At 71.4% G+C, this 55,051-nt stretch carries 47 protein-coding genes and 2 rRNA genes (2 of these 49 only partly in view); 40 read left to right on the top strand and 9 right to left on the bottom strand.

The window, feature by feature from the left end:
* The 11 genes from ACQPXB_RS29665 to ACQPXB_RS29615 all read left to right on the top strand — a co-directional run.
* Window positions 1-1,312 (top strand): 23S ribosomal RNA (locus ACQPXB_RS29665); it begins 1,805 nt to the left of the window's first position.
* Between the two features lie 56 nt (window positions 1,313-1,368).
* Window positions 1,369-1,485 (top strand): 5S ribosomal RNA (gene rrf / locus ACQPXB_RS29660).
* 199 nt (window positions 1,486-1,684) lie between these two features.
* The gene (locus ACQPXB_RS29655) at window positions 1,685-4,603 is read left to right on the top strand and encodes a hypothetical protein (RefSeq protein WP_432845211.1); all 2,919 of its coding nucleotides are present in this window, start codon (window positions 1,685-1,687) and stop codon (window positions 4,601-4,603) included.
* On the top strand, window positions 4,596-5,579 hold the full coding sequence (locus ACQPXB_RS29650) for an HAD-IIA family hydrolase (protein ID WP_432845210.1): 984 nt from the start codon (window positions 4,596-4,598) through the stop codon (window positions 5,577-5,579). The genes ACQPXB_RS29655 and ACQPXB_RS29650 overlap by 8 nt, the downstream gene beginning before the upstream one ends.
* 16 nt (window positions 5,580-5,595) lie before the next feature.
* Window positions 5,596-5,802 (top strand): hypothetical protein, encoded by a 207-nt coding sequence (locus ACQPXB_RS29645; protein WP_285966064.1) that lies wholly within the window; start codon window positions 5,596-5,598, stop codon window positions 5,800-5,802.
* A 5-nt stretch (window positions 5,803-5,807) separates the two neighbouring features.
* Window positions 5,808-6,653, top strand: a complete 846-nt coding sequence (locus tag ACQPXB_RS29640) for a TlyA family RNA methyltransferase (protein WP_366588463.1) — start codon at window positions 5,808-5,810, stop codon at window positions 6,651-6,653.
* On the top strand, window positions 6,650-7,576 hold the full coding sequence (locus tag ACQPXB_RS29635; RefSeq protein ID WP_432845209.1) for an NAD kinase: 927 nt from the start codon (window positions 6,650-6,652) through the stop codon (window positions 7,574-7,576). Before ACQPXB_RS29640 ends, ACQPXB_RS29635 begins: the two co-directional genes overlap by 4 nt.
* A 134-nt stretch (window positions 7,577-7,710) precedes the next feature.
* Window positions 7,711-9,492 (top strand): DNA repair protein RecN, encoded by a 1,782-nt coding sequence (recN, locus tag ACQPXB_RS29630; protein ID WP_432845208.1) that lies wholly within the window; start codon window positions 7,711-7,713, stop codon window positions 9,490-9,492.
* Between the two features lie 9 nt (window positions 9,493-9,501).
* Window positions 9,502-10,647 carry a DUF1266 domain-containing protein gene (locus tag ACQPXB_RS29625; RefSeq protein WP_432845207.1) on the top strand — a complete coding sequence of 382 codons (1,146 nt, stop codon included), beginning with the start codon at window positions 9,502-9,504 and terminating at the stop codon, window positions 10,645-10,647.
* Window positions 10,648-10,743: 96 nt separating this feature from the next.
* Window positions 10,744-11,928: a putative cytokinetic ring protein SteA gene (steA, locus tag ACQPXB_RS29620; RefSeq protein WP_366588472.1), complete on the top strand. Its 1,185-nt coding sequence runs from the start codon at window positions 10,744-10,746 to the stop codon at window positions 11,926-11,928.
* Complete coding sequence (locus ACQPXB_RS29615; RefSeq protein ID WP_366588474.1) at window positions 11,925-12,875, top strand: copper transporter; 951 nt, start codon at window positions 11,925-11,927, stop codon at window positions 12,873-12,875. The genes steA and ACQPXB_RS29615 overlap by 4 nt, the downstream gene beginning before the upstream one ends.
* A 70-nt stretch (window positions 12,876-12,945) precedes the next feature.
* On the opposite strand, the gene ACQPXB_RS29610 is transcribed toward ACQPXB_RS29615, so the two are convergent.
* The 3 genes from ACQPXB_RS29610 to ACQPXB_RS29600 all read right to left on the bottom strand — a co-directional run bounded on the left by ACQPXB_RS29610 (window position 12,946) and on the right by ACQPXB_RS29600 (window position 17,089).
* On the bottom strand, window positions 12,946-14,862 hold the full coding sequence (locus tag ACQPXB_RS29610) for a glycosyl hydrolase family 18 protein (protein WP_432845206.1): 1,917 nt from the start codon (window positions 14,860-14,862) through the stop codon (window positions 12,946-12,948).
* A gap of 212 nt (window positions 14,863-15,074) precedes the next feature.
* Window positions 15,075-16,349, bottom strand: a complete 1,275-nt coding sequence (locus tag ACQPXB_RS29605; RefSeq protein WP_432845205.1) for an alginate lyase family protein — start codon at window positions 16,347-16,349, stop codon at window positions 15,075-15,077.
* Window positions 16,350-16,471: 122 nt separating this feature from the next.
* On the bottom strand, window positions 16,472-17,089 hold the full coding sequence (locus ACQPXB_RS29600; RefSeq protein WP_366588481.1) for an LUD domain-containing protein: 618 nt from the start codon (window positions 17,087-17,089) through the stop codon (window positions 16,472-16,474).
* 139 nt (window positions 17,090-17,228) lie between these two features.
* On the opposite strand from ACQPXB_RS29600, the gene sigJ reads away from it, so the two are divergent.
* Window positions 17,229-18,158 carry an RNA polymerase sigma factor SigJ gene (gene sigJ, locus ACQPXB_RS29595; RefSeq protein WP_366588483.1) on the top strand — a complete coding sequence of 310 codons (930 nt, stop codon included), beginning with the start codon at window positions 17,229-17,231 and terminating at the stop codon, window positions 18,156-18,158.
* 12 nt (window positions 18,159-18,170) lie between these two features.
* Here sigJ and ACQPXB_RS29590 read toward each other — a convergent pair whose 3' ends face one another.
* Window positions 18,171-18,929 carry a class I SAM-dependent DNA methyltransferase gene (locus ACQPXB_RS29590; RefSeq protein ID WP_432845204.1) on the bottom strand — a complete coding sequence of 253 codons (759 nt, stop codon included), beginning with the start codon at window positions 18,927-18,929 and terminating at the stop codon, window positions 18,171-18,173.
* A gap of 225 nt (window positions 18,930-19,154) precedes the next feature.
* Here ACQPXB_RS29590 and ACQPXB_RS29585 point away from each other — a divergent pair, with 225 nt between their 5' ends.
* Window positions 19,155-20,309, top strand: a complete 1,155-nt coding sequence (locus ACQPXB_RS29585) for an acyltransferase (RefSeq protein ID WP_432845203.1) — start codon at window positions 19,155-19,157, stop codon at window positions 20,307-20,309.
* Between the two features lie 31 nt (window positions 20,310-20,340).
* On the opposite strand, the gene aroA is transcribed toward ACQPXB_RS29585, so the two are convergent.
* Window positions 20,341-21,639 (bottom strand): 3-phosphoshikimate 1-carboxyvinyltransferase, encoded by a 1,299-nt coding sequence (aroA, locus tag ACQPXB_RS29580; protein ID WP_432845202.1) that lies wholly within the window; start codon window positions 21,637-21,639, stop codon window positions 20,341-20,343.
* Between the two features lie 96 nt (window positions 21,640-21,735).
* Here aroA and ACQPXB_RS29575 point away from each other — a divergent pair, with 96 nt between their 5' ends.
* The 12 genes from ACQPXB_RS29575 (at window position 21,736) to ACQPXB_RS29520 (ending at window position 35,279) form a co-directional block, all read left to right on the top strand.
* Window positions 21,736-23,436, top strand: a complete 1,701-nt coding sequence (locus ACQPXB_RS29575; RefSeq protein WP_366588494.1) for a CTP synthase — start codon at window positions 21,736-21,738, stop codon at window positions 23,434-23,436.
* A complete protein-coding gene (locus ACQPXB_RS29570) occupies window positions 23,433-24,074 on the top strand; it encodes an NUDIX domain-containing protein (RefSeq protein ID WP_432845201.1) in 642 nt (213 codons plus the stop codon). The genes ACQPXB_RS29575 and ACQPXB_RS29570 overlap by 4 nt, the downstream gene beginning before the upstream one ends.
* Window positions 24,075-24,173: 99 nt before the next feature.
* Complete coding sequence (xerD, locus tag ACQPXB_RS29565) at window positions 24,174-25,076, top strand: site-specific tyrosine recombinase XerD (protein ID WP_366588564.1); 903 nt, start codon at window positions 24,174-24,176, stop codon at window positions 25,074-25,076.
* Window positions 25,077-25,199: 123 nt separating this feature from the next.
* Window positions 25,200-26,204 (top strand): ParA family protein, encoded by a 1,005-nt coding sequence (locus ACQPXB_RS29560; protein ID WP_366588498.1) that lies wholly within the window; start codon window positions 25,200-25,202, stop codon window positions 26,202-26,204.
* Window positions 26,201-26,602: a cobyrinic acid a,c-diamide synthase gene (locus tag ACQPXB_RS29555; RefSeq protein WP_386954349.1), complete on the top strand. Its 402-nt coding sequence runs from the start codon at window positions 26,201-26,203 to the stop codon at window positions 26,600-26,602. Before ACQPXB_RS29560 ends, ACQPXB_RS29555 begins: the two co-directional genes overlap by 4 nt.
* The gene (locus tag ACQPXB_RS29550; protein WP_386954352.1) at window positions 26,602-27,666 is read left to right on the top strand and encodes a segregation and condensation protein A; all 1,065 of its coding nucleotides are present in this window, start codon (window positions 26,602-26,604) and stop codon (window positions 27,664-27,666) included. Before ACQPXB_RS29555 ends, ACQPXB_RS29550 begins: the two co-directional genes overlap by 1 nt.
* A 71-nt stretch (window positions 27,667-27,737) precedes the next feature.
* A complete protein-coding gene (gene scpB, locus ACQPXB_RS29545) occupies window positions 27,738-28,766 on the top strand; it encodes an SMC-Scp complex subunit ScpB (RefSeq protein ID WP_432856839.1) in 1,029 nt (342 codons plus the stop codon).
* Complete coding sequence (locus ACQPXB_RS29540) at window positions 28,756-29,508, top strand: pseudouridine synthase (RefSeq protein WP_220241922.1); 753 nt, start codon at window positions 28,756-28,758, stop codon at window positions 29,506-29,508. Before scpB ends, ACQPXB_RS29540 begins: the two co-directional genes overlap by 11 nt.
* Before the next feature lie 845 nt (window positions 29,509-30,353).
* Window positions 30,354-31,550 carry a CaiB/BaiF CoA transferase family protein gene (locus ACQPXB_RS29535; RefSeq protein ID WP_220241921.1) on the top strand — a complete coding sequence of 399 codons (1,197 nt, stop codon included), beginning with the start codon at window positions 30,354-30,356 and terminating at the stop codon, window positions 31,548-31,550.
* Window positions 31,547-32,359, top strand: coding sequence for a cyclase family protein (locus ACQPXB_RS29530; protein WP_220241920.1), 813 nt, complete (start codon window positions 31,547-31,549; stop codon window positions 32,357-32,359). The genes ACQPXB_RS29535 and ACQPXB_RS29530 overlap by 4 nt, the downstream gene beginning before the upstream one ends.
* The gene (locus ACQPXB_RS29525) at window positions 32,356-33,783 is read left to right on the top strand and encodes an MmgE/PrpD family protein (protein WP_366588507.1); all 1,428 of its coding nucleotides are present in this window, start codon (window positions 32,356-32,358) and stop codon (window positions 33,781-33,783) included. The genes ACQPXB_RS29530 and ACQPXB_RS29525 overlap by 4 nt, the downstream gene beginning before the upstream one ends.
* Window positions 33,784-33,809: 26 nt before the next feature.
* Window positions 33,810-35,279, top strand: a complete 1,470-nt coding sequence (locus ACQPXB_RS29520; RefSeq protein WP_220241918.1) for a dihydroorotase — start codon at window positions 33,810-33,812, stop codon at window positions 35,277-35,279.
* 62 nt (window positions 35,280-35,341) lie between these two features.
* Here ACQPXB_RS29520 and ACQPXB_RS29515 read toward each other — a convergent pair whose 3' ends face one another.
* From ACQPXB_RS29515 to ACQPXB_RS29505, 3 genes are all read right to left on the bottom strand, one after another.
* A complete protein-coding gene (locus ACQPXB_RS29515; RefSeq protein WP_366588510.1) occupies window positions 35,342-36,196 on the bottom strand; it encodes an HpcH/HpaI aldolase/citrate lyase family protein in 855 nt (284 codons plus the stop codon).
* Window positions 36,197-36,232: 36 nt separating this feature from the next.
* A complete protein-coding gene (locus tag ACQPXB_RS29510; RefSeq protein WP_220241916.1) occupies window positions 36,233-37,000 on the bottom strand; it encodes an IclR family transcriptional regulator in 768 nt (255 codons plus the stop codon).
* Window positions 37,001-37,148: 148 nt separating this feature from the next.
* Complete coding sequence (locus ACQPXB_RS29505) at window positions 37,149-38,552, bottom strand: MmgE/PrpD family protein (RefSeq protein WP_366588517.1); 1,404 nt, start codon at window positions 38,550-38,552, stop codon at window positions 37,149-37,151.
* Window positions 38,553-38,887: 335 nt separating this feature from the next.
* Here ACQPXB_RS29505 and ACQPXB_RS29500 point away from each other — a divergent pair, with 335 nt between their 5' ends.
* The 15 genes from ACQPXB_RS29500 to ACQPXB_RS29430 all read left to right on the top strand — a co-directional run bounded on the left by ACQPXB_RS29500 (window position 38,888) and on the right by ACQPXB_RS29430 (window position 53,947).
* Complete coding sequence (locus tag ACQPXB_RS29500) at window positions 38,888-40,126, top strand: ABC transporter substrate-binding protein (RefSeq protein WP_366588520.1); 1,239 nt, start codon at window positions 38,888-38,890, stop codon at window positions 40,124-40,126.
* Window positions 40,123-41,157: a branched-chain amino acid ABC transporter permease gene (locus tag ACQPXB_RS29495; RefSeq protein WP_366588523.1), complete on the top strand. Its 1,035-nt coding sequence runs from the start codon at window positions 40,123-40,125 to the stop codon at window positions 41,155-41,157. The genes ACQPXB_RS29500 and ACQPXB_RS29495 overlap by 4 nt, the downstream gene beginning before the upstream one ends.
* Window positions 41,154-42,197, top strand: coding sequence for a branched-chain amino acid ABC transporter permease (locus ACQPXB_RS29490; protein ID WP_366588525.1), 1,044 nt, complete (start codon window positions 41,154-41,156; stop codon window positions 42,195-42,197). Before ACQPXB_RS29495 ends, ACQPXB_RS29490 begins: the two co-directional genes overlap by 4 nt.
* The gene (locus tag ACQPXB_RS29485) at window positions 42,194-42,925 is read left to right on the top strand and encodes an ABC transporter ATP-binding protein (protein WP_366588527.1); all 732 of its coding nucleotides are present in this window, start codon (window positions 42,194-42,196) and stop codon (window positions 42,923-42,925) included. The genes ACQPXB_RS29490 and ACQPXB_RS29485 overlap by 4 nt, the downstream gene beginning before the upstream one ends.
* Window positions 42,918-43,619: an ABC transporter ATP-binding protein gene (locus ACQPXB_RS29480; RefSeq protein WP_432845200.1), complete on the top strand. Its 702-nt coding sequence runs from the start codon at window positions 42,918-42,920 to the stop codon at window positions 43,617-43,619. Before ACQPXB_RS29485 ends, ACQPXB_RS29480 begins: the two co-directional genes overlap by 8 nt.
* Window positions 43,620-43,636: 17 nt before the next feature.
* Window positions 43,637-45,046 (top strand): MmgE/PrpD family protein, encoded by a 1,410-nt coding sequence (locus ACQPXB_RS29475; protein WP_432845198.1) that lies wholly within the window; start codon window positions 43,637-43,639, stop codon window positions 45,044-45,046.
* A gap of 47 nt (window positions 45,047-45,093) precedes the next feature.
* The gene (locus tag ACQPXB_RS29470; RefSeq protein WP_432845197.1) at window positions 45,094-45,732 is read left to right on the top strand and encodes an aspartate/glutamate racemase family protein; all 639 of its coding nucleotides are present in this window, start codon (window positions 45,094-45,096) and stop codon (window positions 45,730-45,732) included.
* Complete coding sequence (locus tag ACQPXB_RS29465) at window positions 45,729-47,120, top strand: FAD-dependent oxidoreductase (RefSeq protein WP_432845196.1); 1,392 nt, start codon at window positions 45,729-45,731, stop codon at window positions 47,118-47,120. The genes ACQPXB_RS29470 and ACQPXB_RS29465 overlap by 4 nt, the downstream gene beginning before the upstream one ends.
* Window positions 47,117-47,647 (top strand): hypothetical protein, encoded by a 531-nt coding sequence (locus ACQPXB_RS29460; protein ID WP_220241906.1) that lies wholly within the window; start codon window positions 47,117-47,119, stop codon window positions 47,645-47,647. Before ACQPXB_RS29465 ends, ACQPXB_RS29460 begins: the two co-directional genes overlap by 4 nt.
* Complete coding sequence (locus tag ACQPXB_RS29455) at window positions 47,644-48,003, top strand: EthD domain-containing protein (protein WP_220241905.1); 360 nt, start codon at window positions 47,644-47,646, stop codon at window positions 48,001-48,003. Before ACQPXB_RS29460 ends, ACQPXB_RS29455 begins: the two co-directional genes overlap by 4 nt.
* Window positions 48,000-48,740 (top strand): hypothetical protein, encoded by a 741-nt coding sequence (locus tag ACQPXB_RS29450; protein WP_386954375.1) that lies wholly within the window; start codon window positions 48,000-48,002, stop codon window positions 48,738-48,740. The genes ACQPXB_RS29455 and ACQPXB_RS29450 overlap by 4 nt, the downstream gene beginning before the upstream one ends.
* On the top strand, window positions 48,737-49,720 hold the full coding sequence (locus ACQPXB_RS29445; protein ID WP_386954378.1) for an LLM class flavin-dependent oxidoreductase: 984 nt from the start codon (window positions 48,737-48,739) through the stop codon (window positions 49,718-49,720). Before ACQPXB_RS29450 ends, ACQPXB_RS29445 begins: the two co-directional genes overlap by 4 nt.
* 69 nt (window positions 49,721-49,789) lie before the next feature.
* Complete coding sequence (locus ACQPXB_RS29440; RefSeq protein ID WP_220241902.1) at window positions 49,790-51,154, top strand: MmgE/PrpD family protein; 1,365 nt, start codon at window positions 49,790-49,792, stop codon at window positions 51,152-51,154.
* Between the two features lie 41 nt (window positions 51,155-51,195).
* Window positions 51,196-52,560 carry an MmgE/PrpD family protein gene (locus tag ACQPXB_RS29435; RefSeq protein ID WP_432845195.1) on the top strand — a complete coding sequence of 455 codons (1,365 nt, stop codon included), beginning with the start codon at window positions 51,196-51,198 and terminating at the stop codon, window positions 52,558-52,560.
* Window positions 52,550-53,947, top strand: coding sequence for an MmgE/PrpD family protein (locus tag ACQPXB_RS29430; protein ID WP_432845194.1), 1,398 nt, complete (start codon window positions 52,550-52,552; stop codon window positions 53,945-53,947). Before ACQPXB_RS29435 ends, ACQPXB_RS29430 begins: the two co-directional genes overlap by 11 nt.
* Before the next feature lie 24 nt (window positions 53,948-53,971).
* Here the strand turns inward: ACQPXB_RS29430 and ACQPXB_RS29425 are convergent, their stop codons facing one another.
* On the bottom strand, window positions 53,972-55,051 hold the 3' portion of the coding sequence (locus ACQPXB_RS29425) for a cation:proton antiporter (RefSeq protein ID WP_432845193.1). It continues 111 nt past the right edge of the window; the window shows 1,080 of its 1,191 coding nt (coding positions 112-1,191); its start codon lies beyond the right edge, outside the window; the stop codon is at window positions 53,972-53,974.

Below are 55,051 nucleotides of genomic sequence, written 5' to 3'. Positions count from 1 at the left end.
CACGGCCCGTACCCCAAACCAACACAGGTGGTCAGGTAGAGAATACCAAGGCGATCGGGTGAACTGTGGTTAAGGAACTCGGCAAAATGCCCCCGTAACTTCGGGAGAAGGGGGGCCAAACACCTTGAGGCCTTTTACAGGCTAGGGGTGGGTGGCCGCAGAGACCAGCGGAAAGCGACTGTTTACTAAAAACACAGGTCCATGCGAAGTCGCAAGACGATGTATATGGACTGACGCCTGCCCGGTGCTGGAACGTTAAGAGGACCGGTTAATCCCTTCGGGGGTGAAGCTGAGAATTTAAGCGCCAGTAAACGGCGGTGGTAACTATAACCATCCTAAGGTAGCGAAATTCCTTGTCGGGTAAGTTCCGACCTGCACGAATGGCGTAACGACTTTCCGGCTGTCTCAACCACAGGCCCGGCGAAATTGCACTACGAGTAAAGATGCTCGTTACGCGCGGCAGGACGGAAAGACCCCGGGACCTTTACTATAGTTTGGTATTGGTTTTCGGTTCGGCTTGTGTAGGATAGGTGGGAGACTGTGAAGCGGTGACGCTAGTTACTGTGGAGTCGTTGTTGAAATACCACTCTGGTCGAATTGGGAATCTGAACCTCGGGCCATGATCTGGTTCAGGGACAGTGCCTGATGGGTAGTTTAACTGGGGCGGTTGCCTCCTAAAGAGTAACGGAGGCGCCCAAAGGTTCCCTCAGCCTGGTTGGCAATCAGGTGTTGAGTGCAAGTGCACAAGGGAGCTTGACTGTGAGACAGACATGTCGAGCAGGGACGAAAGTCGGGACTAGTGATCCGGCACCACCTGGTGGAAGGGGTGTCGCTCAACGGATAAAAGGTACCCCGGGGATAACAGGCTGATCTTGCCCAAGAGTCCATATCGACGGCATGGTTTGGCACCTCGATGTCGGCTCGTCGCATCCTGGGGCCGGAGTAGGTCCCAAGGGTTGGGCTGTTCGCCCATTAAAGCGGCACGCGAGCTGGGTTTAGAACGTCGTGAGACAGTTCGGTCCCTATCCGCCGCGCGCGTAGGATACTTGAGGAAGGCTGTCCCTAGTACGAGAGGACCGGGACGGACGAACCTCTGGTGTGCCAGTTGTCCCGCCAGGGGCATGGCTGGTTGGCCACGTTCGGAAGGGATAACCGCTGAAGGCATCTAAGCGGGAAGCCTGTTCCAAGATGAGGTATCCCACCCCATGTGGGTTAAGGCCCCCAAAAGACGATTGGGTTGATAGGCCAGAGATGGAAGCACAGTAATGTGTTGTTGAGTTGACTGGTACTAATAGGCCGAGGACTTGCCTACAAAGATGTTACGCATCCACTCTACGGTTCTGAAACACCACGCGTGTTTCATAGTGTTTCGGTGGTTATAGCGCCAGGGAAACGCCCGGTCCCATTCCGAACCCGGAAGCTAAGCCTGGTAGCGCCGATGGTACTGCAACCGAAGGGTTGTGGGAGAGTAGGACGCCGCCGAACTAAAAGTAAGGGTTAGGCCCCGGTTGAGAACGCGAAAGCGGTTCTCCCGGGGCCTATCTCTATGTGGCGTGCTGTGTGGTGCCCGTGACGGAGCGCCATGCGCGCGCGGGGTGCTCCGCACGGCCCCGTAGGATGGTCAGTCGGCCCCCGTAGCGGGTGGCCCGTGAGAACACAAGATTTTTCTATGGCAGGAGGCCAGGTGTCCGAGTTCGGTCGACGTGACTCAGAGGATGATGGGTCCGGCCGGTCGGCTCGCCGCGACCAGGGCTCCCGCGGCAACCGGTCGGACGCGCCCCGGGGAGACCGGCGTGGCGCGCGGCAGGACCGTGGCGGGCGTGACGGCGGCTACCAGGGACGCCCCCGGCGGGACGACCGCGGTGCGCGCGGCGGCGGGTACCAGGGCCGGCCCTCGGGCGGCGACAGCTCCCGTGACCAGCGCAGCGGCGGCTACGCCGGCAACCGCGAGGGCGGCCCGCGCGGCGGTTCCGACGACCGCGGCTCGCGCGGCGGCTACGACAACCGCGCCGGCCGGCCGCAGGGCAAGTCGGCGTCCGGGCGTCGCTGGGAGGACCGCGGTTCGAGCGGCTCGACCGGTGGCTTCCGCAACGACAACCGCTCCGGCGGCGGCTTCCGCGATTCCCGTGGCGCCGGCGCTCCCCGCGACAACCGCGGCGGCTTCCGTGACGACCGGGGTTCCGGCGGATACCGCCCCAACCGCGATTCGGGCGGCGACGACCGCGGTTTCCGCGGCGACCGCGACAATCGCGGCGGCGGTTTCCGCAACGACCGCGACGACCGCAATTCCGGCGGTTTCCGCAAGGACCGCGGCGGCTCCGGTTTCCGTGACGACCGGGGCGGCTCTGGTTATCGGGGCGGCAGTTCGGGTGGCTCGCGCGACGACCGCGGTGGTTACCGCGGCGGCAGCGGTTCGGGCTCGCGTGACGACCGTGGTGGCTCGGGTTACCGGGGCACCAACTCGGGTGGGTCGCGTGACGATCGTGGTGGCTCGGGTTACCGGGGTGGCAGCTCCGGTGGCTCGCGCGACGATCGCGGTGGCTCCGGCTTCCGCAGTGGCGGTAGCACCGGTGGTTACCGCGGCGACCGCACTGGTGGCAGCTCGGATGGGTACCGGAACGACCGCGGCAGCGGCGGCTCCGGCTTCCGCAGCGACCGCGGCGGCAGCAGCTCCGGCGGCTACCGGGGCGACCGCGATGATCGCGGCGGCTCGGGTGGTTACCGGGGTGACCGGGACAACCGCGGCACCTCGGGTGGTTACCGGGGCGACCGCGACGACCGCGGTCCGCGCACCGGTGGGTCGCGCGACGACCGCCGGCCGGGTGGCTTCCAGAAGGACCGTGACGACCGCGGCTTCCGCAGCGGTGGCGCGCGCGACGACCGTGGTGGCTCCGGCTTCCGCAAGGACCGTGACGACCGCGGCGGCTTCCGCAACGACCGCGGCTCCGGCGGCGGCTTCCGCAAGGACGACCGCGGCGGGTACCGGGGCGGCTCCGACCGCCGTGACGACCGGGGCGCTTCGCACGGCTCCGACCGCCGTGACAACGGGCCGCGTGACACCCGCGGCTCCTTCAACCGCGACGACCGCGGAGGCTTCCGCCGCGACTCGGGCGACTCGCGCGGCTTCGACCGAGCCGACACCCACAGCGCCGCCGACGACGACTTCGACATCACCGACGACGGCTTCGTCGCCGGCGACACCGCCGACCGCGACGACTTCTCGAAGCCCGGCGACACCGGCCGCGGCGAGCGCTCGGACGCGACGGCCGACGCCGGCGCGGACGACACCGCCGATCGCGAAGAGCCGGCTTCTCGCGACGCTGAACGGTCACAGACTGACTCGGCCGATCGCGACGGCGATCGGTCCACTCGCGACAACCGAGACGACGCCAACGCCGACCGCGACACCCGCGAGGACGCTTCGCGTGAAGACCGTGGCAGCGACGGTGGCGAGCGGTCCGCTCGCGAAGAGCGCGACGGCGACAACTCGGGAGACGACCGCGACGAGCGGTCCACTCGTGACAACCGCGCGGGCGACGACAGCCGCGACACTGGCGACGGCACCACGCCCGGCGACGGCGACGACGGCGACGAGCGGTCCTCTCGCGGCGACTCTTCCGACGACAGCCGAACCGGTGGCGATCGTGGCGAGCGGTCCTCTCGTGACGACCGCGGTGACCGTGGCCGCGACGAGCGTCCCCAGCGGGACCGTGACGACCGCGGTGACCGTGGCAGCGGCAGCGACCGGCCCCGTCGTGACTTCCGCGAAGGCCGGGACAGCCGAGACAACCGCCGCGACGACCGGCCCCGTCGGGACGACCGGGACGCGCGCGGTGGCCGCGACTCGCGGCCGCGGCGGGATGACCGTCCGGTGCGCGGCGGCACGCGGGCCGGCGCGGAGGCGCTGGACGACGCGGCGCTGGCGAGGGAGCTGCTCGAAGCGCCGGAGCTGCCGGAGGGTATCGAGTACTCCGATCTGGACGAAGAGGTGCGGCGTGAGCTGCGGACGTTGCCGAAGGGGCTGGCCGAGACCGTCGGCAAGCACCTGGTCGCGGCGGGCGGGCTGATCGACGTCGACCCGGAGGCGGCGCTGGAGCACGCGAAGTACGCGAAGCTGAAGGCCTCGCGCGTGCCGATCGTGCGGGAGGCGATGGGGCTGGCGGCCTACCACGCGGGCAACTGGCAGGAGGCCCTGTCGGAGCTGCGAGCCGTCCGCCGCATGACGCGCAGCGACGAGCACATCGCCATCATCGCCGACTCCGAGCGGGCCCTGGGCCGGCCGGAACGGGCGCTGGACCTGGCGAAGGAGACCGACACGGCGAAGCTGTCGAAGGCGACGCAGGTGGAGCTCGCGATCGTCGCGGCCGGGGCGCGGCGGGACCTCGGGCAGGTGGACGCTTCGGTCGTCTCGCTGCAGGGGCCGGACCTGGTGCCGAGCAAGCGGGACCCGTGGAGTGCGCGTCTCTTCTACGCGTACGCCGACAACCTGGTGGCCGCCGGTCGCAAGGACGAGGCCGTGCGCTGGTTCCTCAACGCCGCCGAGGCCGACAACGAAGACGACACCGATGCCGCCGAGCGGGCCGCGGAGCTGTCGAATGAGTGACGCGCTCCTCGCGGGCTACGACGCGGTGCTGTTCGACCTGGACGGCACCGTGTACCACGGCTCGCAGGTGATCGAGGGCGCGCCGGAGGCGGTCGCGGCCGTGCGGGAGCACGGGGCGGCCGTCCGGTACGTCACGAACAACGCGTCCAAAGCGCCGGCCGACGTGGTGGCGCACCTCCGGGAGCTGGGTCTCGACGCGGCCGTCGAAGAGGTGCACACGAGCGCCCAGGCCGCCGCCGCGGTGCTCGGCGAGCGCCTGCCCGCCGGCGCGCGCGTGCTGGTCGTGGGTACGGACTCGCTGGCCGCCCAGGTGGAAGCGGCCGGGCTGGGCACGACGCGGAAGAACGGCGACGTCCAAGCCGTCGTGCAGGGGCACTCGCCGGAGACCGGGTGGGCCGACCTCGCCGAGGCGGCGCTGGCCATCCGCGCGGGCGCGCTGTGGGTCGCGTGCAACGTCGACGCGACCCTGCCCACCGAGCGGGGCCTGTTGCCGGGCAACGGTTCCATGGTCGCCGCGCTGCGGACGGCCACCGACACCGAACCGGTCGTCGCGGGCAAGCCGCAGCCACTGCTGTTCGAGACGGCCGCGAAGTCGGCCGGCTCGAGCCGGCCGCTCGTCGTGGGCGACCGGCTCGACACGGACATCGCCGGAGCCGTCGCCGCGGGCATGGACGTGCTCGCCGTGCTCTCCGGCGTCGCGACGCCCGCCGGTCTCCTGACCGCGATCCCGGCGGAACGGCCGACGCACCTGGCCGCCGACTTGACCGCGCTCACGCAGCGCGCCGAGGACCTGAAGATCGGTCCCCGGCCGGGCTGGGAGATCGTGCCGGGCGACGTGCTGACCGTCCGCGGCAGCGGCGACGCCCTCGACCTGCTGCGCGCGCTGTGCCACGCGGCGTGGGCGAGCGGCGTGACCGAGGTCCGGGCCGAAGGCGACGCGGCCGAGGCGGCGCTGACCGGGCTGCGCCTGGCCTGACTGGTAGTTTGAGCTCGTGCACCCGAACGTCCCGCGGCCCGTCCCGGGCCCTCCGCCGGTACCCGGACCCGGCCCGCAGCAGATCGATCCCCGCGCGGGGATCGAGGAAGCCGTGGCGGGCCTCGACGACCTGAACTCGGTGCCGCTCTCCGAGCACGTCGACCGGTTCGAAGCCGTGCACACCGAGCTCACCGTGGCCCTGTCCAGCATCGACAGGGTCTGACCGGCGTGCCCAAACGGGCCCGCCTCGACGCGGAGCTGGTCCGCCGCGGCCTCGCCCGCTCGCGGGAACAGGCGTCGGCACTGATCACCGGCGGCAAGGTGTCCGTGCGCGGCATGGTCGCGTCCAAACCCGCCACCGGCGTCGAGTCCGACGCGCCCATCGTGGTGAAGGACGAGGACGACCCCGGCTGGGCTTCGCGCGGCGCGCACAAACTCCTGGGCGCGCTGGAGAAGTTCGGTCCCGAAGGCCTCACGGTCGAGGGCCGCCGCTGCCTCGACGCGGGCGCGTCCACCGGCGGGTTCACCGACGTGCTGCTCCGCAACGGCGCGGCCACCGTGATCGCCGCCGACGTGGGCCGCGGCCTGCTCGACTGGCGGCTGCGGACCGACGAACGCGTGGTCGTGCTCGACCGCACGAACGTGCGCAACCTGACACCGGAGACGCTCGGTGGCCAGGTCGACCTCGTCGTCGGCGACCTGTCCTTCATCTCGCTCAAGCTCGTGCTGCCCGCGCTCGCCGAGTGCGCGCGCGAAGGCGCCGACCTCGTGCCCATGGTCAAGCCGCAGTTCGAGGTCGGCAAGGACCGCCTCGGCAGCGGCGGCGTGGTCCGCGACCCGGAGCTGCGCGTGCAGTCCGTTCTCGATGTCATCGCCGAAGCCGCGAAGCTGGGGCTCGCGCTGCGCGGAGTGGTCGCGAGCCCGCTGCCCGGCCCCTCCGGCAACGTCGAGTACTTCGTGTGGCTGCGGCGGGATCTTCGGCGTCAAGATCCGGGCGAGCCCGGGGCCGCCGATGGCACTGTGGACGGTGTCGAGCGGCTCGTGCGGGCCGCCGTCCAGGAAGGACCCCAGTGACCAGCGAACGTGAAGTGCTTCTCGTGGCGCACCCGGACCGGGACCACACGCGGGAGGCCGCACGCGAGGTGTCCGCGCGGTTCACGAAGGCCGGGATCCGGCTGCGCGTGACCGGCGAAGACGTGCGTCAGCTCATCGACCCCGACGGCTGCACGGACATGCCCTGCACCGTCGTGGCGCCGCAGGACGACCCCGCGCGCGGGGCCGAGCTCGTGTTCGTGCTCGGCGGTGACGGCACGCTGCTGCGCGCGGCCGAGCTCGCGCGGCCCGCGGGAGTGCCGGTGCTGGGGGTGAACCTGGGCCGCGTCGGCTTCCTGGCCGAGGCCGACTCCGACGCGCTCGCCGACGCCGTGCAGCGCGTGGTCGACCGCGAGTACCAGGTCGAGGAGCGGATGACGATCGACGTCACCGTCACCCACGGCGGCGTCGAGCTCTACCGCACGTGGGCCCTCAACGAGGCCAGCGTCGAGAAGTTCTCGCGTGAACGCGTGCTCGACGCGCTGATCGAGGTCGACGGCCGCCCGGTCTCGTCCTTCGGCTGCGACGGCGTGCTGTGCGCGACGCCGACCGGCTCCACCGCGTACGCCTTCTCCGCCGGCGGCCCGATCATGTGGCCCGACGTCGAAGCGCTGCTCGTGGTGCCCAGCAACGCCCACGCCCTGTTCTCGCGCCCGCTCGTGGTCTCACCCGACTCGGTGATCACCGTCGGCATCGACCCGGCGGGACCGAGCGCCGTCCTGACCTGCGACGGCCTGCGCAGCTTCGACATGCCGCCGGGCTCGCGCGTGCGCGTCGTCTGCGGCCGCCGCCCGGTGCGGCTCGTGCGGCTGTGGGACGGCGTGTTCACCGACCGGCTGGTGCACAAGTTCGGCCTCCCGGTGCGCAGCTGGCGGGAACGGCGCACCGGCGGCCGCTCGGTCTGACCGGGTGTGGGTGCGCGAGGTGACCGGTGACACGCCCGGGCCCATCCGTCCGCACAGGTGTTCGACCAGGGAAAAGAACGTTTAGCACCGGTCGAGCGCACGGAAGGTCGGTGGGGGCGGCTACCGTAGGCGTCGTGCTGGCCGAGATGCGCATCCAGGGCCTCGGAGTCATCGAGGACGCCCTGCTGGAACTGCACCCGGGTTTCACCGTCGTGACCGGTGAGACGGGCGCCGGGAAGACCATGGTCGTGACCGGGCTGCACCTGCTCTCCGGTGGGCGGGCCGAAGCGTCCAAGGTCCGGAACGGAATGCTCAAGGCCTTCGTCGAGGGGCGCTTCACCCTCGACAAGGCCGACACCGCGAGCCGCATCGTCACCGATGCGGGCGCGGACATCGACGAGGACGGCAGCGTGATCGCGCTGCGCTCGGTGACCGTCGACGGGCGGTCGAGAGCCCACCTGGGCGGCCGGTCCGTGCCGGTCGGCGTGCTGGCGGACCTGTCCGAGCAGGTGATCGCCGTGCACGGGCAGAACGACCAGCTGCGGCTGCTGCGCCCGAGCGAGCAGCGTGCGGTGATCGACCGCTTCGCGGGCCCCGCGGTCGGCGAGCCGCTCGCCGCCTACCGCGAGGTGCGGGAGGAGTGGCTGGCGGTGATCGGCGAGCTCACCGAGCGGTCCACCCGTTCGCGTGAGATGGCGCAGCAGGCCGACCTGCTCAATCATGGTCTGACCGAGATCGACGCCGTCGCGCCCCAACCGGGCGAGGACGTGGAGCTCACCGAGCAGATCAAGCGGCTGATGGCCGTCGACGAGCTGCGCGCTTCGGCGACCGAGGCGCATGTCGCGGTGTCGGGTTCGCAGGACGGCGACCCCGACGCGCCCGGTGCGCTCGGCCTCGTCGGCGAGGCCCTGCGGCGCCTGGCCTCGGCCGAGGACGCGGCGCTGCGGGAGCTCGTGCCGCGGCTGGAAGAAGCGTCGATGCTGCTCACCGACGTCGGCGCGGAGCTGGGCGGGTACATCGAGGGCCTCGACGCCGACCCGGCGCTGCTGGAGCAGGTGCTGGCGCGCCAGGCCGACCTCAAGCGGCTCACGCGCAAGTACGCGGCCGACGTCGACGGCGTGCTGGCCTGGGCCGACGACGCCCGCCGCCGGCTCGAGTCGATGGACACCTCCGAAGAGGCGCTCGCCGAGCTGGCCCGCCGCCGCGACGAGCTCGCCGTGAAGCTGGGCGACCACGCCACCGCGGTGTCGGCGGCGCGCGGCAAGGCCGCGGCCGAGCTGGCGTCGGCGATCACCAAGGAGCTGTCCGGCCTCGCGATGGGGCAGGCGGAGCTGGAGATCACCGTCGAGCAGAAGCCGGCCGAGCACGGCGACCGCCAGGCGCTCGCGATCGACGGCCACGCGGTCCACGCGGGCTCCGACGGCATCGACGAGGTCGAGCTGCTCCTGCGCGCCCACAACGGCGCGCCGCCGCTGCCGGTGCACAAGGCGGCCTCCGGCGGTGAGCTCTCGCGCGTGATGCTGGCCATCGAGGTGGTCCTCGCCCACGCCGACACCGTGCAGACGCTGGTGTTCGACGAGGTCGACGCCGGCGTCGGCGGGCGCGCGGCGGTCGAGATCGGCCGCCGGCTGTCCCGGCTCGCGCGCACGCACCAGGTCCTCGTGGTGACGCACCTGCCGCAGGTCGCGGCCTTCGCCGACCAGCACCTCGTGGTGGACAAGGGCACGAGCGGCGGCGTCACGCGAAGCGGCGTGAAGACGCTGAAGCAGCCTGATCGCGTGAAGGAGCTGGCGCGCATGCTCGCCGGCATGGACGGCACGGAGACCGGCCGCGCCCACGCCGAGGAGCTGCTCGCCGTGGCGGAGAAGGACAAGGCCGCCGCCGAGCCGAAACGCAAGCGCGCCAAGAAGGGCTGACCACACTCCATGATCTGGGCCGCGGTGGCCGACGTCGAGGCGGAGCTCGCCCGCGCTCGGCGCGACGGCGATCTCGACCGGTTCCTCGGGCTGCTCGGCGACGAAGAGCTGTTCGTGCCGATGCTCCGGGAAGACGCGGAGAAGCTCGCCGGCGAGCAGGGCTGGTCGTCGGCCAAAGCCTGCTGCCGCGAGCGTTCGCTGCGGTTGTTCACGCGCGGCGCGCTGCCCGACCTCGGCGCCGACGTGGTGTTCCTCAGCGGTGATCTCGACTGGGCGCTGCACGGGGTCGACGCCGACGAGCAGGTGGTGTTCAACGCCGGCACCCTCGGCGAGTGGCGCGTACCCGGTTCGGCCGTGCTGCCGTGGCTCGACGCGAACCCGCACCGCGTCACGGCGGTCGAGCAGCAGGTCGAACGGCTCAACACCGCGCGCTACGGGCACTTCGACGGCCCGCTGGCCCACGCGCTCGCCTGCGGCGCGCACCAGGCCGTGCTCACGGCCGAACCGTGGAACGTGCTCGACGCCCGCTACCACGACTTCGTCGCCGAGGTCCGCGGCCTGCGCGACTGGTGGGGCGTGTCCGACGCGGCCGGCTGGCGCGCGGCGATGAACGACCTCGTCGGCCCCGGGTACACGCTCACGCCGGGCAACCTGGTTCTCGTGCTGCGCGCCCGCTACGGCGCGGGGCTCGACCCGTGGTCCTGGGCCGAGCTCGTGGTGCGCTGGTGCGCGGACAACGGCGCGCAGGACCAGGCGCCCGCCCTCACCGACGTCCTGCGCCGCGTCGTGCGGTACGAACAGCGCTTCCGAGCCGACGGGCTGCTGCCACTCTCCGGCGTCGTCGGCACCACGATCGGGTGGGACGTCGCCCGTGCGGTGGCGATGGCGCGCTGGGGCCTGGCGGTGGGTCACTGCGATCCGCTCACGGCCGAGCTGATGGTGCTCGAGGCGGGCGCGGTGGCGCGTCGCTACCACCAGTCATGGGCCGAGCTGTCGGCGAGCTACGTCATGGGCCGGGCCCTCGCCCTGGACGAGGAGGAGTTCGGCGAGGAGTACACCTCGGCCGTGCGAGTCCATCACCTGCTGCTTCAAGATCCCGCCAGTCCTTGGCTGAACCTCTCGTTCGCCCCGGCGGAACCCACCATCCAACCCTGAACGGACGCTCACGGCGACACGGCTCACCACAATGAGTCACGTCCCCTTCGGCGCGTCGGCGCTCGTCCCACCCACAAATTTGTCACCATCAGCCACATGAAGCTCACCGGTCTGCTCGCGCGAAACCACGAAGCCCTCCCCGGCATCACCGGCGTCGCGCGGGTCGACCGCCGCACCCGGGAGCTGCTGCGCCGCGTCAGCGCCGGCGACGTGGCGGTGCTCGACCAGCTCGACCTCGACCGCGCGACGGCCGACGCGCTGGTGGAGGCCGAGGTCGCCGCCGTGGTGAACGCTTCGCCGTCGATCTCCGGCCGGTTCCCGAACCTGGGCCCGGAGATCCTGCTGGCCGCGGGCATCCCGCTCGTCGACTCGGTCGGCGGCGAGCTGCTGCGCACGGTCAAGGACGGCACGAAGCTGCGCGTGCACGAAGGCGGCGTCTACATCGGGGAGCGGCAGATCGCCTCCGGCGACGAGCAGACGCCCGAGAGCGTCGCCGACCAGATGATCGAGGCCAAGGCCGGGATGTCGACGCAGCTGGAGGCGTTCTCGGCCAACACCATCGAGTTCCTCCGCCGGGAGCGCACGCTGATCCTCGACGGGGTCGGCGTGCCCGAGCTGCGGCTGCCGATGCGCGACCGCCACGTGCTGGTGGTCGCGGGTGGCAACGGCCACGCCGAGGACCTCAAGCGGCTCAAGAAGTACATCGGGGAGCACCGGCCGGTGCTCGTCGGCGTCGACGCGGGGGCCGACACGCTGCGCGCGCAGGGCCACACGCCCGACGTGATCGTGGGCGACCCGACCGGCATCGGCACCGCGACCCTGCGCAGCGGCGCCGAGGTCGTGGTGCCCGCGCAGCCCGACGGCCACGCGCCCGGTGTCGAGCGGATCCAGGACCTGGGCATCGGCGCGGTCACGTTCCCCGCGTCGGGCAACTCCGAGGACCTCGCGCTGCTCCTGGCCGACGCCCACGGCGCGAGCCTCGTGGTCACCGTCGGGTTCCAGGCCACGCTGCGGGAGTTCCTCGACCACGGCCGGTCGGGTTCGAACCCGTCGACGTTCCTCACCCGGCTCAAGCTGGGCACGAAGCTGGTCGACGGCAAGGCCGTCGCGACACTGCACCGCAGCCGGGTGTCCCTGGGCGCCGTCGCGCTGCTCGTCCTCGCCGCCGTCGTCGTGGTGGTCGCCGCGCTGCTGGTCTCCGACGTCGGCTCCGTCTACCTGGACTGGATCCAGCACACCTGGACCACGTTCACCACCTGGGTGAAGGGGCTCTTCACGTGATTTCCCTGCGGTACCACATCGTTTCCATCACCGCGTGCTTCCTCGCGCTGGCCGTCGGCGTGGTCCTGGGTTCCACCGCGCTCAACGGCTCGCTGCTCTCGGGCCTGTCGGACCAGAAGAAGGACCTCGGCACCCAGGTCTCCGACCTCGAGGCGCAGCGCAACGCGCTCAACGCGCGCCTGGCCGACTCCGACGCGTTCGCCGGGTCGATGGGCCCGAAGGTCGTGGCCGGCACGCTCGACAAGCGCACGGTGGTGCTCGTGACCACGGAGGACGCGCGCCCGGCCGACCGCGACGCGATCAAGCAGCTCGTGCAGCAGTCCGGCGCCTCGGTCACGGGGGAGCTGCAGCTCACCGACGCGTTCACCGACCCGGAGAAGGCCGACCAGCTGCGCGACGTCGTCACGCGCCTGCAGCCGGCCGGTTCGCACTTCCCGACCGCGGGTGACTCCGGCACGCTCGCCGGCGCGCTGCTCGGTTCGGTGCTGCTGCTGGACAAGTCCACGGCGAAGCCGCAGTCCACAGGGGACGAACTGGCCGCGGCGCTCGGTGGCCTCACCGACGGCGGTTTCGTGAAGCCCAGCCAGGGTGTGCAGCCGGCGCAGCTGGCGATCGTGCTCACCGGCGCGCAGCAGACGGGCGAGGGCGCGGGCGACCGCGCGGCCACGATCGCGCGGTTCGCGACGCAGCTCGACCGCTCCGGCGCGGGCACGGTGCTCGCCGGCGACCCGGGCTCGGCCGACGGCTCCGGCCCGATCGGCGTGGTGCGCGCCGACACCTCGGCGACTTCGATCCTGTCCACTGTGGACAACGTCGACTCCGCCGCCGGCCGCGTCGCGACGCTGCTGGCCCTGCGCGAGCAGCTCGACGGCGGCTCCGGCCGCTACGGCATCGGCGGCAACGCCCAGGCCCCCGCGCCGGGCGTCGGGTCGTCGGCCGGGAACTAGCACCACGCACGTCGGCGGCGGGCCGGGATCTCTTGGAGGGTGAGAGATCCGGACCGCCGCCGATTTGCGCTCAGCAGGCGCCGCTGTCGGCCCACACGTTCTGGCTGCCGCCGGGGGTGTCGCCCTGCGTCCACCACTTCGCGGTCCACTTGTGCCCGTTGTAGGACACGGTGGCGCCGCCGCTGTAGGCCTGCGTGGCGCTCCACGCGGCCGGGCAGCTGCCACCCGGTGGCGTGGTGGTGCCGCCTTGCGAGCAGACCCCGTTGTCAGTCCACACGTTCTGGCTGCCGCCGGGGGTATCGCCTTGCGTCCACCACTTGGCCGTCCACTGGTGCCCGTTGTACGAGACGACCGCACCGCCCGTGTAGGCCTGCGTCGCACTCCACGCCGCCGCCGAGCACGAGCCGCCGCCCGGCGTGGTCGGAGTCGTGGGCGGAGTCGTCGGCGTAGTCGGCGTAGTCGGTGCGGTGGGGGTCGTCGGGGTAGTGGGCGTGGTCGGCGGCGTGGTGCCGCAGCCGGCCGTGGAGCTCGCCAGCCCGTTGACGACGTCGTGGAACAGCGTCGCGTTCGGGTCCAGGTCGTAGAGCGAGAACATCATCGCGCCGGCGAGGCCGGTGCAGTGGATGTAATCGGTGCGGGCCTTGATGGACTGCGCCGACGAGCCGCCGTAGAAGTTCGTGCCGTCGTAGAACCAGGCCGACTGCGTGGCCGGGTCGTAGAACGTGTCCGCCGGGTTGTCGACGATGCCGCTCAGTTCCTTGTACATCGCGATGCCGGGCACGTTGCCGCTCAACGTCTTCCCGGCCGAAGGCCCGGACGCCGACTGGTACAGCCCGTGGTTGGCGCCGGCGGGCACGCCCGTCCAGCCGCGGTAGTAGAACGGGATGCCGAGCGTGAGCTTGTTCGCCGGGAAGCCGCCGGGGATGCCGTAGGCCGGGGATCCCTGGGTGTAGGCCTTGATCACCGAGTCGGTCGTGTACTTCTCGGTGCCCGGCGGGATCGTGCCCGACGGGTCGTTCGGCGAACCGTAGAGCGGGTCCTGGAAGTTCGTCGGCCCCGTCGCGTCCCACGCACCGTGCATGTCGTAGGTCATCGCATCGGCGAAGTCCATGTACTGGCCGATTTTGTCGGTCTGCAGCTTCGCGATCTTGTCCTGCCCGCCCGGCAGCGCGGCGGACAGCGAGTAGTGCTTGCCGCCCAGTGCGTCGAGTTCCGTGCGGAACTCCTTCAGCAGCGCGGTGAAGTTGGCCGTGTCGTTCGCGCTGACGTGGTTGCCGAGGTGACCCGTGGTGGAGCCGGGGTACTCCCAGTCGATGTCGAAGCCGTCGAAGATGCCGGCCGCGGTGCCGGGGCCGCCGTAGCCGCCCTGCGAGGGCAGGTTGCCCTTGATGAACATGTCGATGCACGAGCTCACGAGCTTCTTGCGCGACGCGTCGGTGGCCGCGGCGTCGGAGAAGTACTTCGAGTAGGTCCAGCCGCCGAGCGAGAGCACCACCTTGAGGTTCGGGTGGCGCGCCTTGAGCTCCTGCAGCTGGTGGAAGTTGCCGACGATCGGCATGCCGAACGCGTCGGCCGTGCCGTCGACGCTGATGTCCGACCCGAAGGACTTCTGGTAGTCGGCGAAGGCGTCGCCCGCTCCGTCGCCGGCGTTCGGGTCGTTCTCGCCGGCGGGATCGGGGTCGCTCGCCTTCGTGGCCTCGAAGCAGGTGAGGTTCGTCGGATCGATGTTCTCGAAGTCGTAGATCAGGTAGTCGAGGTTGCCCGCGAGCGCGTCGACGTTCTTCGGGTAGTAGGCGTTCTGGTAGATGCTCCACTGGTCGTAGTAGGCGACGCGCAGCCCGCCCGAGGCGGCGGCCTGCCGGCTCGCCGCGGGTGCGACGGCCGCGCCTTCGGCGGGCGGGCCGGCCAGTGTCGTGAGCCCGCCGACGACCACGGCCGCCGCGGCGGCCGAGAGCCACGCGGCTCTTCTGGATACCTTGTGCTGCATGGGTTCTCCCTCGCGCAGGCGAACGGTCCTCCGCGCGCGGGGAGTGCGCGGAGGACCGACGCGACGTGTGGATCACTGCCTGAGCGGTACCGGCCCGTTCCAGAGAATGTGAACCAGTGCACAGGGAGAGTCAATACTTTGGACTAGACCAATTCCGGGCCGTGGGTACTATCGGGTGTTTCGTCCGGAAAAGCCCGCCGAAGGTCGGCCCGTCACTTGAGCGGCGGGTCAAGCGGGAAGCAGGTGACCCGCACCGGCCAGGTGTCGCCGCCTGCGGGCAGCGGCATCTGCTTGAGCGCCTTCGCCGCATCGGTGTCGTGGGCCTCCTCCGCGGCCGCGTGGAAGATGTCCGCGGCGATCGACTGGTCCAGCGGGGCGATCTGCGGGTACGGCCAGGACGAAACGCCGTTCAGCGCCGCCGGGATGAGCCGGTCGACGACCTTGCGCAGCGTCACGCCGTTGCTCGCGCGGTAGCCCCACACGTCGACGCCGACGGTGTGCCCGACCTCCGCCATCCGGCCCCACGCCGTGAGGTTGAAGTTCACGTAGTGCCACGAGATCGTGCGCGTGAGCTCGAGCGGCTGGTTGCCGTCGGCGTCGAACTGGACCGGGAACCGCTTGTGCAGCGCGTCGGTCACGATCTTGCGCGCCTCGGCGGTCTTGCCGAGGTAAGCGGCGATGGTGGCGTTCTGCATGTCGAGGAACGTGCCGTGGTTGTTGGTGGCGGCCAGTTCCAGCTTCGCCTGCGGGCTGGTCTGCATCCAGGCCAGGTACTGGCCGAGCCACGCGCGGATCGCCGAGCGGTCGTCGCCGGTCCAGCCGGGTGCGCCGGAGTCGAGCAGGGCGAACGCGTCGAGCAGCTGGCTGAACGACTGCGTGGAGTCGATGATCCCCGTGCCGCTGATCGTGTTCTTGCACGGCACGATCTGCGAGTAGGTCATGTTCGGGTTCATCCGCGTCGCCGGGTCGAGGAACCACGTGCGGACGTCGAGGGCGGCGCGCTGGGCGTACTTCGCGTCGCCGGTGTAGTACCAGGCGGTGCTGAGGTAGTAGATCGCGTCCCACGCCACCATGCGGTAGGTGTGGTCGGTGATCGCGTCGGCCTCGGGGTTGCGCTCGCCGTCGCGGTTCACGTACGGGCAGCCCTGCGGATTGTCGGGTGTCTTCGGCTGGCTGGCCCACTGGTAGGGCGCCTGGCTCTGGTAGTCGTGCTTGTCGCCGCTCGGCGGGGTGGTCGGCTTGTCCATGACCGACCACGGGCCGGCGGTCAGCGCCTCGTCGGCCTTGCCCAGCACCGTCTTGAGCGCGGCCTTCTGCGCCGGGGTGGCGTGTCCGCCGTGCAGCTCGGCGCGGATCTGCGCCAGCTTCTTGCCGTCCGTCACGATCGTGTGCGGCACCGGCTGCGCTGCCGCCGTGCCGCTCAGCGGGACCACCGCCAGGACCGCGGTGAGCACGGTCGCGCCGAGAACGCGTAACTGCCTTCGCACTGTTTCGCCCTTCGAACTCCCGGGGACGCCAGGGATCCCCACGGCAACCGGGCGGCGGTGCGGCTGTGGCGACGGGAATTCTGCTGGGCGCCCGGTGCCGGTGTCAATCGGGGACCGGCGCGTCAGAACCCGATGGCTTCGCGGAGCAACACGATGGTGCTGCGCCCCGGGAAGGGTTCCGCGTTGAGGACCAGCAGCCGGTTGACGGCGCTGGGCCAGCCGTAGGCGGCGAGGGCGCGTTCGCTTTCCAGCGGGAGGCAGTGGTCTTCGACGCGGCGCAGCGCGGTGTCCAGGTCGGGCACGATCTTCTGCGCGCCGACGATCCAGATCGCGCGGGCGGCGCCGCCGGAGGACGCGGGCAGCTGGCTGCCGCTGCCGGAGGCGATCACGAGCGAGCCGGTTTCGGTGACCGCGGCCGCGCTGCCCACGAGGAAGTCGGGGCTGGCGCGCAGCCGGCGGATGTCGTCGGCGTCGGCGGCGCGGTCCATGGCCAGGGTGCGGGGCTTGATCGCCTCGTACCGCCCGCTGGTGTTGAGGTCGTCGTCGATGCCGGACAAACGCAGCGTTTCGCTGGCCGCGGTGAGTACGCTGGCGCCCTCCGGGACCAGCTCGGCGACGCGGGTGCGGGCCGCGGCGACGTCGTCGAGGATCTCGACGGTGAAGCCGTGCGCGGTCAGCGCGGTGGCCGTGCGCTGCAGGCGCTGCGCGGAAGCGGGGGCGGTGAACAGCGAGGTGGTCATGGTGTCTCCTGCCGGCGGTCGAGGGTCTCACCCGCTCGACAACTCACGCCCCCGAAGTGTGAGGCGGGGTAGCGGCCTCACATTCGGGCGCGCTGTCGTGTCGTACTGCTGAGGACGAGACCGAGGGAGCTGCGCCGCGATGTCCAACCCGACCACCCCGCCCGAGCCGGGCTTGAGCGCGATCATGAGCGAGCGCCGGCACCTGACCAACCTCGCCTACCGGCTGCTCGGCTCCCTGGCCGAAGCCGAGGACGCCGTGCAGGAGACCTACGCCCGCTGGTACGCGCTGTCGCGGGAGCAGCAGGACGCCGTCGAGTCTCCCGGCGCGTGGCTGACGACGGTCGCCAGCCGCATCTGCCTCAACCTGCTCGGCTCGGCGCGCTCCCGGCGGGAGACCTACGTCGGCGAGTGGATCCCCGAGCCGCTGCCCGGGCCCGCGGAGTGGCCCGGCCGGGCGGGCGGCGCCGACCCGGCCGACCACGTGACGCTGGACGAGTCGGTCGGCATGGCGTTCCTCGTCGTGCTCGAGTCGATGACCCCGGCCGAGCGCGTGGCGTTCATCCTGCACGACGTGTTCCGCTACACGTTCGGCGAAGTCGCCGAGATCGTCGGCCGCACGCCCGCGGCCTGCCGGCAGCTGGCGTCTTCGGCCCGCCGGCGCGTCCGCGCGGCGCAGGTGCCCGCGAGCCCGGCGGCCCGGCACGCGAGCGTCGTGCGGGACTTCAAGCAGGCGTGGGAAGCCAAGGACATCGCGGCCCTGATCGGCCTGCTCGACCCCGACGCCACGGCGACCGCCGACGGCGGCGGCCGCGCCCTGACCTTCCTGCACCCCATCGAAGGCGCCGAGCGGATCGCGCGGGCCTGGGCCGAGCTCGCCCACCGCGCGCTCGGCACCACCACGCTGGCGGAACGCACCGTCAACGGCCAGCCCGGCCTCGTGGCCCAGCGCGACGGGATCACGCAGACGGTGTACGCGTTCGACGTCGCGGACGGCCGGATCAAGCACATCTGGGTGATCCGCAACCCCGAGAAACTCCGGCCCTGGCTGACGGGGCTGAAGCTCGGGTGAGCCGGGAGTGCTTCAGGGCTTTTCCCAGACCGACACGTGTTTGGTGCTGGCGGCCGTGAGCTCGGAACGATCCCAGTCCGCCCAGCGGTACTTCGGCTTCATCCCGGCGATGCGCGCCATGAGGTCCAGCTCGGCCGGCCAGACGTACCGGAAGGGGATGCGGCGAAACCGCCCCGTTCCGTCCGGTGCCACGGTGAGGTGGTTCGACGTGAACTCCTGCGTCACGACGTCGTACTGGTCGAACCCCACGTAGCCGGCGCCTTCGCGGCCGGGGACCACCGCGAACGGGACGGTGTCCTGCCCGGGCGGCAGGCGCCGCAGATCCGGCAGGCCCACCTCGACGAGGAACAGCCCGCCCGGCCGCAGATGCGCGGCCGCGTTGCGGAAGACGTCGACCTGCCCGTCCTGGGTGGTCACGTTGCCGATCGTGTTGAACACCAGGTACGCCAGCGAGAACTCACCCGCCACCCGCGTCGACGTCATGTCGCCGATCGTGACGTCGACCGCGGCACCGCCCGGCTTGCCCGCGATCCGCGCCGCCATGGCCCGGCTCAGCTCGATGCCGCTCACCCGCATGCCGCGCGCGGCCAGCGGGGCGGCGATCCGCCCGGTCCCGACGGCGAATTCGAGCACGGGGCCGTCGGCCAGCTCCTCGAGGACATCCACCGCCGGCGTCACCACTTCGGGCGCGTTCGCGCCACCCGGCTCGTCGTACCCCGCGGCCACGCTTTCCGGAAACCAGCCGTCGGCCGGATCGTCTCGATCGCCCATGGTCGTCGGACGCTACGCGTGCGGGCGTCGACTCCGCACGCCCATTTCGGAGCGGTATGTACCACCGTGGTGCGGACGCGTTCCCGGTCCGTGGACGGACGTGATTTTCGCTACGCCCGTTTTCCTGCGGTAAAGCGGGTTCTCAGCCACTTCATGGCTGCTTCACAGGCAGTGCGGCAAATGTGGTCGCATGATCCACTCCGCACCCGGGGGCCCGGCCGCACGATGACCACGACCGAGATCGCACCCGCCCCCGTGGCGGCCCCGGCGCGGGCGGCCCGCCTCCACCAGCTCGACCTGTACCGCGTGATCACCTTCGCCCTGGTGATCTTCATGCACGTGCTGGGGGCCACGACCTTCCCGCAGGACGTCGTGTCCGACGCGCTGGAGGCGCCGCTGCACCTCACGCGCGAGGCGTTCTTCGCGCTCACGACGTTCGTGCTCGTGTTCTCCTACCGCTCGCGCCCGCCGCGGCCGGTGGCGTTCTGGCGCCGGCGGGTGCCGCTGGTCGCGGTGCCGTACGTGGTCTGGTCGGTGCTGTACTGGGGCTATTCGCTGCTCACCGCCGAGCAGCCTGTCGGCTCCGTCGCCGCGGCCCTGCGCGCGCTCGGCATCGAGATCGCGAACGGCACGGCGTGGTACCACCTGTACTTCCTGCTCGTGACGCTGCAGGTGTACCTGCTGTTCCCGGTGCTGATGAAGCTGGTGCGGACGCTGGAGCGCCGGCCGTGGCTCGTGCTGGGGATCTCCGGTGCGGTGCAGATCGCGGTCACGTGTTTCCTGAGCTACCCGCCCGAAGGCGTGGAGTACTCGACCGTCAGCCGGTTCTTCACGACGCTGCTGCCGTACCAGTTCTACTCGGTGCTCGGCGCCGTCGCGGCCGTGCACTTCGAGACCGTGCAGGCGTGGGTGCGGCGGCACCGGTGGTTCGTGGCCGGCGGGCTGGTGGTGACGCTCGCCGTGGCCGAGACGGGCTACTTCGTGAGTGTCCACAACGGACTGTGGCCGGAGCTGGCGAGCGACGCGTTCCGGCCCTACCTCGTGCCGTGGTGCGTCGCGGCCATCGCGGGCCTATTCCTGGCGGGCACGCGCTGGGCGGAGGCGGGCCGGCCCGCCGGCCGTGTGGTGTCGTGGGCGGTGGACCGGTCGTTCGCGATCTTCCTCACGCACCCTTTCGCCCTGGCGCTGCTGAGCCCCTTGATCGCGTTCGTCGGCGACGGCGTGGGGGCGCCGTGGACGACCGTGGTCGTCTACCCGGCCACGGTCGCGCTGACGCTGCTGATCGTCGAACTGCTGCGGAGGCTGCCGTGGAGCAAGGCGCTGACGGGCCGGCCGCCCCTGGGGGTCAAGCGGGCGGCTGCTGCTGCCGCTCAGGCGTAGCGGCGGCCCGCTGGGGACAAGGCCACTCCGACTACTGGCCTGACCCGAGCATCCCGGTCCACGTCTCCACGAACGCCGGGAACGTTTTCCCGACCGTCGCGGGGTTTTCGACGCGGATGCCGGGCACGCGCAGGCCCAGCACGGCCGCGGCCATGACCAGGCGGTGGTCGTCGTAGGTGTGGAAGACGCCGCCGTGCAGCGGGGCCGGGGTGATGCGCAGGCCGTCGTCCGTTTCGGAGACGTCGCCGCCCAGTGCGGACAGCTCCGTGGCGAGCGCGGTGATGCGGTCGGTCTCGTGGCCGCGCAGGTGCGCGACGCCCCTGATCACCGACGGGCCGTCCGCGAAGCAGAGCAGCGCGGCGACCACCGGGGTCAGCTCGCCGACCTCGTGCAGGTCGAGCTCCACGCCCGGGATGTGCGAGCCGCCGGTGACGGCGAGGCCGCCGTCCTCGAGCCGGACCGACGCGCCGAGCGCCGGCAGGAAGGTGCGCAGCCAGTCGCCCGGCTGGGTCGTGGTGCTCGGCCAGCCCGCGACGCGCACGGTGCCGCCCGCGGCCACGGCGGCGGCCACGAAGGGCGCGGCCGTGGACAGGTCCGGCTCCACGATGTACTCGGGGCACGACAGCTTCGCCGGCGCGACGTGGAACTCCGCGCCTTCGCGCTCCACGGTGGCGCCGAAGCGGTGCAGCATGTCGAGCGTCATCGCGATGTGCGGCTCGCTCGGCGGCGCGTCGCCGACCAGGCGCACGGTCACGCCGCGATCGAACGCGGGGCCGGCCAGCAGCAGCGCGGAGAGGAACTGGCTCGAGGCCGACGAGTCGAGGTCGACCGTGCCGCCGCGGACGCCGCCGTCGCCGTGGACGGTGAAGGGCGGGGCACCGCGGCCGTCGTCGTCGATGCGCACGCCGAGGCGGCGCAGCGCGGTCAGCAGCGGGCCGATCGGGCGGCGGCGGATGGCCTCGTCGCCGTCGAAGAGTGCGGGGGAGTCGCCGAGCGCGGCGAGCGCCGGCGTGAAGCGGGCGACGGTGCCGGCGTTGCCGAGCGTGACCTCGACCGGCTCGCCGTGGCTGCTGCCGGTGGCGCCGAGCGGGTGGACGAGGAACCCGTCGGCGGTCTCCTCCGACCGGGCGCCCAGCGAGGCCAGCGCGCCGAGCATGAGCCGCGTGTCGCGCGAGTCGAGTGGCATGCGCACCCGCGTGGGCGCGCCCGCGAGCGCGGCCAGCACGTAGGCGCGGTTCGTGATCGACTTCGAGCCCGGGACGCGCACCCGCGCGTCGAGTGCCGCCGCCGCGACCGGCGCGGCCCACTGGTTTTCGTGCGCATCCGTCACGCACCGAAGCCTAGCGTGGTGGTCAGCGTCATCGCCGCCGCGCCGGGAACGGGCGTGAACGAGCGGATCGGCGTGCGTGCGATATGCTGGCGGCCCGTGGGACATCAGTCGCGGGCTACCAAGTTTGTCTTTGTCACCGGAGGCGTCGCCTCCTCTCTCGGTAAGGGATTGACGGCCTCGAGCCTCGGCCAGCTCCTTACCGCACGCGGGCTTCGCGTCACGATGCAGAAGCTCGACCCCTATCTCAACGTCGACCCCGGGACGATGAACCCGTTCCAGCACGGTGAGGTGTTCGTCACCGACGACGGTGCGGAGACGGACCTCGACATCGGGCACTACGAGCGGTTCCTCGACCGGGACCTCGACGGCAAGGCCAACGTCACGACCGGCCAGGTCTACTCGGAGGTCATCGCCAAGGAACGCCGCGGTGAGTACCTCGGCGACACGGTCCAGGTCATCCCGCACATCACGGACGAGATCAAGTCGCGCATCACCGCCGCGGCCGGTCCGGACGAGCACGGGAACACCCCGGACGTGGTCATCACCGAGGTCGGCGGCACGGTCGGCGACATCGAGTCGCTGCCGTTCCTCGAGGCGTGCCGCCAGGTGCGCCACGACGTCGGGCGGGACCACTGCTTCTTCCTGCACGTGTCGCTCGTGCCCTACCTGGCGCCGTCGGGTGAGCTCAAGACCAAGCCGACCCAGCACTCCGTGGCCGCGCTGCGCAACATCGGCATCCAGCCCGACGCGCTGGTCTGCCGGGCCGACCGGGAGATCCCCGAGGACCTCAAGCGCAAGATCGGCCTGATGTGCGACGTCGACTCGGAGGCGGTCATCGCCTGCCCGGACGCGCGCTCGATCTACGACATCCCCAAGGTGCTGCACGGCGAGGCGCTCGACGCCTACGTGGTGCGCCGCCTGGGGCTGCCGTTCCGCGACGTCGACTGGACGGTGTGGGGCGACCTGCTCAACCGGGTGCACAACCCGAGCGAGACGGTGCGGATCGCCGTGGTGGGCAAGTACATCGACCTGCCCGACGCGTACCTGTCGGTCACCGAGGCCCTCCGCGCGGGCGGGTTCGCCCACCGCGCCAAGGTCGAGATCGTGTGGGTCGCCTCGGACGACGCGCAGACCGCGTCGGGCGCCGCTTCGGTGCTGTCCGATGTGGACGGCGTGCTGATCCCCGGCGGGTTCGGCATCCGCGGCATCGAGGGCAAGGTCGGCGCCATCGAGTACGCCCGCACGCGCGGCGTGCCGCTGCTCGGGCTGTGCCTGGGCCTGCAGTGCATGGTCATCGAGGGCGCGCGGCACCTGGCGGGCATCGAGGACGCGAACTCGGCGGAGTTCGACGAGAACACCACGCACCCGGTGATCTCGACGATGGCCGACCAGCGTGACGTGGTCGCGGGCGAGCGGGACATGGGCGGCACGATGCGCCTGGGCGCGTACCCGGCGAAGCTCAAGCCGGGCTCGCAGGTCGCGAAGGCGTACGGCAGCACCGAGGTCTCCGAGCGCCACCGCCACCGCTACGAGGTCAACAACACCTACCGCAAGCAGCTGTCGGACGCCGGGCTCGTCTTCTCCGGCACCTCGCCCGACGACCGCCTGGTCGAGTTCGTGGAGCTGCCGGCCGACGTGCACCCGTTCTTCGTCGGCACGCAGGCGCACCCGGAGCTCAAGAGCCGCCCGACGCGGCCGCACCCGCTCTTCAGCGCGTTCGTGAAGGCCGTGGTGGACCGCAAGGTCGCCGAGCGGCTGCCGGTGGAGCTCGCCGAGGCGCCCGTGGCGGCCCGGTGACCGAGCCCGGCACGCACGAGTTCACGGTCGCCGGCAGCGAGGTCGTCCACATCGGACGCGTCGTCGGCCTGCGGGTCGACGACGTGGTGATGCCCGGCGGCGGCACGGCGAAGCGCGAGGTCGTGGAGCACCTCGGTGCCGTCGCGATCCTGGCGCTCGACGGCAGTGGTGCCGATGCCGCGGTCACGATGGTCCACCAGTACCGGCACCCGCTCGGGCACCGGCTGTGGGAGCTGCCGGCCGGCCTGATCGACAAGCCGGGGGAGGACCCCGTCGACGCGGCGAAGCGCGAGCTCGTGGAGGAGGTCGGGCTGGCGGCGGACGAGTGGTCGACGCTCGTGGACGTGGCCGCCTCGCCCGGGTTCACCGACGAGGTCGTGCGCGTGTTCCTCGCGCGCGGTCTGTCCGAAGTGGACCGCGAGGTGCTCGGCGAGGAGGAGGCCGACCTCGTGGTGAAGAAGTTCCCGCTCGCCGAAGCCGTCGCCATGACGCTCTCGGGTGAGCTGGTGAACGGCGCGACCGTCTCCGGTGTGCTGGCCGCCCACGCGGTGCTCACCGGCGCGGTGAAGGCCCGTCCGGCCGACGCGCCGTGGCGCGACCGTCCCACCCGCTTCGCCCGGCGCCGAGCGGAAGGCTGATCTGCCCGTCCGTGCCCGCCGCGCGTCGGCGGGCACGGACGGCCCGGCGGCCTAGAGTGTGACCCCGTGACGGGCACGGGCAGGACGGCGGTGGGGGACGTGATCGCTGCGTACCTGGACCACCTCGTGGTCGAGCGCGGCACCGCCCGCAACACGCTCGACAGCTACGCCCGCGACCTGCGCCGCTACGCCGCGCACCTCGCCGCCGCGGACGTCACGCGGTTCCCGGACGTGACGCCGGCGCACGTCACGTCGTTCGGCGCGGCCCTGCGCGAAGGCGACGAGGAGCACCGGCCGCTCGCCGCGTCCTCGGCCGCGCGGGCGCTGGTCGCCGTGCGCGGGCTGCACAAGTTCGCCCACGCCGACGGCATCACCGAGCACGACCCCGCACGCGAGGTCCGCCCGCCGGCCGCGGCGAAGCGGCTGCCCAAGGCGCTGCCCGTGACCGACGTCCTCAAGCTGCTCGAGACCCCGCCGCCCGACGGCGAGCGCGCCCTGCGCGACCGGGCGCTGCTCGAACTGCTCTACTCCACCGGCGCCCGGATCTCCGAAGCCGTGGGGCTCGACGTGGACGACGTCGACGACACCGACCGCACCGTGCTGCTCGACGGCAAGGGCGGCAAGCAGCGGCTCGTCCCGATCGGCCGCCCCGCGGTGGAGGCGCTGCACGCCTACCTCGTGCGGGCCCGCCCGGTGCTCGCGGCGCACGGGCGCGGCACGTCCGCGATGTTCCTCAACGTGCGCGGCAGCCGGCTTTCCCGGCAGAGCGCGTGGCAGGTCCTCAAGGACACGGCCGAACGCGCGGGCATCACCGCCGACGTCTCGCCCCACACCCTGCGCCACTCGTTCGCCACGCACCTGCTCGAAGGCGGCGCCGACGTGCGCGTGGTGCAGGAGCTGCTGGGCCACGCCTCGGTGACGACGACGCAGGTCTACACGCTCGTCACGGTCAATACGCTGCGCGAGGTGTACGCGACGGCGCACCCGCGCGCACTGGGCTGACCGGTCCTCAGGGCATCAGCCACCAGTGGTGACTTCGCGCGCCCGGCCCGGCGCGGCGCTTTGCCGGGGCTCCGACTCCCCGCATAGGCTGCCTCCGACGCCGAAACAAGGAGCTTTCCCGCCATGTCGACACCGAACCAGCCGGAGCGCCCGGCCGCGTCCGCCGGTTCGGCCGCGGCGAGCCTCTCCCAGGCGCACATCGCCACCCCCGCGAACCACGACGGCGACGAACCGTCCGACAGCCCGCGCCTGAGCCGCGCCGAGAGAGCCCGGGCGCGCGCGAAGGAGCGCGAAGAGAGCGGCATCGGCCCCACCGGCCGGCCGCTGCGCGAGATCCCCGAACCGGCGCCGCTGGACCACCACGGCCCGGCCAAGGTGCTCGCCATGTGCAACCAGAAGGGCGGCGTCGGCAAGACCACGTCGACCATCAACCTGGGTGCGGCGCTCGCCGAGTGCGGGCGTCGCGTGCTGCTCGTGGACTTCGACCCGCAGGGCGCCCTGTCGGTGGGTCTCGGCATCCAGCCGCACGAGCTGGACCAGACGGTCTACAACGTCATCATGGAGCGCTCAGTCGGCATCGAGGACGTGCTCCGCAAAACCCGCGTCGACGGCGTTGACCTGCTGCCGAGCAACATCGACCTGTCCGCGGCGGAGGTCCAGCTCGTCGCAGAGGTAGGGCGCGAACACACGTTGTTACGGGTCCTTCGTCCGGTCATGAACGACTACGACTATGTTCTTGTCGACTGCCAGCCCTCGCTCGGCCTGTTGACGGTGAACGCATTGACCGCCGCGGACGGTGTGATCATCCCCCTGGAGTGCGAGTTCTTCAGTCTGCGAGGCGTCGCGCTCCTGATCGACACGATCGAGAAGGTGCAGGAACGCCTCAACCCCAAACTGGACATCACGGGGATTCTCGCCACGATGTACGACCCGAGAACCCTGCACTCGAAGGAGGTCATGGCTCGCGTGGTGGAGGCATTCGGCGACATCGTGTTCGACACGGTGATCAACCGCACCGTGCGGTTCCCCGAGACGACAGTCGCGGGTGAGCCGATCACGACCTGGGCCCCCAAGTCGGCCGGCGCGGCAGCCTATCGCGCGCTGGCTCGCGAGGTGATCGCTCGGTGAGCAGGCGCGCTTCCCTGCCCGGAGCGTCGGAACTCTTCCGCCTCACCTCCAGTCCTGCCGGCCCGGCACTCGAGCGCCCGGCGGCGCCCGCCCCGGCCGAACCGCTCCCGAAGAAGAGCGCGGACGCCGACCAGCTCAGCCGCGCCGCCGCGCGCAGCGGCTCCGGCCGCACGAAGCACGACGCGAAGATCACCGTGTACGTCTCGGGCGACGAGCTGCTCGCGATGGAGCAGACCCGGCTGAACCTGCGGGCCAAGCACAACCTCGTGGTCGACCGCGGCCGCCTGGTGCGCGAGGCGGTGGCCGTGCTGATCGCGGACTTCGACCAGCGCGGTGAAGAGTCGGTGCTGGTCCAGCGATTGCAGGCGATGGAAGAAGAAGGCGGAACCGAGGGCTGATGGACGAACCGGCATCGGCCGAGCAGCCGGAGCCGGACGCCGCGGCCCCGGGTACCGAGACGCCGATCCAGCACGAGACTCCGCTCCCGGACGACACTTCGGGCCCGGCAGAGACTGAGGGCCCGGCCGAGACCGCGGCCCAGAGTGAGTCGGCGGGTGGGACTCCGCTCCCGGAAGACACGCCGGGTGCGGAGGAGAAGCCCGTCGAGCACGAGACCGTGCACGGCGGGACGATCCCGGCGGGCTACGCCGAGGAGCTCAGCACCTCGAAGTTCAAGGTGCGCCTCAAGAACTTCGAGGGGCCTTTCGACCTGCTGCTGCAGCTGATCTCGCAGCACCAGCTCGACGTCACCGAGGTCGCGCTGCACACGGTCACCGACGACTTCATCGCCTACACGCGTGCGCTCGGGTCTGACTGGAACCTCGACGAGACCACGGAGTTCCTGGTCATCGCCGCGACCCTGCTGGACCTCAAGGCCGCGCGGCTGCTGCCGTCGGCCGAGGTGGAGAACGAGGACGACCTCGCACTCCTGGAAGCCCGCGACCTGCTCTTCGCGCGGGTGCTGCAGTACCGCGCGTACAAGCAGGTGGCGGCGCTGTTCGGCGAGCTTGAACAGGGCGCGCTGCGACGCTACCCGCGCTCGGTGGCGCTGGAGGAGCGTTACGTCGGGCTGCTGCCCGAGGTGATGCTCGGCGTGACCCCGCAGAAGTTCGCGGAGATCGCCGTCTCGGTCTTCAAGCCCAAGCCGCCGCCGACGGTGTCGCTGGCGCACCTGCACATGGGCCGCGTGTCCGTGCGCGAGCACGCGGCGCTGCTGCGGGTGAAGCTCGCGGAGGCGGGGCAGGCCACGTTCAAGGAGCTCGTGGAGGACTGCGAGCACACCGTGGAGATCGTCGCGCGATTCCTCGCGCTGCTGGAGCTGTACCGCGAGTCGACGGTGCAGTTCGAACAGCTCGAGGCGCTCGCCGAGCTCCATGTGCGCTGGACCGGCGGCAGCGTCGCGGAGGCCTCGGTCGCCGCCGAACACGACCGCGCCGCGGCCGACGAAGAGGAGTACGGGTGAGCACCGAAGACGACCGCGCGCCGGCCGTCGAAGCGATCGACCTCGACGAGGTCGTGCCGACGGAGACCTCGGTGTCCGAGCCGCCCGAACACGGTGCCGCGCCGGAAGGTTCGCCGCGGGAGGAGGACGCCGCCGAGGCTTCGCACGGCGAAGCGGCCGAAAGCGACAGCACCCCGCAGGCGGCCGAGGCGAGCGCGGAGGAGGCCGAGCCGGAGGCGACCGAAGGTCAGGCGGAAACCGAGCCGGAACCCGAGGCCGTCGAGCCGACCGAGGTCCGAGCCGACGCCGACACCGAGGCCGCCGAGGCGAGCGAGGCGCACCCGGAGCCCGAGTCCACCGAGCCGGAAGCCGAGCCCGCCGAGCCCAGCGCTGAGCCGGAACCCGAGGCCGTCGAGGCGAGCGCTGAGCCGGAAGCCGAGTCCGCCGAGCGGGTAACCGACTCCGCCACCGAGAGCCCCGAAGCCGAATCGGGCGAGGGCGAGCCGGTCGACCCGGCAGCCGGAGCCGAGCAGCCCGAGCCGGAGGAAGGCGTCGAGCCGGTCAGCGACCTGCCCGACGTGACGTCCGACGAGGCGCTGGAGGCCGCGCTCGAGGCGCTGCTGCTCGTCGTCGACTCGCCGGCGGGGGAGCAGATGCTGGCCGACACCGTGGATCAGCCGGTGGCGCGGGTCACCGTCGCGCTGCGGACGATGGCGCAGCGGCTCACCGAGCGGGGCAGCGGGATCGACCTGCGGCGCGTCGGTGAGGGGTGGCGGTTCTACACTAGGGACACGTACGCCCCGTTCGTGGAGAAGCTCCTGCTCGACGGCCAGCGGTCGAAGCTGACCCGGGCCGCGCTGGAGAGCCTCGCCGTGATCGCGTACCGGCAGCCGGTGACCAGGGCCAGGGTCGCCGCGGTGCGCGGGGTCAACGTCGACGGCGTGATCCGCACCCTGCTGGCCCGCGGCCTCATCGAAGAGATGGGCACCGACCCGGAGACGACGGGCACGCTGTACGTGACGACCGAGCTGTTCCTGGAGCGACTGGGGCTGTCGTCGCTGAACGACCTGCCCCCGATCGCTCCGCTGCTACCCGAAGTGGACACCATCGATGACATCTGACCAGCACCCCGACGGCGTCCGGCTGCAGAAGGTCCTCTCCCAGGCCGGCATCGCCTCGCGGCGCGCGGCCGAGGACCTGATCGTGGAGGGCCGGGTGGAGGTGGACGGCCAGATCGTCACCGAGCTGGGCCGCCGCGTCGACCCGGTCGAGGCCGTGATCCACGTCGACGGCACGCGCGTGAACCTGCGCGACGACCTCGTGTACCTCGCCTTCAACAAGCCCAAGGGCGTGCACTCGACGATGTCGGACGACCGCGGCCGCCCATGCGTCGGCGACTACCTGCGCGGCCGCTGGGAGGAGACCCCCGGCGTCGTCCACGTGGGCCGGCTCGACGAGAACACCGAAGGCCTGCTGCTGCTCACCAACGACGGCGACCTCGGCCACCGGCTGATGCACCCGTCGTACAACGTGCTCAAGACCTACTTCGCGGAGGTCGAGGGTCTCGTGCCGCGCGGGCTCGGCAAGGAGCTGCGCGCGGGCTGGGAGCTGCCCGACGGCATCGTGAAGGTCGACCAGTTCCGCGTGAAGGACATGCACTCCGGCCGCAGCATGATCGAGCTCGTGATCCACGAGGGGCGCAAGCACATCGTGCGCCGGCTCATGGCCTCGACCGGCCACCCCGTGCGCAAGCTCGTGCGCACGGCGATCGGCGACGTGCAGCTGGGCGCCCAGCGCCCCGGCACGATCCGCAGGCTCAACCGCGGTGAGGTCGGCTCGCTGTACCGAAACGTGGACCTGTAAACACCGGCTTTCCACCCTGGCGACCTGATCGACGCCCCGGGTTCGCCGGCGGCGTCGAGCCGGTCGGGTCGAAGTTGCGGCGACCGGCCGCATCGGTGGATCGTCGTGGCCTAACGGCGGGCTGAACCGAGGTCTGCACGGACGAGGTCACGCCGCGGCTCGACAGCGGGCTTCGTTCAGGAGCCGCCCGTCCCCGCACCTGCCGCGGCACTCAAGCCCCGGACGGGGGAAGGGTGACTCCCGAGCCCGGCCCCGTCCCGCGAGTGCGGCACACCTTCCGATCGTTTCGCGCGAGTCCGGCCGTCGCCGGCGACCAGACGCTGGAGCCCGATCACGTAGCCGGCCTCGCTGCGACACGCGCGAGGCTCGGCGTCGCGCTGCGATCGCCCCGTCATCAGCTCTGCAGGGAGCCATGATCCCGTTGTGAGACAAGGCCGCGCCGACGATTTCGTCCCGTTGGGACACCGGATCGCCGAGGCCCGCGCGGCCGTCCTTCTCCTTCCCTCCGGACACCGCCGGACCAGTACGGCTCCGTGGCGCGCCGGCCAGACGAGGCCGGCGCCGTCGAGCCGCCGCACCTCCCGGTCGCCGGCCGCGCAAGTGGTGGGCTGCCGCTCGATCACCTACCGGCGCCGGGGTGCGCGCCCATCGCCGTTCCGGCAAGCGGAACGTGATCGACAGGGAAGTCATTGATCCGACCGCGGGTGATCACAGCGGTCTGGTCGGGCTTGCATGTGGGGATAGCCTCAATGTCCGCAGATTCGACTCGACCTCTTCAGGTGGACGCCCGTTCCGGCTACAGTCGTCGCCAGATGGAGTGTTTCTTCTGACGGAACGAGGTTCGAGTGGCTTCAGCGGCAGCTCTCGACGGACTACGCGTGCTCGACGTGTCGACGATCCTGGCGGGCCCGTTCTGCTGTCAGATCCTCGGTGACTTCGGTGCCGACGTGATCAAGATCGAGCACCCGCGCAACGGCGACAACATGCGCGGCCACGGCCGGAGCAAGAACGGCGTCCCGCTGTGGTGGAAGGAGATCAGCCGCAACAAGCGGACCGTCGCCCTCGACCTCAAGGACGAGCGCGGCGGCGAGGTGTTCCGTGCTCTGGCGAAGACGGCGGACGTCGTCGTCGAGAACTTCCGTCCGGGGACCCTCGAGCGGTGGGGCATCGGCCCCGACGCGCTGTTCGCCGAGAACCCCGGGCTGGTGCTCGTGCGGCTCACCGGCTTCGGCCAGACCGGTCCCTACGCCGGCCGGGCCGGCTTCGGCACGCTCGTCGAAGCCATGAGCGGCTTCGCTTCGCTGACCGGGCAGCCCGACGGCCCGCCGACCTTGCCGGCCTTCGGCCTGGCCGACAGCATCTGCGGGATCGCCGCTTCGTCGGCCGTGATGATGGCGCTCCGCCACCGCGACCGGACCGGCGAGGGACAGGTCGTCGACATGAGCCTGCTCGAGCCGATCATGGCAGCCGTCGGGCCCGGTCCGACGATCTACCAGCAGCTCGGCGAGGTCGAGCAGCGCCATGGCAACCGGTCGACCAACAACGCGCCGCGCAACACCTACCGGACCTCGGACGGCGGGTGGGTGGCCGTTTCCACCAGCGCCCAGCGGATCGCCGAACGGGTGCTGGAGCTGGTCGGCCATCCCGAGGTGATCAGCGAACCGTGGTTCGCCACCGGCGGCGGCCGGGCGGCGCACGTCGACCTGCTCGACGACTACGTCGGCAGCTGGATCGCGCAGCGCAGCCGTGACGAGGTCATCAGCGCCTTCACCGAGGCCGGTGCCGCCATCGCCGCCGTCTACGACGCCCGCGACCTGGTCGAGGATCCCCACGTGCGGGAGACGCAGATGCTGCTGGAGGTCGACGACGCCGACTTCGGGCCGCTGCTGCAGCACAACGTGATGTGGCGGATGAGCGCTTCGCCGGGGGCGATCAGGTTCACCGGCCGCGGGCTGGGCGAGAACACCGACGAAGTCTTGACCGAGGCCGGCCTCGAGGCCGGCCGGATCGCCGAGCTCAAGGAGAGTGGGATCATCCGATGACCGATGCATTGCTCAGCGCGGTTCAGGGCGGGCTGGACGTGGTCGACCTGGGACGACAGCTGCGGGTCGGCATGCCCCAGTCCCCGAACCACCCCCAGTTCTGGCACACCCTGCCGCGCCGCCACGGCGACATGACGCGTGCCGACGGGGGCAGCGCCGCCAATGACATGATCACGATGGGCTGCCACGTGGGCACGCACATCGACGCGCTGGCGCACGTCTCGCACGACGGGCTCATGTTCGGCGGCGTCGACGCGATGCAGGCCGGGGTCGGTGGCAAGTACGACGCGCTCGGCGTTCACTCCATCGCGCCGATGATCCGCCGTGGTGTGCTCCTCGACATCGCGGGACTGCACGGAGTCGGCTGCCTCGACGGCGGCTACGAGATCACCGTCGGCGACCTGGAAGCGGCCGCCAAGAACGCGGACGGCGGTGTCGGTGAGGGAGACGTGGTGCTCATCCGCAGCGGCTGGGGCACGAAGTTCGCCGAGGGCGGCGCCTACGTGGGCGGGCCGTCCGGGGTCCCGGGGGTCGGCGAGGCCGGCGCTCAGTGGCTCGCCGAGCGGCGCATCCACGCCGCCGGCGCCGACACCATCGCGTTCGAGCGGCTCGCGCCCGGTGGTGGGCACGCGCTGCTGCCGGCACACCGTGTCCTGCTCGTCGAGAGCGGGATCTACCTCATCGAGGCGCTCGACCTCGAGGAGCTGGCCGGCCGCGGGTGGGCGGAGTTCACGCTCGTGCTGGTGCCGCTCAACATCTACGGCGCGACCGGGTCGCCGGTGCGCCCGCTGGCGGTGCGTACCGCGTGAGCGAGCAGACCCTGGCCCAGCAGCTCGGCGCCTTCGCGGCCGGCACGTCCTACGACGACCTCCCGGCCGAGGTCGTGGAGAGCGTGAAGATGCGGGTGCTCGACATCCTCGGCATCGCCGCCGCCGCCAGCACGCTCGAAACCAGCCGCTCCGCGCGGGAGTGGGCCGCCAGCCAGGGCGGGACGGGCGCCGCCTCGGCCGTCGGTGTGCCCGGCCGGCTGCCCGCCAACATGGCCGCCTTCGTCAACGGGGTCCTCGCTCACTCCCTCGACTACGACGACACCCATCTGCCGTCGGTCCTTCATCCGAGCGCCTCGGTCGTCCCTGCGGCACTGGCCGCCGCCGAGCGTGCCGGCGCGGACGGTCGTGAGCTCATCCGGGCGGTCGCGATCGGGATCGAGATCTGCGTCCGGCTCGGCATGGCCGGTTACGACCAGGCGAGCAACAACTCCGTCTTCTTCGAGCACGGCCAGCACGCCACGTCGATCTGCGGCGCGATGGGTGCCTCGGTCGCGGCGACGCTGCTCGCCGGTGGCGATGAGCAAGCCGTCGTCGATGCGCTCGGCGTCACGGCCTCGCTGGCCTCGGGCATCATCGAGGCCAACCGCACCGGCGGCACGGTCAAGCGGATCCACTGCGGGTGGGCGGCGCACGCGGCTGTCTCCGCGGCGGAGCTGGTCAAGCTCGGCCTGACCGGTCCGCCCACGGTGCTCGAGGGCCGGTTCGGCTTCTTCCAGGCCTGGCTGCACGGCATCTTCGACCCGGCGGCCATCGTCGACGGGCTGGGGACCGAGTGGTCGGTCCCGGGCATCTTCTTCAAGCCCTACCCGGCGAACCATTTCACGCACGCGGCCGTCGACGCCGCCGCGCAGCTGCGCGCGGACGGCGTACGGGTCGAGGACATCGTCTCGCTCCAGCTCGGCGTACCGGCGCAGAACCTGCGCACGGTGGGGGAGCCGATCGAGGTGAAGCGGACGCCGCAGACCGGCTACATGGCCCAGTTCAGCGGTCCCTACGCGGTCGTGCTCGGCCTGCTGGGCGGCTCCGGTCTCGGTGCCGGGCTCGACGACTACACCGACGAACTCGCGCAGGACCCCGAGCGAAGAGCGTTGATGGCGAAGGTGGACGTGACGGCCGACGAGCGGTGCACGGAGATCTTCCCGCACCAGTTCCCCGCGGTGCTCACGGCGCGGCTCAAGGACGGCCGCGAGGTGGTGGCCGAGGTGTTCACGAACCGCGGTGGCCCGCAGCGACCGCTCTCGTTCGAAGAGCTGGCCGCCAAGTTCCACGACAACGCCCGGCGGGTGCTGCCTCCCGATCGGGCCGACGAACTCGCGGCGGCCTGCCGCACGCTCGAGGACTGCACCGACCTCATGGAGCTGCTCGCTTCCCTGACGAAGGTCGACGACCCAGCTCGCACGTAGGACGAACAACCGAAGGATGAGGGAAAATGGCTGAATTCGACTTGGTGATCCGTAACGCCCAGGTGGTGCGCCCCGCGAGCGATGCCCCCGAGCGCCTCGACGTCGCCGTCAAGGACGGCAAGTTCGCCGCCTTCGAGCCGAGCATCGACTCCGAGCGCGCAGCCGAGACGGTCGACGCCGCCGGCAAGCACCTCTTCCCCGGTGTGGTGGACGTCCACCAGCACTGGGGCATCTACAACGAACTCGGCGAGGACACCAGCTCGGAGAGCCAGGCCTCGGCGCAGGGCGGTGTCACGACCGGCATCACCTACATCCGCACCGGTGCCTACTACATGAACCGGACCGGGCCGTACCGCGAAGTGTTCCCCGACGTGCTGGCAGCCGCCGAGGGCCGCTCCTTCATCGACTACGCGTTCCACGTGGCGCCGATCCTCAAGGAGCACATCGACGAGATCCCCGACCTGATCGGGGAGTTCGGGGTGCCCTCGTTCAAGATCTTCATGTTCTACGGCAGCCACGGGCTGCACGGCCGCTCGAGCGACCAGAGCTCGTTCCTCATGATCCCCGAGGACGAGTCCTACGACCTGGCCCACTTCGAGTTCGTGATGCGGGGCATCGAGAAGGCGCGTCGCGACCCCCGGTTCGCTGCCGACCGCGAGAACATCTCGCTGTCGCTCCACTGCGAGACGGCGGAGATCATGCGGGCCTACACCAAGCTGGTCGAGCAGGAGGGCAAGCTGACCGGCCTCGAGGCGTACAGCGCCTCGCGGCCGCCGCACTCGGAGGGCCTGGCGATCACCATCGCTTCCTACCTGGCCCACGAGACCGAGCTGCCCAAGATCAACCTGCTGCACCTGACCTCGCGCAAGGCGATCGAGGCCGCCATGATGATGCAGGAGACCTTCCCGCACATCGACTTCCGCCGCGAGGTGACGGTCGGCCACCTGCTCGCCGACTTCACGACCGCCAACCTCGGCGGCAAGGTCAACCCGCCGCTTCGCTCCCGCGAAGACGTCGAGTCGTTGTGGGAACACCTGCTGGCCGGCCACTTCTCGTGGGTCACCTCGGATCACGCGTGCTGCCGCGACGAGACCAAGTTCGGCGAGCCCCGCGAGGACGTTTTCGTGGCCAAATCCGGCTTCGGCGGCACCGAGTACCTGCTGGCGGGCATGGTCAGTGAAGGCCGCAAGCGTGGTCTGTCCTACCCGCGCATCGCCGAACTCGTCGCCAAGAGCCCGGCCGAGCGGTTCGGGCTGCGCGGCAAGGGTGATCTCGCCGTCGGGTACGACGCCGACTTCTGCCTGCTCGACGACACGGTCGACTACACCGTGCACGCGCAGGACTCGCTCTCCACGCAGGAGTACACCCCGTTCGAGGGCTTCGAGCTGACGGCCAAGGTGACCGACACCTGGGTCCGCGGCACCGAGGTCTTGCGTGCGGAGAAGATCGTCGGCACCCCGACGGGCCGGTTCGTGAAGCGCTCGGGTCAGGCCTGACGCACCGATATCCAAGATCTCCCAGGGGGACCGGTCGGCGCCGTCAGGCGCCGGCCGGTCCCTCAGTCATCCCGACGGCGTGCGAGCGTCTCCCGGGCCGATCTGATCACGGCTGCGTCGATCAACCGTCCCGCGGCATCCAGCGTCACTCCGCCCTGGGCCGCGGAGAACCGATCGAGGACGTCACGCGCCGCGGCCACCGCCTCGGCGGTGGGGGCCAGCACCTCGTGAATCACGGGGACCTGGGCGGGATGGATGGCGGTTCGTGAGCGGAAGCCGAGGTCGGCCAGCTCCCGGGTCGTTCGCCGGAAGGCGTCGAGGTCGCGAAAGTCGACCGACGTGGGCGCCACCGGTGCGGCGAGGCCCGCGGCGGCGCAGTGGAGCACGACCTGGAGTCTGAGCTGGGTGATCGCGTCGGCGGTCGCGGTGGTGCGGGCGATCCGGAGGGCGGCGAGCAGGTCCACCTCGCCCAGGCCGAGTGTCGTGAGGCGGGGATGGGCGGCGAGCTCGCCGAGGGCGAGCACCGAAGCCGCGTCCTCGACCAGCCCGACGACGGGCACCGGGGGCAGGTCCTGCTCGGCTTCGGCCCCGTCGAGCCGCGCGGCGAGCTCGCTCATGGACTTGGGGGAGCACTTGGCCAGCACGATGCCGTCGAGGCCAGGACGGACGACGGCTTCGAGATCATCGGCGAGCCGATCCGCGTCGACCCGGACCCAGGTCTGGGCGCCGGCCTCGGCTCCCGGGGCCTGGCGGTCCCGGCCCAGCCAGGCGGCGACCGCGCCGCGGGCCGCGCTCTTCTCGGCGACCGGCACCGCGTCCTCGAGGTCGAGGATGACGGCGTCGGCCGCCCCGGTCGAGGCCTTGGCGAACAGCGACGGGCGTGAGGCGGGAACGTAGAGGAACGAGCGGGGCAGCACGGTGTCTCCTGCTGGGCTGTCGGGTCGGGGGCTGGGTCAGCCGCGCAGACGCTGGGTGATGGCGTGCGACGCCTCGACCACAAGCGCCGCGTGCTCCTCGTGGTCCTCGATCGCGTAGCGGAAGGCCGGACCGGAGGAGCTGATGGAGCCCATCACGTTGCCGGCCGAGTCGAAGAACGGTGCGGCGATGGAGGCGGCGCCGGTGTTGCGCTCGTTGATGGACGTGGCATATCCGTGCTCGCGAACCCGGTCCAGGCCGTCGCGGTAGGCGTTCTCGTCCAGACCGGCGCGCCGCGCGCGCAGCTGGCGGACCGCCTCGTCGATGAGGGAGAGCGAGAGGAAGGCGAGGATCGCGCGACTCGAAGCACCTGAGTGCAGGGGGTAACGCGGCCCGATCTCGATGACCATCTTCACCTCCTCGGGAGATTCGAACTGGTCGAGGTAGATCCGCTCGTTGCCGACGAGCACCGAGAGGGTCGTGGTCTCCCGGGTGGTGTCTCGCAGCCGACGAAGGATCGGCGAGGCGATGCTGCGCACGTCGATCTGGCTCCACGCCCGCGCCGAGAGACCCAGCGCCGCCGGTCCGAGCACATAGGACGACCCACCGGGCGCCACCTTGGCCAGTGAGCGGGAAACCAGGGACTGCAGGATCCGGTGGACGACGGCCTTGCTGAGGGACAGGTCACGGGCGATCTGGGATACCCCGAGCGGACTGTCGGACCGCGCGAAGAGGAGGAGGACGTCGGCGACCCGGTCCGCGGCCTCGGTACCCCCCGGAGTCTCGACCGTCCGTTCGCGAACCACAGGATCCCCTTTTCTTCCGGACAAGTTCGGCCTCACGAAACGAGGCAAGGTCGGCGCGGATCACGTTCGCCCGTCAGATCCGCGGATCGCGCTCCCGGCGCGATACCCGAGGGGCCCGGGGGCCGGCCGGTGCGGCCGGTGCCGATTTTCACGACGGCCGTCGTACGTCGAGCGTGCGCAGCACGAGGCCGAACGGGATCGGGCCGTCCTGGCCGAGAGAGGCCACGGCAGCGAGCACTGCCCGCGCCCCGCTCTCACCGACGGCGTCGGTCAGCAGCGTCGCGGCCTTTTGACCGACCACCGGGTCGTCGACCGCGTCAGGCCCGTCACCGCGGGGGGCGCCGTCGCGTGACGCGGTGAGCTGGGTGCCGTCGGTGAACCGCACGGTGACCGTGGCCGGGCGCCCCGCCGGATACCCGGCGTCGAGGGTCCGGTCGTGTTCCACCCGCACCCGAGCCGCCAGATCCCGCACCGCGGTGACGCGGAGGGTGCCGGACTCGAACGCGTGGGTCCGCAGTGTGCCCAGGACCAGACCGGCGGCCACGCTCCACGGGATGCTGAACCGGGCGGCCATTTCACTGCGGGGCAGCACGTTGTCGAACGCGGCCGCCGCGGCGTAGGTGCGGACCGTGACCGCGGCGATCTCTTCGGGCCGGTAAGGACGGGTCGCGAGGTCCTCGACGGCGTCGTTGACGCCGTGCAGCAGGGCGCAGGTGGGGTGGCGCTTGAGGTACCCCTGGGTGATGGTCCAGTCGCCGGCGGCGACCAGTGCGATCAGCCGCTCGGAGAATCCGCCCTGGTCGGCTGCGACCCAGCGGGCGAAGTGGCGTTCCAGTGTTCCCGGCTGCGCCCGGAGGCCCGCCGCGGCCGCCTGGCCGTGGATGACCGCGGTCTGTGCCGCGCAGGCGAGGTAGAGGTTCTGGCTGGTCCAGCCGTCGAAGACCCCCGGCGCGTCGGGCACCGTGGTCAGCGCGGCACACGAGTCGATGGCCCCGGCAATGGTCTCCGCGTCGCCACCGCTGAGCACGTGGGCAACGCCGGCCGCGGCCCCGAGCGTCGCCCAGGTCCCGATGTCGTGGACCCCGGCCGGGGTCCCGCCCATCGCGAGGCCGATCCGCACGCCCGTCTCGTAGCCGGCCAGCACGGCCGACAGCGTCGCTGGGCCATCGGCGCCGCAGGCCTCGGCGGCAGCGAGAACGGCCGGCACCACGTGGGACGCCGGATGGCCGCGAGCGCGCCGGTGCCCGTCCTGGAGCTGCTCGCGCGCGACCGGCATCGCGTTGAGGAATGCCGCCTGGGCCGGTGGGAAACCCGTCCGGTGGCCCAGCACGCTGCTGGGGCCGGCACCGATCGCGTAGGTGGCCTGGAGAACCGCGATGTCGGGCCGGGCCAGACCGGCGGCCGCCGTGGCCACCACGTCGGCGACGAGCGCCCGTACCCGGTGCCGTACCGCGTCCGGGGCCGCGGGCTCGCGGATACTTGCCGCGAAGGTGCCCAGGCGCGCGGCGAGGCCGGCGCCGGCTGTCGGCACGGGCGGTGACGCGCTCTCCACGGGGATCTCCTCGATAGCCGGGGCACAGGACCGCGGGGGGCGCCGCGCACGGGACGCGCGCGGCCGGCCGCCACCGCCGGAAGCCAGTGTTACAACTGCGTTTCTGTAGACGGAACAAGTCTGGCTGCCGTCCCGTCGGGAGTCAATGCCCAGGCGAAACCTGCGCTCTGCCTGGAGTCCGGCTCTGCGGTCGCGAAGTGCACGTGACCTCAATCATCGATGTACCACTTGACGTGAGTACGACCACATGCCACAGTCAGCGCAACTTGATCGGGGCGTTCCGATTAGCGGAACGATCACAGCGCCACTCTTCATCAAGATCAGGAGTCATCAGGATGCGTACAAGATCCTTCGTGAAGCTGGTCGCCGCGGTCGGCTCCGGGGCCGTACTCCTCGCCGGCTGTGCGGGCGGCGGCAGCGGCGGTTCGAGCGGGGATGCCAAGGTCATCAAGATCGGCACCCTGCACCCCCTCTCGGGTGCCAACGCGGGCGACGGAACCCAGCTCGAGAACGGCGTGAAGCTCGGTATCAAGGCCATCAACGACGCCGGCGGCATCAAAGCGCTCGGTGGCGCCAAGCTCGAGCTGGACGGGGGTGACACCAAGGGCACGCCGGACACCGGCCAGAGCGAGGCCCAGCGCCTCGTCGGTGACGGCGTCGTCGCCCTGGTCGGCACCTACCAGAGCGCCGTGAGCGCCAATGTCGCCGCCGTCGCCGAGCGCAACAAGGTCCCCTTCGTCATGGACATCTCGGGCGACGACGCGATCCTCTCGCACGGCTACAAATACTCGTTCCGCATGCAGCCGCAGAACTCGCGGTTCGGCACGACCGCGGCCCAGTACGTCAAGGCCATCTCCGAGGCGGCGAATCGCCCGGTCACCAAGGTCGCCTACCTGCACGAGGCCACGGCGTTCGGCACCGGGGTCTACCAGGCGTTCAAGGCCGAGGCTCAGAAGAGCGGCCTCCAGATGGGTCCGGAGATCACCTATGACGCGGCCAGCGTCTCCGATCTGACCACCCAGATCGCCCAGGTCAAGGCGAGCGGCGCGAACGTCCTCGTCGTCTCGGGCTACTACCGCGACGGCGTCCTCGCCGCGAAGGCGATCCAGACGGTCAAGCCGGCCCTCGATGCCGTGGTCGGCGCAGCCGACGGTGCGTTCGACCAGCCGCAGTTCCCGACCGACGCCGGTTCGGCTTCCCAGGGGTACTTCGACGTGAACTACCACTTCGACGACAAGAGCGCCGACGCGAAGGCGTTCAGCGCCCTTTACAAGACGACGTACAAAGACGAGGCGCGCACCGGCGCGGCCCTCGCCTACGACTCGGTTCGTGTCATCGCGGCAGCGCTCGAGAAGGCCGGCTCGACCGACGCGTCGAAGGTTCGCGACGCCATCGCACAGACCAACCTGACGCCGCTGACTCTCTCCGACGGCCCGATCAAGTTCAGCGACAAGGGCGAGAACTCCACCTCGCTGCCCGTGCTGACCCAGGTCCAGAACGGTGCTCCGGTCGTGGTCTATCCGCAGTCCGCTGCGGTCAAGAGCCCCGTCTACCCCGCGAACCCGGGCCAGTGACCGGCCCGACGAACGCCGGAGGGGCGGTTCCGTCGAAGGACGGGACCGCCCTCCGGGGCGGTAGCCGCGCCACGTCGCGGCTGAGCCTGCGCCATTCGACGCCGCTGGTCGTGACGGGCGCCTTGCTGGTCGTTCTCTTCATCGCCGCGCTGCTGCGCTCGGGCAGCATGGGCATCACCGGCCAGGCGCTGCTCACCGGCATCATTTCCGGCGGTGTCTACAGCCTGCTCGCGATGGGCCTCACCCTCGTCTTCGGCGTGCTCGACATCGTCAACTTCGCGCACGGTGCCTTCCTCGCCGTTGGTCTCTACATCACTTACGAGGTGGCGCACCAGGCCGGGCTGAACCCCTACATCGCCCTCCCGGTCGCGATCCTCGGGCTCTTCGTGCTCGGCGTCCTGATCCAGCTCCTGCTCCTCAACCGCACGATGGGCGGCACGCTCGAGCGCCAGCTGCTGATCACCCTCGGCCTGTCGCTGCTGATCAGCAATGTCCTACTGCTGGTCTTCGGCGGCGACCCGCTGTCGGCGAACCTGAAGAGCGACCCCGGCGTGCACGTGTTCGGCGCCGTCGCCAACCTCTCCCGGGTCATCGCCCTCGGCGGCGCCCTGGTACTGGCCGTGCTGGTCTTCCTGCTGCTGGAGCGCACCTCGTTCGGCCGGGCGATCCGCGCTGTCGCCGCCAGCCGGCAGGGGGCGGGACTGGTCGGCATCGACGTGCGGCTCGTCTACGCGGTCACCTTCGGCCTGGGCACCGCCTGTGCCGGGGCGGCCGGCATGCTCATCGCGCCGTTCACCACGATCACCCCGACCGCCGGCGACCAGTTCAACATCCTCGCCTTCGTCGTCGTCGTGATGGGCGGGCTGGGCAACGTGATGGGCGCCGTCATCAGCGGTGTGATCGTCGGCCTGGTCGAGCAGCTGGGCGGTGTCGCGATCGCCGGTCAGAGCCCCCTGCTGGGCGTTTTCATCCTGTTCCTGCTCATCCTGCTGATCCGTCCGCAGGGCATCTTCGGAGCCACGTCATCATGACCGTCACCACCGAGACGCGACCGGGATCAGCGGCGATCCAGAATCGCCGCCAGTCGATCCAGCGGTCCCTGATCATCCTGGTCGTCATCACCGTCCTGGCCGCTTTCGCTCCCGCACTCCTGCCCGAGTCGAGCCAGACCATCGCGGTCCGGGTGCTGATCTTCGCGATCATGGCGATCGGCTGGAACCTGATGAGCGGCTACGGTGGCATGTTCAGCTTCGGGCACGCGGCGTTCTTCGGCATCGGCGCGTACACCGACGTCTACCTCCTGGAGCACTTCGGCTGGTCGCCGTGGATCTCGCTGGTCGTCGGAGCGATGCTGGCGGCACTCGTGGCCATCTGCATCGGCTACCTCGCCTTCCGCTACAAGCTGCGCAGTGCCTACTTCGCGCTCGCCACGTTCGCCTTCGCCGAGATGCTGCGGTTGCTCGCGACCAACACCAGCTGGGTCAACGGCACCACCGGGTTCCACGTCCCGCTGCTGCCCGACAACTCGTGGTCGATGCTGCAGTTCGCCGCCAATGCGCCGCAGTACTACTACATCGGCCTCGCGCTGGTCGTGATCTGCCTGCTGATCACGATGTTCTACCTTCGGTCGCGCACCGGCATCCACACGGTCGCCGTGCGCGACAACGAGGACGCGGCCGACGCGCTGGGCGTCAACGTCATGCGGGTCAAGCTGACCACGATGGCGCTCTCCGCGGCGATCACGTCCGTCGCCGGCATGTTCTACGCGCAGTACTTCATGTTCGTCGATCCCGACATCGCGTTCGGCCAGGCCCAGTCGGTCCAGGCCATCGCCCCGGCGGTCATCGGCGGCGTCGCCACCCTGTGGGGCCCGCTCGTCGGCGCACTGATCCTCGGCCCGCTCTCGGACCTGACGGCCGGCTGGCTGCGCAACCCGCCCGCTTTCCTGGAATTCCTCTCGGGCCGGGGCGGGCTGGACGTGGTGCTCTACTCGATCCTGCTGATCGTGATCGCCCTCGTCCTGCCCAAAGGCATCGTCGGATCGATCCGCGATTGGTGGAAGCGCCGATGAGCACCGCTCTCGAAGTACGCGACGTGAGCAAGTCCTTCCGTGGCGTCCATGCACTCAGCGAGGTCGAGATCGACGTCGCCGAAGGTTCGATCGTCGGCATCATCGGGCCGAACGGCGCGGGCAAGACGACGTTCTTCAACGTCATCGCCGGCGCACTGCGGCCGGACACCGGCCATGTGAAGCTCTTCGGCAAGGACGTGAGCGGGATGTCGCCGCACCGGATCTCGAGGCTCGGCATGGCGCGAACGTTCCAGCTGATGCGTCCGTTCGGCTCCATGACGGTCCGGGAGAACGTCGTCGCGGCAGCACTGTCGCGGGGCGGCAATCACCGCAGCGCCCATCACCACGCGCACGAGGTCATCGAAGCGACCGGCATGGCGGCCTGGGCGGACGCGGTGTCCGACTCGCTGCACACAGCTGCGCTGAAGCGGCTCGAGCTGGCCCGGGTGCTCGCCACCCGTCCGCGGCTGCTGCTGCTCGACGAGGTCCTGGCCGGCCTCGTGCCCGCCGAACGGGCGCCCGTCGTCGACCTGCTCGCCCGCCTGCGTGAGTCGGAGGGCCTGACGCTCGTGTTCGTCGAACACATCATGCAGGCCGTCATGCAGCTCTCCGACTCTGTCGTCGTCTTCGACCGCGGACGGGTGATCGCCTCGGGCGAGCCCGCGGAAGTGGTCGCGGACCCGACGGTCGTGGAGGCCTATCTCGGACAGGAGCTGCCTGGTGCTTGAGCTCGACAACATCGCTGCCGGCTACGGCAAGCTGCAGATCCTCCACGACATGAGCCTGCGGGTCAGGCCGAGGGAACTGGTCTCCGTCGTCGGCGCCAACGGTGCCGGCAAGACCACCACGCTCCGCGTGATCAGCGGACTGATCAGTGCGCTCTCCGGTGCGGTCACCTACGACGGCGAGCCGCTGACCGGGCTGCGGCCGCATCAGATCGTGCGGCGCGGGATCGTGCAGGTGTCCGAGGATCGCGACCTCTTCGGCCCCATGAGCGTCGAGGAGAACCTCGTCCTGGGCGCGTGGACGCGCCGCGGCGTGCGGATGGCGCAGGAGCTGGAGCGGATCTTCGAGCTGTTCCCGATCCTGGCCGAGCGCCGCAAGCAGGCGGCCCAGAGCATGAGCGGCGGCCAGCAGCAGATGCTCGCCATCGGCCGGGCCCTCATGGCGAAGCCGCGGCTGCTGATGCTCGACGAACCGTCGACCGGCCTCTCGCCGAAGCTGACCTGGGACGTGCTGAAGGCCGTCGCGGCCATCCGCGACACGGGTGTCTCGGTTCTCCTGATCGAGCAGAACGCCGCTCAGGCGCTCTCGATCTCCGACCGGGCCTACGTGCTCGAGAGCGGCACCATCGCGCTCGAAGGCCCGGGCAAGGAGCTGGCCGGCGACGAGCGGGTCAAGAAGGCCTACCTCGGCCTGTGAACGAAACGGCGGAGAAGGTGGGGAAGACGGTTACCGTTGATCCCGGTACGGATCAAGCGAACGAAGTCGGGCTCGACCCGGATCAGCAGGCGGCGCTCGAGGCCCTCGACCGGCTCGCCGGCTGGGCCGGCGCGCTGAGGTGGGACGCCGTACCCGAGAACGTGCGAGAGCGGCTGCGTCTGGTCCTGCTCGACACCTTCGGAGTCACGGTCCTGGGTGCTCGGCTTCCCGAGCGCGCCGCACTCGTGGACGCCTGGGCGCCCTCACCCGGACCGGTACCGGTCTTCGGGACCGGGGTCGAGACCACGGTCGAGGCCGCGGCCTGGCTCAACGCCACGGCGCTGGTGAGCCTGGAGATGGACGAGGGCAACAAGTTCGCGGCCGGCCACCCCGCCGCGCACGGCTTCCCGGCGGTCCTGGCACTCGCCTGCGCGCTCGACACGGACGGTCCGGCCACCGCGACGGCCCTGCTCGTCGCCTACGAGGTCGCCGCGCGGTACGGCCGCGCCAGCCGCGGCGCGCCGGGTCTGCACCCGCACGGCAACTGGGGCGTCACCGGCGCAGCCGCGGGCTGCGCCAAGCTCCTCGGTCTCGACACCGCGGGGATCGCCGCCGCCGTCGACACCGCGAGCGGCATGCCGATCGCCGGGCCCTTCTCCGCGGCACTCGACGGCAACGCGGTGCGCAACGAGTGGATGGGCGCCAGCAACGTGGCCGGGCTCGCCGCCGCGCGACTGGCCAAGGCCCGGATCGCGCACGCCACCGGCATCGCCGCCCACAGCCTGGGCGGGTTGCTCGGCACGTTCGACCCGGTCGCCCTGGTCGAGCAGCTCGGCCTGCGCTGGGACATCGGGCTCGGCTACTTCAAACGGCACGCCTCGTGCGCCTTCACCCACCCCAGCGCGGATGCCACCCTCGTGTTGCGAGCACGACTGCACCAGGACGGGCTCGCCGACAGCGACATAACCGGGGTGCGGGTCACGACGTACTCGATGGCGGCAGCGCTCGGCCGCACCCGATGGAGCAACCGGCTGGCCGCCATGTTCTCGATTCCCTACGTGGTGACGACCGCCCTGCTCGATGGCCGCGTCGCTCCCGACGGCTTCGACCGCTCGCGGGAGGACCAGTTCGCCGCACTGGCCGAGCGGGTCGAGGTCGTCTCGGGCACCGAGTTCGACGCCCGCCTGCCCGACGCCCGCGGCGCGGCCGTCGAGCTGACGCTGACCGACGGCCGGGTCCTGCGGCACGAGGTCGCCAACCCAGTCGGCGACGCCGCCCACGAGCCCTTCGACCACGAGCGGACTCTCGTGCTGCTGCGTGACCTGCTGGGCGATGAGGCGGCGCTCCAGCGGGCGGTCGACTGCGCCGCCGCACTGCCCGAGGCGAGGAGCGTGCGAGACGTCCTGCGCGTGCTCGCCACTCCGTGATCCTCACCTGCCGCACCCTGCCCGTCCTCGAGGAGGAGCCACCACCCATGCGGATCTTCGCGACCACACCCCTGCACGTCGGCGTCGAGGAACTGGCGCGGCGACAACAACGTTACGACGCCATCAGCCCGGCCGGCGTGATCGTCGAACTGCACGATCTGGCGCAGGGTGCGCCCGAGCAGCTCGACAACGCCGAGGACATCGCACGTTCGGACGACTACGTCCACCGGGCCCTCGCCGCCGCCCCCGCGGGGTACGACGTCCTGATGGCCGACTGCGTGCTCGACCCCGCGGTCGCCCGGCTGCAAGAGGAGACCGACCGTCCGGTGGTCGGCATCCTCAAGCTCAACCTGGCCCTCGCGGCCGCGCTCGCGGCGCCGATGGGCGCGGTGGTCCGCAACGAGGCCATCGCCGCCGAGATGCGCCGGGTTGCGGCCGCTTACGGCTGGGAGCGGTGGCTCGGGCAGATCGAGATCCTCGACCTGCCCTTCGACTCGATCAGTGAAGGGCCGGGGTGGCAGCAGCGCCTCGACGAGGCGGCCGAGGTGCTGGCCGCGAAGGGGGCCCGCACGCTGCTCAACGGCTGCTCCGCCGTCGACGTCGATCCAGCGCACCCCTCGGCGGTGCCGGTGTTCGACCCCGTGCTGCGCGCCCTCGAACTGGTCGCGGCGGGAGCGGGCCGATGAGCGCACAGGGACCCGACCTCGTCGTCGCGGGTGCCGGTGGTGGGCTCATCGCTGCCCTTCGCGCCGCCCAGCTCGGCCTCGACGTCCTCGTGGTCGAGGTGAGCGAGCACTTCCTTCGCGGCAACAACACGTCGATGTGCACGGCGATGGTGCCGGGCGTGAACAGCCGCTGGCAGCGGGAGCAGGGGATCGAGGACTCGGTCGAGGTGTTCGCCGGCGACGTCGACCGCAAGACCAAGGGCACCGGCGACCAGCGGCTCGCCCGGGCGCTGGCCGCCGTCAGCGGCGAGCTGGTCGAGTGGCTGGCCGACGAGGCCGGCCTAGAGATCTCGCTGATGACCGACATGCACTACCCGGGGCATTCCGTGGACCGCTGCCACACCATCCCCGAGCGGCACGGCACCGTGCTCATCGACCACCTGGCCCGGCAGGCGCGGGCCCACCCGCGGATCGATTTCCTGGTGCCGGCCCGGCTCACCGACGTCGAGCTGGACGCCGAGGGCCGGGTCGCCGCGGTCGTGGTCACCGACCCGAACGCCGACGAGGAGCGCATCGAGACCCCGGCCGTCCTGCTCGCCACCAACGGTTACGGTGCCGATCACGAGCTGGTCGCCGAGCACATGCCGGAGATCGCCACGGCCACATACCACGGCAGCGAAACGTCGCGCGGCGATGCGCTCCGGATCGGCTCCCGGCTGGGCGCCGCGACCGAGTTCCTGGACGCCTATCAGGGCCACGGAGCGCTGGCGGCGAAGTCCTCGACGCTGCTGGGCTGGGCCACGATCATGCACGGCGCCGTCATGCTGGACACCACGGGCCGCCGCTTCGCCAAGGAGACCACCGGCTACTCCGAATTCGGCCCCTCCCTGGCGGCCCGGCCGGAGGCGACCGGCTGGGTTGTGTTCGACCGCCGGGTGCACGAACTGTGCATGCCGTTCACGGACTTCCGGCAGACCGTCGAGTCCGGCGCCGAAGTGTGGGCCGACGACGCGCGGGCGCTCGCCGTCGTGACGGGCCTGCCCGAAGATGCCGTCACCGCCGAGCTCGACGAGTCCGCGCGGGCGGCGCGAGGCGAGATCCCCGACCGGTTCGGCCGCGACTACGAGGCACCGCTCGAGCCGCCGTACGCCGCGGTGAAGGTGGTGCCGGCTCTCTTCCACACCCAGGGCGGCCTGGTCGTGGACGGGTCGGCGCGTGTCGTCGACGGCGACGACCGGCCCATTCCCGGCCTCTACGCCTCAGGTGGGGCGGCCGCCGGGATTTCGGGGCACGGCGCCTCGGGCTACCTGGCCGGCAACGGCCTCCTGCCCGCCTTCGGACTGGCCTACCTCGCCGCCGGGGCCGTGGCGGCGGAACACCGCGCCGCGGGCTCGGACACCACGGCATGACAGACGAGGCGGCCGCCCGGTCCCGGGCGCTGGACTTCGTGCGGCACGAGGCCGGATTCGCCCAGCTGGTCACCCACGGCGCGGGCGGCGCCCTGGTCGGACGGACCACCAGCGCGTTCCTGACCGACGACTGGGCCGTCGAACTGGTGCAGCGCCGGACCCACCGCAGAGTCGAGCAGCTCCGCCACGACGACCGGGTGCTGGCGATCTGGGGTGGCACGCCGGCCGACGACTCGGTCAACGACTCGCCGTGGACCTTCGACCTCGGCCTGACGATCCCGCGGGTGGTCTTCGTCCGCGGCGTCGCGCGGCCGCTGGACGCGAAGGCCACCTGGGAGGTCTACGACCGGCACACGACGCGGCTGCGAGCCGCGGGCCACACGAAGGCGCCGTTGCGGGACCGGGCCGACCTCGACGCCAACTTCGCCGGAGTGCGGATCGAACCACGCCGGGTCCGGCTCGAGGGCTTCGGGACGGGCGCGCAGGCGTTCAGCTGGACCATCACACCACGGAGGACGGACACGTGATCAAGGCGATCCTGGGGTACGACATCGTCGAGGGCGTGAGCGAGCAGGAGTACGAGCGCTGGCTTTTCGACGTGCACGCGCCCGACCTGCTCGCCAACCCGAACCTCGACCGGATCGTGTTCAACAAGGTGCTTCGTCCGGTGACGACGGCGTCGGGAGGGACCGCCGCGGTTCCGCCGAGCATGATGTTCTACCGGATCGCGGAGATGCACTTCGCGGACGAGGCGGCGTATCAGGCCTACCGCGACTGGTTCGCGGACAACCCGCTGCCCGCCGAGCGGGGACCGGGCGGTCGGACGGACTTCCGGTTCTACCTCATCACCGACAGCGTCACCGTGGACAGGAACCGGTCGTGACCCAGGCGGGCATCCTCACCCCACCGGCGCCAGGGCTCACCGGTGAGCTCGCGCGGGCCGCGCACGCGGTCTACGCGCTGGAGGCCGCGGCGCCGATCGCAGTCGGCGAGCTGCGCACGCTCTCCGCCGGAGCACCCGAGGGCGTGCTGGCGTCCTGGGCCGAGGAGATCGCGACGGCCGGCGGCTTCCCTCTGCTCGGCACCGGGCTCGTCGCGCCCGCCTATCCGGCCTTGCTGTGGAACGGAGCCCGGCTCGACGGTGCGCGCCCCGACCTCGACTGGGCTCCGCTGCTGGCCGCCCTGGCGGCCGCGGACGCGGCCTCGGCCGGCCTCGACCGCGTCGCGCGCGCGGTCGCCGCCGGCAGCTGCGTGCGCAGCCTCGCCGCGGGTCTCCTGACCGACGACTCTCCGGCGGCCGCCTTACCGACCCTGGCGACGCTCTGCGCCGCGACGGCGGCGGCGTTCGCCGGACCTGCGGAGGGAGAGGGGCTGGAACGGGTTCTGGACCTGGCGGCCAGTCTCACCGTGCTCACTCCCGGCCCGGAGCGGCGTGCGTCCTCGCCCCTGTGGGCAGGGCACGGCGCAGCTTCGGGCTGGCTCGCCGCCACCCTCCCCGCCGAGGTGGCCACGCCGATGGCGGGCAGCGTCGCGCATACGTTGTCGGTGGCGGCCGGTCACGCGGTACCGGCAGCCGGCGTCACCGGCACGGTCGCGGACCTGCTGGAGTCGATCCGGTGAGCGGCGCAGAGCCGAGGCTCCTGCTGAACCTCGCCCGGCCGCACGGCGTGCTCGACCATCTCGCCGCGGCGAGAACCGCGCTGGGCGACGGCGTCGACGGTGTCGGGTTCGCGGACAGCCCACGGCTGTTCCCGGACCCGTTCCTGACGGCCGGACAGGTGCTGACCCGCACCACGGCCGCCTTGTCCGGGCCGTGCGTGATGGGGCTCGGGCTGCACCATCCGAGCGTGGTCGCCCAAGCCCTCGCGACGCTTGCGGGCCAGCACCCCGGCCGGACGTTGCTGGCGGTCGCACGGGGCGAGAGTTCACTGCGCAACGAGGGGCTCCCGATCCCGTCGCTCTCTTCTTATCGCGTCCTGCTGGAGCAGCTTCGCGCTCGACTCGACGAGCTGTCGGCCCAGCTGCCCGGCGGGTTCGGGCCGGTGCTCGGTGCCGCGTCGGGCCCACGGACCATCGAGCAGACCAGCGCGATCCTCGGTGGGGTACTGCTCGACGTGGGCGTCGAGCCTGCCGTGATCGAACGCGCCGTCGGTATCGCGCGGGCCCGGCGCCCTGACGTCCGCTGCTGGCTGTTCCTGCGCGCGGTGGTGACCGACACCGACGACGAAGCGGCAGCAGGCGCAGCCCCGATCTTGGGCTCCTGCGCGGCACGGATCACCAAGTCGCCCGACTGGTACGGCATCGCGCCGGAGCTCGTCGCCCGGGTCGCCGCGGTGGCCTCGGCCCACGACTACCGCCGCCACGGCACCTCGGAGTCGGCGGGCGCCCGCGACGCCGACCCGGAGATCGACTCGCTGATCCGTGACCGATTCGTGCTGACCGGCGACCCCGCGGCCCTCGCCGCCCGGCTGCGGCCCCTTGCCACTCTGGGCATCGAGGGGGTCGTCATCGCCGGTGCCACTGCGGGCGTCGAGCGCCGGTTGGCGCAGACGGCCGGCGCGCTGCGGGCCGGGCTGGCGACGGCCCAGCCGGCGAGCTGACGTGCGCCGGTGGGTCTCGTACCGGCACCGCGGACCGACCGCGAGCAACCCGAGTAAGAAGGAGCGAGGATGCAGACCTTGGACCTGGATGTAGATGCGCTCGGCGAGTTCGCCTCGACGCCCGCGGCAGCGATTCCCGCGCAGATCTGGGATTTCGGCCGGCTGTTGCTGCTGGACTCGCTGGGCGCCCTGCTCGGCGGACTGCGTTACCCGGCCGTGCACGGTCTCGGTGCCCTGCTCGGCGCCGAAGCCGCCGACGAGTCCGCCCCGTTCGGGCGGCTGACGACGCTCGGCGCGGCGGCCACCTGGCTCGACGCCGACTCGGGTGGGTCGTTCCACCCGGCCGGCGGCCGCATCCCGCCGGTACCGACCGCACACCCGGCGCCCCACGTGCTGCCGGCGCTGCTGCACGCACTGAGCCGCCAGGGTGTGGACGACGTGGCCGCCGTCCGCGCGTTCGTGCTCGGCTGCGAGGTGGGGCTGCGCTTCGGCGCCGGCACTTCACTGCGCCCCGGTCTGCACCCGCACGGTATCCACGGCCCCATCGGGGCCGCGGTCGCGGCGTCGGCGCTGACCGGCGCCGACGCGCCCACCACCGCCCGGGCCATCGAGCTGGCCGGCTCACTGCCACTCGCCGCCACGCTGGCCGTGCCGATGCAGGGCGGCACGGTGCGCAACGTCTGGACCGGGCTCGGCTCCTACTACGGCGCGCTCGCCGCCCGGCTGGCCGCCGCCGGCCACGAGGCCGACCCGGGGCTGCTCGCCACGCTCTACGGGGGCGTGGTCACCACCGACGCGGATGCCGAGGAGATCGGCGGCGGGCTCGGCCAACGCTGGCGGGTCGCGGACAGCTATCTCAAGCCCTACGCCTGCGCCCGCTGGGTCCACCCGGCACTGGACGCGCTGCGGGAGGCACTCGTGCGCGCCGGCTCGCCGAAGCCGGCCTCCATCACCGAGATCGTGATCGAGACGTTCGCCTTCGCCGCCTCACTCGACAGCCTCGGCAGCGAGTCCGACCTGCACGCACGGTTTTCGGTGCCGCGCTGCGCGGCGTCCGTCGTCGTCGACGGGCACCTGGACGCCGGCGGCTTCCTGCCCGGGCAGTTCGAGCGGCCCGACGTCGTGGACCTGGCCGCCAAGGTCCGGCTGGTCGAGGTGGCGGAGTACACCGGCGCTCTCCCGGCCGAGCGGCCGGCGCGGGTCACCGTCGTCACCGCGGACTCTTCGGGGACCGCGCAGGTGCGCAACGCGCGGGGCAACCCGAGCGATCCGCTCTCCGTCGACGAGATCGTGGCGAAGTTCCGTGGCAACGTCGGGCCGTTCCTTCCCGGCGACGTGCTCGACCCGGTGGTGCAGGCCCTGACGACCGCGGACCTGCTCCCGGACGGCAGGAGCCTGCAGGCCCTCGCCGACGCGATCGCCCACCGGCTCTGATCCGTCCCGGCCGTTTCCGATCGACCGAAGGAGATGTTGCGATGACACTGGAGAGAGCGGCCGAGTGGGTCGGCGGGCTCCGCTACGAGGACCTTCCGGAGGAAGTCGTCGAGCAGGCCGTCCGCATCGTCTCGGACACCGTCGCAGCAGGCCTCGGCGCCGGCGCCGAGAATGAGGTGGCCGGTGCGGCGCAGGCAGCGCTGGCCATCGGAGGCCCTGGCGCCGCAACGGTGCTGGCGACCGGGGAGGGCACGACGTCCTATGCGGCCGCGCTGCTCAACGGCCAGGCGTTCGTCACCTACGAGCTCGACGAAGGCAACCAGTGGGCGACGAACCACCCCTCGGCGCATGTGCTGCCCGCGGTCCTCGCCACCGCCGAGGAGCTGGGCAGCAGCGGCCGGGAGTTCCTGGTGGCCTTCGTCGCTGCCTACGAGACGGCTGTGCGGGCCGGGCTTGCGCTGACGCTCCGAGCCCCGGTCCACCCCTTCGGCACCGCCATGGTCGTCGGAGCCGCCGCCGGCGTCGCCCGGCTGCGGGGGTTCTCGGTCGCCGAGATCATCGAGACCGTTCGCGTGGCGGCGGCGATGACCCCCGCTTCGACGCAGCGGGCGGCCAACATGGGAGCCACCGTGCGCAATCTGCTGACCGGCGTGTCGTCGGCCGCGGGTGTGCTGGGCGCGCACGCCGCCCGCGGCGGCGTCACCGGTGAGACGCAGGCCTTGGAAACCGTCTACGGCCAGGTACTCGGCGAGCACTTCGAGCCCTCCGTGCTCGGCGACGGTCTCGGACAGCGGTGGCTGATCCTGGAGAACTACTTCAAGCTGCATGCCTGCAGCCGCTGGAACCACGCTCCCATCGAGGCCATGGGCAAGCTCGTGGCCCGCACCGGCGTGACGAGCGCCGACATCGAGCAGGTCACCGTGTTCACTTACGCCCCCGCGACGCGCCTCGACGAGACGGCCCCGGCGAACGGGTTCGCCGGCAAGCACTCCATTCCCTACAACGTGGCCGTGCAGGCCGTGCTCGGCCACAACGGGCTGGAGGCCTACCGGGGAGACGTCGTGGCGGATGACGAGGTTCGCGCCCTGGCCTCGCGGATCCGGGTCGTCGAGGACCCGGACTACACCCGGGTGCAGCCGGCCGTCCGCACCGCACGCGTGGAAGTGCTCACCACCGACGGGCGACGTCTGTCCGAAGTGGAGGATCGTGCCCCGGGCGGCTTCGACAACCCCTATCCAGAGGCGGTCATCGACGAGAAGTTCGACCAGCTGGTGACCCACGGCAGGTCGGCCGAACTCGTGCACCCGCTGCGAGAGTGGCTGGGTGCGCTCCCGGCCCACTCGAACCTCGGCGGCCTCGCCCGCCTGCTCCGGCCGACAGGAGGGACGGACTCCGATGGTGAGTGACGGTTCGACGAACGGCGGGCCGACCGAGGCGTCTGCGGACGTCGTCGGACAGCTGGCTCGGGCAGTGGCCACCACGAGCTGGGACACCGTTCCGGCGGCCGCGCAGGTCAGTGCGCTCGACCTCCTGCTCGACTCGGTCGCCGTCATGGCCGCCGGCTCCGCCCATCCGGACATGCGGGCGCTGCGCGGCTCCGTCGCGCCGGCCGCGGGACCGAGCACCGTGTTCGGGGAGAGCCGTGGCGCAGGCGTCCAGGACGCCGTGCTGCTGAACGGTGCCACGATCTCGGTGCTCCAGCGGCAGGACGGCTACTCGAGGATGAAGGGGCACCCCGCCATCCAGGTCGCCGCCGTCCTGCTGGGTCTCGGCGAGGAGCGACAGGTGGGAGCTCGGGAGTTCCTCAACGCGTTCGTCGGTGGTTACGAGCTGGCGGCTCGCATCGGGCTCGGCATCGGGGGCGTGCCCGGCCACCTCCACGACATCGGCAACTGGGTGACCGTCGGCGTCGCCGGAGCGGCGACCTCGCTGGTGAGCGGGGCCGATGACCGAGCGGTCGCGGCCGGCATCGACGGCGCCGCCTCGCTCGGTCTCCATTTCGACCGCTGGACCACCACGTCCGGCGCCACGCTCCACCATCTCTACCCCGCGACGGCCTGCACGACAGCGCTCAACGTGGCCCGCGGAGCCGCGGCCGGTCTCACGGCGCGGCCCGGGGCCTTGAGCTCGTTCTACGGGCCGTTCCTGGCCGAGGACTTCCACGCCGAGGCGATGCTCGACGGTGTCGCGGACGGGACCTGGGCGAGCTATGAGATCGTGAACGGCTACTTTAAACTCCACCCCTCGTGTGCGCACTTGCACGGCGTGAACGACGCGGTGTCCGCCCTGCTGGCGGAGGAGCGCTTCGGCGAGGACGACGTACGCCGGGTCGACGTGCGGATCTTCGACGAGGGCATGGCGATCGACTGCGCCGAGCCGAAGAACGACCTGGATGCCCGGTTCAGCGCTCGGGCGACGGTGGCCGCGGCCATCCGGTTCGGCGCGCTCGATGACGAAGGTTTGCTGGACCTCGGCACCCTCCGGCCACTGATGGACCGGATCAGCGTCTCGCACGACCCCGAGCTCGACGTGCACAAGCCCACCGGTCGGGCCGGCACAGTGCGCGTCGAGCTCGGCAACGGCCGCGTCGTCTCCCGCACGGTCATCCACCCGCGTGGTACGCCCGAAGTCCCTGTGACCGATGAGGAGCGGCTGGCCAAGGCAACGAGCCTTCTGAGCCGCGTCTACGGTGCCGCCGGGGCCGAGCGGGTCAGGGAAGAGATCTACGCACTGCCCCGCACCAAGTCCCTGCACGCGCTGACCGAGAGCCTGCGTACGACACAGACGCAGTAAGGCGTCATAGGTGCTGAGCGCGGCTCACGCGGGTGCTTCGCTGTGCTGGGTCCGGGGTTTCCGTTGCACAGCCTTGGCGATCGGCTCGACGATGCGGGCCGCGGTGGGGCCGAGGATGGCCATGAGGAGCACGTAGGCCGTGGCCAGTGCGGCGAGTTCGCCGTCGACCGCGCCCGCGGTGACGGCCAGGCCGGCGATGACGATGGAGAATTCGCCGCGCGCCACGAGGGCCGCGCCGGCGCGGGCGCGGCCCAGCCTGCCGATGCCCTGTCTTCGCGCGGCCCACCAGCCGGTGGCGACCTTCGTGAGCGTGGTCACCACGGCCAGCACCACGGCCCAGCCGAGCACGGGCGGAATCGACGCCGGGTCGGTGTTCAGGCCGAACACCACGAAGAACACCGCTGCGAACAGGTCGCGCAGGGGTTCGAGCAGGCGCGTGGCGTTGTGGGCGGTCGAGCCGGACACGGCGATGCCGAGCAGGAACGCACCGACGGCGGCCGAGACCTGCATCGCCGACGCCAGGCCGGCCACGAGCAGCGCGGCGCCGAGGATCTTGAGCAGGAACACCTCGCGGTCGTCGCTGTCCACGATGGCGGAGACGTAGCGGCCGAACTTCAGCGCGATCACGAGCACCACGGTGATCACCATGAGCGAGATGCCGACCGCTTCGAGGCCGCCGAGGAAGCTGACGCCGCCGAGGATCGCCGTGAGGATCGGCAGGTACAGGGCCATCACGAGGTCCTCGAACACCAGGATCGACAGCACCACCGGCGTTTCGCGGTTACCGAGGCGGCCGAGGTCGCCGAGCACCTTCGCGACGATGCCGGACGACGAGATGTAGGTGACGCCCGCCATCACGATCGCGCCGATCGGGCCCCAGCCCAGCAATAGCGCCACGGCCGCGCCGGGCAGCGCGTTGAGCACGATGTCGAGCATGCCCGCCGTCCACGAGCGGCGCAGGCCCGTGAACAGCTCCGCCGCCGAGTACTCCAGGCCCAGCAGCAGGAGCAGCAGCACCACGCCGATCTCGCTGGCCAGGTGCGTGAAGTCGCCGATGTCGGTGAGCGGGATCAGGCCGCCGGAGCCGAAGCACAGGCCGCCGAG

This window comes from Amycolatopsis sp. CA-161197 (assembly GCF_050942255.1).
Classification (GTDB): Bacteria; Actinomycetota; Actinomycetes; order Mycobacteriales; family Pseudonocardiaceae; genus Amycolatopsis.
The sequence above is the reverse complement of the archived record's forward strand: the minus strand, read 5'-3'. Positions and strand labels throughout refer to the sequence as shown.

Excerpts from the sequence above, each read along its gene's own strand:
- ACQPXB_RS29650 (WP_432845210.1), top strand. The coding sequence starts at position 4,596 with ATGAGTGACGCGCTCCTCGCGGGCTACGACGCGGTGCTGTTCGACCTG.
- ACQPXB_RS29470 (WP_432845197.1), top strand. The coding sequence starts at position 45,094 with ATGCGGATCTTCGCGACCACACCCCTGCACGTCGGCGTCGAGGAACTG.
- sigJ (WP_366588483.1), top strand. The coding sequence starts at position 17,229 with ATGTCCAACCCGACCACCCCGCCCGAGCCGGGCTTGAGCGCGATCATG.
- ACQPXB_RS29465 (WP_432845196.1), top strand. The coding sequence starts at position 45,729 with ATGAGCGCACAGGGACCCGACCTCGTCGTCGCGGGTGCCGGTGGTGGG.
- ACQPXB_RS29610 (WP_432845206.1), bottom strand. The coding sequence starts at position 14,862 with ATGCAGCACAAGGTATCCAGAAGAGCCGCGTGGCTCTCGGCCGCCGCG.
- ACQPXB_RS29500 (WP_366588520.1), top strand. The coding sequence starts at position 38,888 with ATGCGTACAAGATCCTTCGTGAAGCTGGTCGCCGCGGTCGGCTCCGGG.
- ACQPXB_RS29590 (WP_432845204.1), bottom strand. The coding sequence starts at position 18,929 with ATGGGCGATCGAGACGATCCGGCCGACGGCTGGTTTCCGGAAAGCGTG.
- ACQPXB_RS29540 (WP_220241922.1), top strand. The coding sequence starts at position 28,756 with ATGACATCTGACCAGCACCCCGACGGCGTCCGGCTGCAGAAGGTCCTC.
- ACQPXB_RS29550 (WP_386954352.1), top strand. The coding sequence starts at position 26,602 with ATGGACGAACCGGCATCGGCCGAGCAGCCGGAGCCGGACGCCGCGGCC.
- ACQPXB_RS29460 (WP_220241906.1), top strand. The coding sequence starts at position 47,117 with ATGACAGACGAGGCGGCCGCCCGGTCCCGGGCGCTGGACTTCGTGCGG.
- ACQPXB_RS29430 (WP_432845194.1), top strand. The coding sequence starts at position 52,550 with ATGGTGAGTGACGGTTCGACGAACGGCGGGCCGACCGAGGCGTCTGCG.
- ACQPXB_RS29560 (WP_366588498.1), top strand. The coding sequence starts at position 25,200 with ATGTCGACACCGAACCAGCCGGAGCGCCCGGCCGCGTCCGCCGGTTCG.
- ACQPXB_RS29530 (WP_220241920.1), top strand. The coding sequence starts at position 31,547 with ATGACCGATGCATTGCTCAGCGCGGTTCAGGGCGGGCTGGACGTGGTC.
- ACQPXB_RS29585 (WP_432845203.1), top strand. The coding sequence starts at position 19,155 with ATGACCACGACCGAGATCGCACCCGCCCCCGTGGCGGCCCCGGCGCGG.
- ACQPXB_RS29440 (WP_220241902.1), top strand. The coding sequence starts at position 49,790 with ATGCAGACCTTGGACCTGGATGTAGATGCGCTCGGCGAGTTCGCCTCG.
- ACQPXB_RS29625 (WP_432845207.1), top strand. The coding sequence starts at position 9,502 with ATGATCTGGGCCGCGGTGGCCGACGTCGAGGCGGAGCTCGCCCGCGCT.
- ACQPXB_RS29485 (WP_366588527.1), top strand. The coding sequence starts at position 42,194 with ATGAGCACCGCTCTCGAAGTACGCGACGTGAGCAAGTCCTTCCGTGGC.
- ACQPXB_RS29435 (WP_432845195.1), top strand. The coding sequence starts at position 51,196 with ATGACACTGGAGAGAGCGGCCGAGTGGGTCGGCGGGCTCCGCTACGAG.
- ACQPXB_RS29520 (WP_220241918.1), top strand. The coding sequence starts at position 33,810 with ATGGCTGAATTCGACTTGGTGATCCGTAACGCCCAGGTGGTGCGCCCC.
- steA (WP_366588472.1), top strand. The coding sequence starts at position 10,744 with ATGAAGCTCACCGGTCTGCTCGCGCGAAACCACGAAGCCCTCCCCGGC.
- ACQPXB_RS29490 (WP_366588525.1), top strand. The coding sequence starts at position 41,154 with ATGACCGTCACCACCGAGACGCGACCGGGATCAGCGGCGATCCAGAAT.
- ACQPXB_RS29600 (WP_366588481.1), bottom strand. The coding sequence starts at position 17,089 with ATGACCACCTCGCTGTTCACCGCCCCCGCTTCCGCGCAGCGCCTGCAG.